Raw genomic sequence first — 57,410 nt, forward strand, 5'->3', positions numbered from 1 at the left:
AGTTGTGTGGTGTGGCTGCCGACGCCTTCCCGGCTAAAGCCGGTCCTACTCGATGCGAGCGGTGCTACTGATCCTGCGACATTTCCCCACCCATCCGCGCGCTGATCGCCTGGGCCTTCTGCAGCAGTTTTTGCGCGGCGAGGGCCTGGCGCTGATCGGTAAACTCCGACGCTGAACCCACCACTGTCACCACGCCCACCAGCTTGTTGCCCATGGCAAACACCGGCGACGACACCGCGTTGACGCCGGCCATCAACAAGCCATGAATCTGATGCACCCCGGTGCTGCGGATCTCTCGCACGTGCCGATCAATCTCCTTCATCTGCGCTGCGTTCAACGTGGCCGATTCCGCCTCTCTCAGCGCCGCGGTTTCGGTCGGCGACAGAAAGGTCTCGAACACCAGCCCGGTGGACGAACTGAGCAGCGGCAACACCGAGCCGATCTGCGTGACCAGGGTGACCGCCCCCAGCGACTGTTCGACATACACGACTGTCGGGCCTTTATTGCCCCACACCGCCAGAAAGCAGGTTTCGTTGAGTTCGTCGCGCAGCGCGATCAATGCCGGCGCGGACGTCTTCAGCACATCCAGCTGGCTCAGCGCCGCCAGGCCGACCTGCAAGGCCGAGCGCCCCAGACGGTAGTGATTGCTGGCCGGGTCCTGCTCGGCAAATCCGCTGTCCACCAGCGCCTGCAGGTAGCGATGCACCTTGCTCGCGGGCATGCCGACGTATTCGGCGAGCTTCGACAACGATGTGGCGGGCGCCAGTTCGGCCAACGCCTTGAGGATGCCGACGCCGACTTCAGCCGACTGGACTTTCTGCTGGCGCGGCGCAGTGGCGGGGGTGGAATCGTCGGTCATGGAAGGGAGGCCCCCGGTCTGGAAAGGCTGCTTTATAGCTTGACCCTTCCTCAAACTCAAATTACGTTATGCGTAACACGCTTACGATAAAAACAATAAGAGGTCGTCATGTCGACAACACCCCGGTCCGAGCCCTTGCGCTACCAGCGCGGCTTCGGCAATCAATTCAGCAGCGAGGCGATGCCGGGCGGTTTGCCCCACGGGCAGAACTCGCCGCAACGTCACCCGCTGGGCCTGTACGCCGAGCAATTTTCCGGGACCGCGTTCACCGTCCCCCGCGCTGAAGCCCGACGAACCTGGCTCTACCGCATTCAACCGTCCGCCGCGCACCCCCGCTTTCAGCGCCTTGAGCGCCAGATCACGGGTCAACAGCAAGGCCCCGTGACACCCAATCGCCTGCGCTGGAATGCCTTCGACATTCCCGCCGAGCCGACCGACTTCATCGATGGCCTGCACGCGCTGGCCAGCACCTCGTCTGCCGAACAGGCCGAGGGCGTGAGCATTTACGTCTACACCGCCAACCGCTCCATGCGGCGCGCGTTCTTCAACGCCGACGGCGAGTGGCTGATCGTCCCCCAGCAGGGCCGGCTGCGCATCACCACCGAACTGGGCCTGCTCGACCTTGAGCCGCAGGAAATCGCCGTGCTCCCCCGTGGTTTGAAATTCAGCGTCGAGCTGCTCGACGGCACAGCGCGGGGCTACATCTGCGAGAACCACGGCTGCGCCTTGCGCCTGCCTGACCTCGGGCCCATTGGCAGCAACGGCCTGGCCAATCCGCGGGATTTTCAGGTGCCCCACGCACACTTTGAAGACAGCGCGCAGCCCACTGTGCTGGTGCAGAAATTCCTCGGTGAACTGTGGGCGACCACGCTCGGTCATTCCCCCTTCGACGTCGTTGCGTGGCACGGCAACAACGTCCCATATAAATACGACCTGCGCCTGTTCAACACCATGGGCACGGTGAGTTACGACCACCCCGATCCGTCGATCTTCACCGTGCTGACGTCTCCGAGTGCTGTCGACGGTCAGGCGAACGTCGATTTTGTGATCTTCCCGCCGCGCTGGATGGTGGCGGAAAACACCTTCCGGCCGCCGTGGTTCCACCGCAACCTGATGAACGAATTCATGGGCCTGATCGACGGCGCCTACGACGCCAAGGCCGCAGGTTTCATGCCCGGCGGCGCGTCGCTGCACAATTGCATGAGCGCCCATGGCCCGGACAACGCCAGCGCCGAGAAAGCCATCTCCGCTGAACTCACGCCGCACAAGATCGAGCAGACCATGGCCTTCATGTTCGAGACCGGCAAAGTCCTGCGCCCCAGCTACCACGCGCTGGAATGCCCACAGTTGCAAAGCGACTACGATGCCTGCTGGGATGGCATCGCCAGAACGTTCAAGCCTTTCGACACGGACAGCCAACGATGAGCACTTCACACCACCCGCGCAGTTGGGTTGCCAGCGCCAACGACCATCCCGATTTCCCCCTGCAAAACCTGCCCCTGGGCGTGTTCAGCCGCCCCGGTTTCGGCAAGCGCGGCGGCGTTGCCATCGGCGATTTCATTCTCGACCTGCAAACGGCCCTTGAGGCCAGCCTGTTCAACGGCGCTGCGCGGGTGGCCGTGGAGGCCGCCAGCCGCGGGCAACTGAACGACTTTTTCGCCCTGGGCGGTTCGTCGCGGCAGGCGCTGCGCCATGAATTGCTGCACCTGCTCGACGAAAGAACCCTGCAGCGTGAACGCTTGCAGGCCATGGGCGACCGTCTGCTGGTGCCAATGGCTGACTGCCGGATGCACATGCCGGCACAGGTCGGCGACTACACCGATTTCTACGTCGGCATTCATCACGCGATGAACGTCGGCAAGCTGTTCCGCCCGGACAACCCGCTGCTGCCGAACTACAAATACGTGCCCATCGCTTATCACGGGCGCGCGTCGACCCTGGGTGTGTCCGGGATGCCGGTCAGGCGCCCCAGCGGGCAGACCTTGAAACCGGGTGCCGAGACGCCGGATTTCGGGCCGAGCAAGCGCCTGGATTACGAACTGGAAGTGGGCGTATGGATCGGGCAGGGCAACGAGGCGGGCGAGCCTGTCGCCATCAGCAAGGCGGGCGAGCACATCGCCGGTTTCTGTCTGCTCAACGACTGGTCGGCTCGCGACCTGCAAGCCTGGGAGTACCAGCCGCTGGGGCCGTTTCTGTCGAAGAGTTTTGCCACGAGCATTTCGCCGTGGGTGGTCACGGCCGAAGCCCTTGCGCCGTTTCGCGCGGCTCAACCGGCGCGCCCCGAGGGTGACCCGCAGCCGATGCCTTATCTGTTCGACCAGCAGGATCAGGCCGGCGGCGCGCTGGACATCGAGCTGGAAGTGCTGCTGCTCACCGCGCAGATGAGAGAGCAGGGCGTCGCGCCCCAGCGTCTGTCCCTCAGCAACACGCTAAATATGTACTGGACCGTCGCGCAGATGGTGGCCCACCACAGCGTCAACGGCTGCAAGCTGCAGGCGGGGGATCTCTTCGGCACCGGCACCTTGTCAGGCCCGCAGCCCGGCCAACTCGGCAGCCTGCTGGAAATCACCGAAGGCGGTAAGCGCGCCGTAGAATTGCTTAACGGCGAGACGCGAACCTTTCTGGAGGCCGGCGATGAGGTGATCCTCAAAGCGCGCTGCCGCAAGGAGGGCGAAGTGAGTATCGGCTTTGGCGAGTGCCGTGGGGTGGTGGTTGGCTGAACCCAGTCCTACAGACCGCATGTTTTTAGTGGGACCGGCTTCAGCCGGGAATAGGCCAGTGTGTGCGCCATCAATTTTGAGCTATGGCCGCTTACGTCTTCCCGTTTAAAGCCAGTCCTACAGAAATTAACCAAACCCACCCACCAGAGATCCACTGCGCGGCAAGAACCTCCCTTGCCGCTCCCCCTGCGGTTTGCCTTCCGCGTAACTCAAATGCCCGTTCACCCAGACCGCATCGATCCCCTCGGCCGCGCGCTTTGGCTCTTTGAAATCCGCGACATCGCGCACGGTGTCGGCGTTGAACAGCACCAGGTCCGCGCAATACCCTTCGCGCACGAAGCCACGATCATGCAGCCCGAAGCGTGTGGCGGTCAGGCCGGTCATCTTGTGCACGGCGGTGTGCAGCGGAAACAGCCCCAGATCCCGACTGAAATGCCCGAGCACCCGGGGAAATGCACCCCACAGGCGCGGGTGCGGGAACGGATCTTCCGGCAGCCCGTCAGAACCGATCATCGACAGCGGGTGCTTCATGATCCGCTGCACGTCATTCTCATCCATCCCGTAATACACGGCGCCGGCCGGCTGCAGTTTTCGGGCGGCGTCCCCCAGTGAAAGCTCCCAGTCGGCGGCAATGTCTTTCAACTCGCGGCCGCCCTGTTCCGGGTGCGGCGTCGACCAAGTGATGGTAATCGGAAACGCATCGGTGACCTGTTTCAAATCCAGCGTCGAAGAACTGGCCGCATAGGGGTAGCAATCGCAGCCCACCGGGTGGGTCAGCGCGGCGTTCTCCAGGGAAGCCAGCAACTGCGGGCTGCGGCCCCAATTGCCCGCGCCCGCGCATTTCATGTGGGAAATCACCACCGGCGATTTGGCGTGACGGCCGATCTCGAACGCCTCGCCCATGGCCTCCAGCACCGGCTCGAACTCGCTGCGCAGGTGCGTCGTGTACACCGCGCCGAACGCCGTGAGCTCCTCGGCCAGTTGTTTGACTTCGTCGGTTTCGGCGGCGAAAGCCGAGGCATAGGCCAGACCGGTGGACAAGCCCAGCGCGCCGTCCGCCAGGCTGTCGCGCAATTGCCCGCGCATGGCGCTGATTTCCTCAGCCCGCGCCGTTCGAAAAAGATCGTCCATGTGATTGCTGCGCAACGCGGTGTGGCCGATCAGCGCCGCCACATTGACCGCCGGACGCGCCGCGTCCACCGCGTTGCGGTAATCGACAAAGCGCGGATAAACGAATGCAGCGGCGGGGCCCAGCAGGTTCATCGGATCCGGCGGGTCGCCTGCCAGGGAAACGGGTGACGCGCTGATGCCGCAGTTGCCGACAATCACGGTGGTCACGCCCTGGGTAATCTTCGGCAGCATCGCCGGCTGACGAATCACCACGGTGTCGTCGTGGGTGTGCACGTCGATGAAACCCGGGGCCAGCACGCGGCCGGCGGCGTTGATCTCCTCGCGGGCGGAGACGTCGTGGAGGTCGCCGATGCGCTGGATGCGGCCGTCCCGGAGGGCCACGTCGGCGCGGTAGCCGGGCGTATCGCTACCGTCGATCACCAGCGCGTCGCGAATGATCAGGTCGTAAAGCATGGGGTCAGTCTCCAAGGGGCAGGCCGTCGTCGCCGCCGCGGTAGTCATCCAGCGCGAGCTTGATCCGTCGCAGCCTTTCGCGGTTGGCGTCGGGCGCGGTCAGCGCCAGTTCGGTGGCCAGCACGTCGATGGTCAGCAGCATGCCGTAGCGCGCGGCCGTGGGTTTGTAGATGAAATTGGTTTCGGCGATCTGCAGCGGCAGCAGGACATCCGCCCGCTCCGCCAGCGGGGAGTCGGGCAGGGTAATGGCGAGAATTTTCGCGCCATAGCTGCGAGCGAGATCCACTGCGTCGAGCAGTTCAGGGGTGCGCCCGCTCAGCGAGCAGACGATCACGCTGTGCTCGGGACCCAGGGTCGCGGCGATCAGGCGCATCATCACCGGGTCGCGGCTGGCGGCAATCGGGTAGCCGAGGCGCACCAGCCGGGTCTGCAGTTCTTCGCTGCACAGGCTGGACGCGCCGCCCATGCCGAAGCTGTGAATCATCCGGGCCGGCGCGAGCAGGGCCACCGCCGCCTGGAAGCGTGATTCATCGAAACCGGCCAGGTGCTGACGCAGGGTGGACTCGATGTCGCCGACGATCTGGGTGAAAAACGCCGACTGCTCCGGCGCCTGCTCCGGGGTGAGGAAGCGGTTGCCCACGGCGCTGGCCTGGGCCAGTTGCAGGCGCAGGTCGCGCAGGTCCTTGCAGCCCACCGTGCGGGCGAAACGCGACAGCGTGGCGCTGCTGACTTCGGCGCGGGCGGCGAGGTCGTCGAGGCTGGCGCTGGCGGCAAACGCCACGTCGCTGAGCACCAGTCTGGCGATGCGGCCTTCGCCGGCGCTGAACGACTCCTGACGGGCGCGGATCTGGTAAAGAATGTCCACTCAGATCACCTGCGCCAGCCCGAGGGTCAGGACGAAAGCGATCATCGAAATCAGCGTCTCCAGCACCGTCCAGGTTTTGAAGGTCTGTGTCACGGTCATGTTGAAGTACTCCTTGATCAGCCAGAACCCACCGTCGTTGACGTGGGAAAAAATCACCGAGCCGGCGCCGGTCGCCAGCACCAGCAGCTCTGGATGGGGATAACCCAGGCCCAGCGCTACGGGTGCCACGATGCCGGACGCCGTGGTCATTGCCACGGTGGCCGACCCGGTGGCGACGCGCATCAATGCGGCGAACAGCCAGCCCATCAGCAGCGGCGACAGATGCCAGTCCTGCGCCAGGCCGACGATCTCGTTGGTCACGCCGCTGTCGACCAAAATCCGGTTCAGACCACCACCCGCGCCCACTAGCAGCGTAATACTGGCCGTTGGCGCCAGGCATTCCTGGGTGAATTTCAGGATCGAATCGCGGGAGAACCCTTGGGCAATGCCCAACGTCCAGAAGCTTAGCAACGTGGCCAGCAGCAGCGCGATCACCGAGTTGCCGATGAACAGCAGAAAGCTGTTGAAGCCGCTGCCCGGCGTGGAAATCAGGTTGGCCCAGCCACCCAGCAGCATGAGCACCACCGGCAACAGAATGGTCGCCATGGTGATGCCGAAGCTCGGCAGCTGGGCGCGGGGTTCACGGTCGAGAAATTGTTTGGCGAGCGGGTTTTCATCGGGCAAACGAATGTGCGGCACGATGAAGCGCGCGTAGATCGGGCCGGCAATGATCGCGGTGGGGATGCCGATGAGGATGGCGTAAAACAGGGTCTGGCCCACCGACGCCTGATAGGCCTGCACCGCCAGCATTGCGGCGGGGTGCGGCGGCACCAGGGCGTGGACCACTGACAGGCCGGCGACCATCGGCAGGCCGACCATCAGAATCGACACGCCGACCCGACGCGCAACGGTGAACGCGATCGGCACCAGCAGCACGAAACCCACTTCGAAGAACAGCGGCAGCCCCACCAGAAACGCGATGCAGACCATCGCCCAGTGCGCGTTGCGTTCGCCGAAGCGGTCGATCAAGGTGCGCGCCACCTGCTCGGCACCGCCGGACTCGGCCATCATTTTGCCGAGCATGGTGCCCAGCGCCACGACCAGTGCGATGTGCCCCAGCGTCTTGCCGACGCCGCCCTCATAGGACGCGACGACGGCATTGGCCGGCATGCCGGCGACCAGCGCGAGGCCGACGGACACCAGGGTGATGACGATGAACGGATTGAGACGAAAGCGCGCGATGAGCACGATCAGGGCGATGATCGCGACGGCGGCATAGACCAACAGAGACAGGCCGGTTGACGGAGGCATGCAACGGATTCCTTGCTGAGAATGAGGGGGTCAGGGCTTGGGCGGCGGCGGGGCTGAGCCTGTCGAGCTACAACAGAGCAGGACTCACCCGCGCAATGGCGTTAACCGGTGCGCAGCCAGGCGGTGAAAACGATCTCGGCAGTGGGTGTTGCAAGCGCCATGAACGGCGAAAGAAGAGCAGGGGCGGGACGATCACAGGCAGTCATTATTGTTATCTCTGATTTCGTGATGGAAAGTAAATTACACGAAGCAGGATAAAAAGATCAATTCATGAAAATTAATTTCGCTCCGATGTTTTGCTTTGCGACCCATCCATTTGTGGGAGCGGGGGTTGGCTCAGGATTTCGGCCGGTTGGTTGGACTTGTGGGAGTGACCGGGGTGGCGTTCCACCTTGCTGGCGAATGCGGTTTATCCAGCGAAGAAAATTCATTGGCTGAACGGCCCTCTTCGCGAGCAAGCTCACTCCTACAGGTCTCTGTGCGCGACCTTGATTGCCCGGTCGATGCAGTCAAATTTGTAGGAGTGAGCTTGCTCGCGAAGGGGCCAGGACAGCCAGCCACTTTCTCTGGGGAAGGACAGTCAGCATTCGCGAGCAAGCTCGCTCCCACAGGATCGTGGGTGACTTGAGATTTCGAACCATGCCGAGACTCGTGGGAGTGAGCTTGCTCGCGAAGGGGCCAGGACAGCCAGCCATTTTCTCTGGGGAAGGACAGTCAGCCTTCGCGAGCAAGCTCACTCCTACAGGTCTCTGTGCGCGACCTCGATTGCCCGGTCGATGCAGTGAATTCGTAGGAGTGAGCTTGCTCGCGAAGGGGCCAGGACAGCCAGCCCCTTTCTCTGGGGAAGGACAGTCAGCCTTCGCGGCCGCTTCATGCCGCAGTGAACCGCTCACGATACGCCTGGGGCGTCACTGATACCGCACGCATGAAGCTGCGCCGCAACGTTTCTTCCGTACCAAAACCGCAGCGGTCGGCGATGCGCTTGATTGGCAGCGCGCTGTCCCCCAGCAGGCGCCGCGCCGCTTCCACGCGCAATTGCTCGATGGCCCGCGCCGGTGTATTCCCGGTGTGGGCGCGGTAGTGGCGGACGAAACTGCGCTCGCTCATGCCCACCTGCGCCGCCAGTGTGGCAACCGACAGGTCACTGGCCAGATTGTCGAGAATCCAGGCGTGCAGGTCGCCAAACCGGCTGCCTTGATCACGGGTCTGGTGCTGCATCGACAGCGCCGTGCTGAACTGCGACTGCCCACCCGGGCGCTTGAGAAACACCACCAGATCCCGCGCCACGGCCAGGGCGATGTCCCGGCCCAGATCCGCCTCGACCATCGCCAGGGCCAGATCAATACCCGCGGTCACCCCGGCGGACGTCCACAGTGTGTTCTCGTTGATGAAGATCGGGTCCGGGTCGACGCGCAGTTGCGGAAAACGCCGCGCCAGTTCGTCGCAACTGTCCCAGTGGGTGACCACCCGATGGCCGTCCAGCACGCCCGCCGCCGCCAGTAAAAATGCGCCGGTACACACCGACGCCACTCGCCGGGCACTGGCGGATTGCGTTCGCACCCAGTCCACCAGAACCGGATCCAGCAGCGCCGTATGCACGCCGCCGCCCCCGGCGATGATCAGGGTATCCGAAGCCGTGGACGGCAGCGGGTGGGTAAGCAGCCCGAGCCCGGCGGAGGAGACCACGCTGCCGGGTTCGCGAGCGATGACCTCCGGCCGGTATGGGATTTTGTTCAGCTCGGCTTCCTGGGCCATGACGTTGGCCGAGGCAAACACCTGCAGCGGTCCGGTGACGTCGAGTAACTGAACGTTGGGAAAGGCCAGAACGTGAACCGGCCTGGGCTGATGGGGCATGGCGCTCTCACTGTGAAGATTGGCGTGAATTGTCGGCTTTATGGCGTATCCGCCAGAGGCTAGCTCGCTACAGTGGTTTCGTCCAGTCGCTGGCCGAGCCCCATCGGCCGCGTCACTTCATACCGTCAGATGAATCACTTTCAGTACAAGGAAACACACCATGACCCTGCATATCGGCCTGCTGGTATTCCCCAAAGTCCAGCAACTGGACCTCACCGGTCCCTACGATGTTTTCGCCACCATGCCCGGCGTGGTCGTGCATCTGGTCTGGAAAAACCTTGAGCCGCTGCAGTCCAGCACCGGCCTGACCCTGGTGCCGACCGCGACCTTCGCCGACTGCATAGACCTGGACGTGATCTGCGTGCCGGGCGGGGTAGGGGTTGATGCATTGATGGAAGACCCCGAAACCCTGGCCTTCATCCAGCATCAGGCGGCCACGGCGCAGTACGTGACTTCCGTCTGCACCGGCGCGCTGGTGCTCGGCGCGGCAGGGCTGTTGAAAGGCCGCCGCGCCACCACCCACTGGGCGTCCCATTCATTGCTGGAGCAGTTCGGTGCGATTCCGGTGCACGAGCGCGTGGTGCGCGACGGCAACCTGATGACCGGCGGCGGCGTGACGGCGGGTATCGATTTTGCGCTGACGCTGATCAGTGAAGTGTTCGATGCCGATACCGCCCGGACCATTCAGCTGCAATTGGAGTACGCGCCGGCACCGCCCTACGATTCCGGCCGACCGGACACCGCACCGGCGAACATCCTCGCCGTCGCCACCGATCGCGCCATGCAGGGTTTGCTGGCGCGTCGGCAGATTGTCGAACGCGTCACGGCGGCCATGGATTAACGGGCGGGATTAGAGCGGAGATTTATTGAGCGGGATTTCATACCAGCAGAGGAACAGGTCCAGCGCCGACTCGACCACTTCGCGCTGCTTGTCCGGCGCGAGCAGGGGCTCGTTGAGGGTGACTTGCGGCCAGAAGGCGAAGGCCTTGAGCAATGCATGGATCTGCGACGCGGCGAACACCGGCTCGACGGCCTTGAGGCGGCCGTCCTGCTGGGCGCCGCGCACCCAGACGGTGAAGGTTTCTTCCCGCTGATTGAGTCGGCTGACCCAGATCTGCGCACGATCGGGAGAGTGAATGGTCGCGCCGATGGCCACACGGGCCAGGTCGATGAAGTTGCTGTCACCGAGGGTTTTCATCTTCGCGTCGAGTAATTCGCGCAGTTGATCGCGCAGGGGCACGCCGGGTTTGTACACTGCATCGGTCTGCGTCGCGGCGGAGGACCACAGGCGATGGAGCATTTCGGAGAACAGTTCTTCCTTGCTGGGGAAGTGGTTGTAGACCGTCCGCTTGGAGACCTCGGCCCGGGCGGCAATCCGGTCCATGCTCGTGACCTCGAAACCGTTATCGCGGAACTCGGCTATCGCCGCCTGAACAATGGCTTCGCGTTTACGGTCGGTCAGTCGCAGTGGGGCAGTCATGGATTCGCTTCTGTGAGGTGGCGCGGACGACTCAACCGCCCGACAAGAAAATTACACCGGGCAGTTTACTTCTCTTTGCCCATCGTGCAAGCTTGAAACTACACTGTGTAGTGTAGAAGCAGCCGAGAGCATCAAGCTGTAAGCTTCAAGTCGCAAGCTTACGGCGTACGGCATGCTCTTGCAGCTTGCAGCTCCCGTAACGCCACCTTCACCCGTTTCATGGAGTCAGCACCCTCATGGCCTCGATCGAAAAAAACCTTGATTCAAATCCTGCGCTGCCCGTCCTGACTCGGCGTGAAGGTCGCTATTTCAATCACAAGCCGATGGCGCGCTCGAGCGTGGGCAAAACCCTGCGCATCTTCTGGAATGCGCTGTTCAATAAACCCCACCACACCCGCCCGGCCGGGGAGATCCCGGTTCAGCCGCTGTCGCGCCAGCAACTGTTCGCGGCGCCCGATAACACGGTCTACCGGCTGGGCCACTCCACGGTGCTGCTGAAACTGCGCGGTGAATACTTCCTGACCGACCCCGTATTCGCCGAGCGTGCTTCGCCGGTGCAATGGGCCGGTCCGCAGCGCTTCCATCAGCCGCCGATCCGCCTGGAAGACCTGCCGCCGCTCAAGGCCGTGATCCTCTCCCACAACCACTACGACCACCTCGATCACATGACCATTCAGGTGCTCAAGGACAAGTCAGAGCATTTCATTACGCCACTGGGGGTAGGGGACACGCTGATCGAGTGGGGCGTGCCCGCCGCCAAGGTCCAACAGTTGAACTGGTGGGAGTCGACGGAGATTCATGGCATTCGCTTTGTGGCGACCCCGGCGCAGCACTTTTCAGGCCGGACGTTGGGCGACGGCAACCAGACCCTGTGGGCATCGTGGGTGATGCTTGATGGCGAGCAGCGCATCTTTTTCAGCGGTGACACCGGCTATCACGCCGGTTTCAAGCTGATCGGCGAGCAGTACGGCCCGTTCGACCTGACCCTGATGGAGACCGGCGCATACAACGAAGACTGGCCGGACGTGCACATGCAGCCCGAAGAGACGCTGCAGGCGCACATCGACCTGCGCGGCAAGTGGCTGCTGCCGATCCACAACGGCACCTTTGACCTGGCGATGCACGCCTGGCACGAGCCGTTCGACCGGATTCTCGCGCTGGCGTGGGACCGCAGCATTTCCATCACCACGCCGGAAATGGGCCAGCCGTTTTACGTTCAGTACCCCAGCCGAGGCGAGGCGTGGTGGCTGAAAGTGGACAAGGCTGCCGAGCCTGCGACCGACCGCTGCTCGAAACAGCAGGACGATCGCCAGCAGGTCACCAGTCGCGGCTAAGCCGGCTGTTTCAGGGTTTGGCGTCAGTGGAATCTGCCGGATGCTCCGTTTCTGGCGGTCGCTGTTGTTCACCGCTCTGATTGGCTTGTTTGTGTTCCTCACCGACCTTGCCTGCGTTTTCAGGCTTGTGGTCGAGGTCTTCGCGATTGGACTCTTTATCAGGCATGGCGCCCTCCGGTGTACGAGGTTGATGGTTGATTTGAAGCACGTGCTCAATGGTCGATCTGGTCGATCTGGTTGATCAGCATCAGCGCTTCGTCTTTGAACAGCGGTCGTTTCATGCGTTCGGCGAGCATCGCCATGGGCCGTTCCCGCTCACAGCTGACCACCGCCGCGACAACGCCCTGTTTGCAGATGAGCGCCAGGAAATCGAAGCGTTCCGGCTCGCCCATGTAGACGATGTCGTCCCAGTCTTCGGCGTGGCCGAGGTAATCCAGACGCTTCTCAAAATGGTAGGTCCAGAAGTACGGCACATCGGTGTATCGCAGGTCCTCACCGAGCATGTTGCCCGCCGCAATGCGGGCCTGTTGTTGGGCCAGGCGCCAGTGCTCGATGCGCCGGGGCTGATGGTTGAGCGGAAAGGTGGCAATGTCGCCGGCCGCCCACAGATCCTTGCCCGCGCGCATGCCGTCGTCGACCGCCAGTGAACCGTCGTCCTCCAGTTGAACGCCGTCGATGAAATGCGTCACCGGGCTCACGCCGACGCCGACCAACGCCAGATCCACCTGCAGTCGTTCGCCATTGCTGAGCACCGCCGTCTGCAGCAGCTGCTGCCCATCCCGTTCAACACCCTCGAAACGGCTGACGTCCACATGGGTGCGGAACAGCACGCCGTTCTGCTCATGCAGCGCCCGCAGGGCTTTGCCGATGCGCTCACCCAACTGACCGGCAAACGGCACTTCATGACGGGCCAGAACCGTCACGCTCACACCTTGTGTGCGCAACGCCGACGCCGCTTCCAGCCCGATAAAACTGTCGCCAACGATCAATGCGTGGCTGCCGGGGTGGACCGACGCAAGAATTCGGCTGGCGTCATCGCGGCTGCGCAGGGTCAGGACTTGCGGCAGATCAGCGCCCACCAGGGACAGCGCGCGCGGCTCGCCACCGGTGGTGACCAGCGCCGCGTCGTAGTCAAAGCGGCGCCCGTCCGCCAGGGTGACCCGCTGGTTGACGACGTCCAGTTTCATCACTTCGCCGTGCACCCGTTCGATGCGGTTGCTCAGGTAGAACCCGTCGTCGCGCAGAGCCGGGATCTCATCGGTATCCATTTCGGCGGACAAGACAAATTTGCTCAGCGCCGTGCGGTCGTACCCGGCCGCGGCGTCTCTGTCGATGAGCCGTAATTGACCGTTGAAGCCTTTTTCCCTCAGCGCGCAGGCAGCCGCTGTACCCGCCGCGCCGGCGCCAATGATGACGAAGCAGCGGCTGTCCTCGGCCAGCGTCGGCGTGTCGGCGGTGATGGGCTGGTCATCGACATGCACATGGCCATCGATGACGTGGACAGGGTATTGGGTCAGGGCATCCAGCGCAGGCGGTTCGCAGAGATGGCCGTCGTCGATGGAAAATTCGGCCTTGTGCCAGGGGCATACCAAGTGGCCGTTGCAGATCGCGCCGTCGGCCAGTGGCGCGCCGGCATGGGGGCAGAAGGCTTGAAACGCGCGGACTTCGTCGCCGTGCAGAACCAGCAGCGCCTTGGTTTCGCCAAACTCGACCTGGAGACCGCGGTCTTGCTGAATATCGGTCAGAGGGGCGACTCGATGCAGAGGCATGTGCGCTTCCTTGTGGGCTTTTATTGGACTTGGGGGCTTTTAGTTGGGAGTCGGCCGTCGGGGGAGAGGTTCAGGGAATTATCGGGTAGTCGGTTGGGCGGGCGCTCCGTTCGCTTCAACTGCCGGAGGAACGCCCAAAATCCGAGGTCATTTCACTGCGTCTGGCTATTGCGTCAACTTGAGCCGCTCATGCCAGTCGGCAATCGACTCGTCAGGAAACTCCTCGAACTGCTGGTCATTCGGTCCTGCGGTCACTTCCACCCAGGGCGCCTTGGAGTTCAGCAACAAGTGCGTGTGCTCCGGCGGGGTCGGCAATGGCGTGTCGATGGCTGACGCAAACGGGTGGATCAGCTCCGGCCACTCGGGGCTGAACAGCCACAGCCCGCTGCCGCACCGTTTGCAGAAATGCCGTTCGGCACTGCTGATGCGGGTTTGGTGACCCTCATCGTCGCGCATCTTCGCGTGGTAGATGGCGATGTTGTCCTTGCCTTTGACGTCGAGACTTTTCGCATCGCCGCCCAGGTTGATCGCGTAGCCGCCACCGCCCTGGGTCTTGCGGCAGATCGAGCAGTAGCAGCGTTGATAAGGGTAGGGCTGGGCGCTTGTCAGGCTGAATTCGACGGCGCCGCAATGGCAGGAGCCTTCCAGATGCATATTCACCTCCGCTTGAATGTGATGTCGGGCCTAAGGGTCTAGACCGCTCAAGCGGGCGGGGTTCGATGTTTTCTCGAACGGGCGTTCGGATTATTCACGGACCGTTGGCTAAAGAAGCCTGCGGCAACGTCGATAAGCCGTAGTCATATGACCACTTTGCGTCCCGCCCCTCCAAGAATGAGCCACCCTTTATGAGCCTACGCAACCTGACCATCGCCCGCCGCGCCGGCCTTGGGTTTACCCTGATTTCCCTGTTGGTCGCGCTGCTCGGCTGGTTCGCCCTGAGCCAGATGTCGACGATCCGACAGAGCGAGGTGGCGGTTGAAAGCAACTGGATGCCGAGCATGCGTCTGGTCAACGACATCCGCGAAGCCATGCTGCGCATTCGCACGATCTCGCTGCGGGTTGCCCTTGACACCGATCCGAAAAATCTCAGCGTCTACAAAGGTCAGATGGACGCGCGCGCGAAGATCCTCGACGAGAAACTCGCCAGCCTCGACACCTTCATCGACACCCCGGAAGAGAAGGCGTTGTACGGCAAATTCCGCGCGACCCTGGTCGATTATCAGCGCGGTTTGACCCAGTCTTTTGTGCTCGCCGAGAGCGGTGACTTCAAGGCGCTGAACAAACTGCTGCTGGTGGACATGAAAACCGCCGTCGACAACTCCGGCGCGCAATTGGGCGATCTGGGTGATTTCTACTCCCATCAGGTCGAGCTCGAAGGCGCTGCCGCCGAAGCGCAATACGGCAACTCCCGAAACGTGGTGCTGGTGTTCGTGCTGATCGCAGCACTGGCCACCGTGGTGCTCGCGGTGTGGCTGACCCGCAGCATCGTTCGCCCGCTGCAGGAAGCGGTTGATGCCGCCGAATACGTGGCCAAGGGCGATTTGACCCATGACATTCGCGTCGAGGGCAATGACGAAGTCACGCGCTTGCAGAGCGCGTTGCAGCAGATGCAAACCAACCTGCGCTCGACCCTGAGCCTGATCGGCAATTCGGCGAGCCAGCTGGCGTCGGCCGCCACCGAGCTGAACTCGGTGACCGAAGACAGCCATCGCGGCCTGCACCAGCAGAACGCCGAAATCGAACAGGCCGCCACGGCGGTGAACGAGATGACCTCGGCGGTCGAGGAAGTCGCGCGCAACGCGGTGTCGACGTCCCAGGCGTCGAGCGAATCGAACACGGCGGCCCGCGACGGCCAGAGCCGGGTCATCGACACGGTCAATTCGATCCAGACCCTGTCCGGCAACGTGCAGCACACCTCTGATCTGGTGCAGAACCTGGCTGATCAGTCCAAGGACATCGGCAAGGTGCTGGACGTGATTCGCTCCATCGCCGAGCAGACCAACCTGCTGGCGCTGAACGCCGCCATTGAAGCCGCACGGGCCGGTGAGTCCGGACGCGGGTTCGCCGTGGTCGCCGATGAGGTTCGCGCACTGGCCCACCGTACCCAGCAGTCGACCCTGGAAATCGACAAGATGGTCACGACCATGCGCAGCGGTTCCACCGAGGCAGTGGAGTCGATGTCGATCAGCCGCTCACGGGCGACCGAAACACTGGGGTTGGCCCAGGGGGCCGGCGAGTCGCTGAGCCGGATCACTACGTCGATCAACGAGATTTCCGAACGCAATCTGGTCATCGCCAGCGCCGCCGAAGAGCAGGCGCAAGTCGCGCGGGAAGTGGACCGCAACATCGTCAATATCCGCGACCTGTCGATGCAGTCGTCGTCCGGCGCCAACCAGATCAGCGCGTCGAGCAACGAACTGTCCCGGCTCGCGGCGGAGTTGAACCAGGTGGTCACGCGCTTTCGGGTTTGATGGTTCTTCTCAACGTCTCAAAGGCTTCCCGGCTAAAGCCGGTCCCACAGGGTAATGCGGTATGAGTGGGACCGGCTTTAGCCGGGAAGAGGCCGGTTTGAGCACCCTCGGTTTTGCGGTGTGACAAATGACGCCTTCCTGGTAGGGCCGGCTTTAGCCGGGAACAGGCCAAGAACGGCACGCTTTCACCTCATTCACTTGCCTGTCGCTGCCCTCGGCTTGCATGATTCGCCCCGACTAATAATTCCTGGCGGGCCGAACCTGCCGACGAGATAGGTGAAGGGCAATGGATGACGTGAATCGCGATTTCAGCAGTTGGCTGCGCTCCCCGGGCCACGCGGCCTGGCTGATGCAGGAGGGCAATCGGCTGCTGGCGTTTGCCAAGGCCTCGAAGCTGTCCCAGGGCTTCGGCAATCTGGATGACCTCGGCCGGCTCCCCGCCGATGCCGTGGCCGAAACCATGAACACCGCACGCATGACCCACAGTTTCGCCATGGCCCACATCAACGGCATTCCCGGTTGCGCCGCGCTGGTCGATCACGGCATTGCGGCGCTGGCCGGGCCGTTGCGTGACGCCGAACACGGCGGCTGGTTCGCCAAACCCCTGGAACACAGCACTGACACCGGCAAGAACGCTTACCTGCACGCGTTCGTCGCCCTCGCCGCCAGCTCGGCAGTCGTCGCCCGTCGCCCCGGCGCCCAGGCGTTGCTGGAACAGGCGATTCAGGTGATCACCGGGCATTTCTGGAGCGAGGAGGAAGGCGCCATGCGTGAATCCTTCGACCGCGACTGGAGCAACGAGGAAAGCTATCGCGGCGCCAACAGCAACATGCACAGCACCGAGGCGTTTCTCGCCCTGGCCGACGTCACCGGCGATGCGCGCTGGCTGGATCGGGCGTTGAGCATCGTCGAGCGGGTCATTCATCAGCACGCCGCTGGCAACAACCATCAAGTGATCGAGCATTTCACCCTGCAGTGGCAGCCGATTCTCGACTACAACGTCGACAAGCCCGACGACGGTTTCCGCCCCTACGGCACGACGCCCGGCCACGCCTTCGAGTGGGCGCGGCTGGTGCTGCACCTGGAAGCGGCGCGGCGCAAGGCCGGGCTGGAAACGCCGGCCTGGTTGCTGGAAGACGCTCGCGGTTTATTCGAAAACGCCTGCCGCTATGGCTGGGACGTCGATGGCGCGCCCGGGATCGTCTACACCCTCGACTGGGAAAACCGCCCGGTGGTCCGCCATCGCCTGCACTGGACCCACGCCGAAGCGGCTGCTGCCTCTGCCGCACTGCTGCAGCGCACCCACGAGCAGCAATACGAAGACTGGTACCGGACGTTCTGGGAATTCAGCGAGACGCTGTTCATCGACTACGAAAACGGCAGCTGGCGCCACGAGCTCAACCCTGAAAACAAACCCAGCGCCGATATCTGGGCCGGCAAGCCGGACCTGTACCACGCCTATCAGGCGACGCTGCTGCCGGTGTTGCCGCTGGAACAAAGTCTGGCAACGGCGTTGGCGAGCCGGGCCTAGTCCGCGGGATCCTGCGCGGGCTCGAGGCCAACGCGATCTGTGTAGGAGCGACCGGGGTGGCGCTCCACCTTGCTCGCGAAGAGGCCAGTACATCCGCTATATCTTTAGCGCCTGAACTGCCGCCTTCGTGAGCAAGCTCACTCCCACAGTCCCGTTTTCAGCAGGTACATCGGCAGTGTGGTCATGTTGATTAAGGGCAATGGGTTGGCGAGCCGCGCATCAACCTCACACCTTCAACTCAATCCACGTCGGTGCATGGTCACTGGCGTGGGGCAGGTCCCTCACCCAGCGGTCCACCCCCGCGTTTTTCAGCTTGGGCTTCAGATCCTTGCTCAACAGCAGGTGGTCAATGCGCAGGCCGGAGTTGGTTTTCCAGTGGTTGCGGAAATAATCCCAGAACGTGTAAATCCGCTCGTCCGGGAATTTCGCGCGCAGGGCGTCGGTCCAGCCCTGGTCCAGCAACCGCTCAAAGCACGCGCGGCTTTCCGGTTGCAGCAAGGCATCCTTCAGCCATGAACGCGTGTTGTAGATGTCATTGTCGGTAGGGATGACGTTGTAGTCCCCGGCCAGCACCACCGGATGCTCGCTCTTGAACAGCGAGTCGGCGTGCGTGATGAAGTGCTCGAACCAGTCCAGCTTGTAGTCGAACTTCGGCCCCGGCTGCGGGTTGCCGTTGGGCAGGTACAGGCAGCCGACGATCACGCCCTGAACGGCCGCCTCCAGATAGCGGCTGTGCTTGTCCTTTTCATTGCCCGGCAAACCCCGACGAATTTCCAGCGGCTCACTGTCCCGGGACAGGATCGCCACGCCGTTCCACGACGGCTCGCCCTGCCAGATCACACCGTAGCCGGCATTGCGGATATCGTCGGCGGGGAAGGCCGTGTCGGCCGCTTTCAGTTCCTGCAGGCAGACGATGTCGGGCGCTTCCTTTTCCAGCCACTGCAACAGAATGGGCAAACGCGCGCGGATGCCGTTGATGTTGAACGTGGCGATTTTCAGCGTGGCCATGGCGTTCGCCTCCAATGAGTGTGCAGCGTTGGAGGTCGCCGGATCGGTGAAGATTCCATCGGCGTGCGCGCCGTTTGCTCTGTGTTCGCTCAGTCGGGCTTCTCACACTCAGGCAAAGCGTTGCGACACACGAATCACCTGCCGGGCGATATAGGTCCCCGTCACGATCACCGCAAAGAGTCGCAGGGTCTGCATCGCCAGCACGAAGCCGACGTCGGAATGGGTGTCGATGGCAATGATCGCCATGGCATCAAGACCGCCCGGGCTGGTGGCCAGGTACACCGAGAGGAAGTCCTTGCCCATGATTTCCGCGATGCCCCAGGCCGACAGGGCGCAGAGCAGGATCAGCACCAGCGCCCCGGCGATCATCGCGGGCAGCCGCCGCCAGACGTAGCTGATGGTCACGCGATCAAAGCGCAGGCCGATGTAACTGCCGATCGCGCCATAGGCAATCGCCAGCACCCAGGCAGGCAGGGTGATCTGCAGCAGGCCGCTCAACTGCAGCGCGCCGCCGAGCAGCAAGGGCACCAGCAAGGCACCGGCCGGCAAGCGACTGCCGAGCAGCACGCCGACCCCGATCACCAGCAGGCTCAGGCCCAGATTGAGCAGGTTCATCCCGTGCAACAGCGCGTCAGTGCTGTGGACGTCCGACCCACCGGCATCGGCACCAATCAGCCGACTGACCAGCGCGCCGACCATCACCACGCAGACCACTCGCACGTATTGCATGGTGGCGACCACTCGAGAGTCGGCGCCGTCATCCTCGGCCATCGCGACCATCGCCGACGCCGCGCCCGGCGAAGTGCCCCACGCTGCGGTACTGCTCTGAATGCCGCCCCAGCGCGCCATGGCGATGCCGACCACGGCACTCAACGCGACGGTGAGCAAGGTGGCGAACACCATGACATGCCAGGACTGCATCGCCGCGAGCAGCACGCCGACGGTCATGGAGTGGGCGACCAGCACGCCAACCGTGCCCTGGCCGAGGCGGAACACCTGCTTGTTCAGACGAACGCTGGCCCCGGCGACGCCGAAGCCGATCGCCACCAGCATGGGCCCGAGAAACAGTGCCGCGGGGACGTGGAAGTATTTGAACAGCTGGCCGGCGCTACCGGCCATGAGGATGAGCAGCAGCCATTGGGTCAGCGGGTGCTGGTGGGCGAGGGCAAACGAGGCGGGGCGTGGCAACGCGGATCTCCAGAGCATTGGCATTTCCTGATAAGGAGTGACCTGAGTGCTTCCCTGCCGAGTGCATTTCCAATGACGCCCAGTATCGACAGCGCAATCGATCAAGTCTATTTTCTAATAATCATGAATCGATAACTTTGGTTGATATATGGACCTGCGTGACCTGACCTATTTCGAAACCATCGCCGAACTCGGTCACCTCGGGCGCGCGGCTGAAAAGCTCAACCGCAGCCAGCCCGCGTTGACCAAAAGCATTCAGCGGCTGGAGGAATCCTTCGGCACCAAGCTGTTCCAGCGCGACGGCCGCCGAATCAAGCTCACGCCGGTCGGCGAACTGCTCCAGGCGCGGGGCAAGGTGCTGCAGCAAAGCATTGCCCAGACCCAGCGCGAGGTGCGGGATTTCGCCAGTGGCGCGGTAGGGGATATCCGGCTGGGCTGTGCGGCGACTATGGCCGAGTACCTGCTGCCGGAACTGACCAGCGCGCTGCTCAAACGCTCGCCGCAGGTCACGCTCAAGCTGGTGATCGGTCAGGACGACATGCTGCGCGAGCAACTGCGCTCCGGGCACCTGGACATGATCATCTGCGCCCAGCGCAGTGCCGAGGAGGAATTCTCGTTCTACCCGATCCTGACCGACGAAGCCGTGGTGATCGCCAGCCGCAACCATCCGATCTTCCAGGCGCCGTTCGAGATGCGCGACCTGTGCCGTTACCGCTGGGTGCTGCCGCCTTCCGGCGTGTCGTCGCGCATCTGGGTCGACGACGCCTTCGCCCGCCACGACCTGCCGCTGCCGGAAGTGCAGATCGAGTCCAATTCGATTTCCCTGCTGCCCCGGTTGATTGCCCAGACCAGCCTGCTGAGCTTCATCGCCCGGGAGACCCTGGAGTTCGGCAAGAACATGCAGGACCTGCGCGAGGTGCCGCTGGAGCAGACCACCATGACGCGCACCATTTGCGTCATGCTGCGCCGCGAAGGCTATCTGTCGCCTGCCGCCCACGCCATGGTGCAGATGCTGCGCGATGACGGCGGATCCTTCCTCAATTGGTCGTGACCTGTGCTTTTACCCCGCCGGGTGGGTTAGCCTGCTTAACGACATTCACCTACGGAGCGTCAACGATGCAGCTACAGACAAACCAGCCGGACATCCACGCAATTGCTTATTGGGCACACGACGGCGAGCATTTCGGCGGCGACCAGTCGCCCCTCAACGACGCCGATTCCGACGAAGACCGCGATCCGGAGGGCGAGCTGGATTTGAGCGAACTGGATCTGGACGAGTTTGCCGACGCTGACAAGCTGGACATCAGTTCGTCGAGTCTGGAATAGGCGGGGCGCTGGCGCTCGATTGTCGGATATCTCCAGTCGTGAACCGCTCCGCGGTCTAGCAGCAGATGCAAACCTTGTGGGAGCGAGCTTGCTCGCGAAGAGGCCAGTACATCCGCTGGATATTCAGTGGTAAATACGACGCCATCGCGAGCAAGCTCACTCCTACAGGGTTTGGGTTCAGCCAGCCAGATGCGCAGCCAATGCCTCAATCGCTTCTTCGGCCGTTTCGCTACTGCCGGCCCAGGTACACGCCAGCATCAAATTGCGCGGCAGCCCAAAATCCTCCACCTGAAACCCTTGCCCATCAAAGCCTGCCGCATCATGGGCGATCTGCTCGCGCAACGCGCCATTCGCTGCGAAATACGCCCACACCGGTTTGCCCAGGGCAACCGCCATGCCCACTTCGAAGGCCGTGCCTGAATCCGGTTCGGCGCCGCGAAAGGGGTTCAGGTTGGCCAGCACCGCGTCGCAGCGTTTGATCATCGCAATGTTGGCGTTGCAAATGACGGCGGCGGCTTCTTCAGGCGTCATCCCCTGCGGCACTTCGTTGTCAAAAGGGTACAAACCCTCAAGACCGTGCTGGTCGCACAGGGCTTTCAGATAGCGGCCGTGCTCGATGGCGTCGGCGCGAAATACGTCGAAGCCCGCGAGATAGACAAGGGGTTGGCTGGTGGAAGGCATGGCGATCTCCTGGAAAATGCGTGGAGCGAGTCTAACGGGTGAGCAGTGCTCTTTGGTCCGCGCCGTTGATCGGGCCGGCGCCATCCTACAGCAGGCAGGGCTGGAATCTGTACGGATAACCAGTATCCTGACGCTCTCCCGTCATCCTTTACGTGACCTCGCCGTGAGCCTTTCCCCCCTCGACAATCCGTTTTACTACCTGGAAAACTTCCGCCAGGTGCTGAACTGGATCGCCCAGCGCTACGACGACCTGCTCGATGAAGACGAGCGGCGTTTCATCGACGATTTTGCCCAGCTGCCGCAACCTGCGCAGGCCTTGCTGGTGCGCATGGTCATGCGCAAAGGCACGCTGTTCCGCGCCAGCAAGCTGGATTACGCCGAGATCGGCGACGTCCGACTGGCCGCCGCGCCCTTGCTGGAGTCCGGTTGGGTGGACGGCCAACCCCATCTCGATCTCCACGCCCTGTTTGCTTTGCTGCGCAAAGACGAACTGGGCCAGTGCTTCAAGGCCCACGGCGTCAAAAGCGCCGAGAAAAAATCCGACCTCCTGCAGCGCCTGTTGCCGATCTACGAATCGCCCCAGCGCCTGGAGCACTGGTTTGCCGGGTTCGAAGAAGTGATCTTCGCGCTGCAGGTCATGCCACTGTGCGACCGGCTTCGCTTGCTGTACTTCGGCAATCTCTACCAGGAGTGGTCGGAGTTCGTGCTGGCGGACCTGGGCATCTATCGCTACGAAAAAGTCGAATTTTCCGTCGAGTCCCGTGGCATCAACCAACGCGCCGACATCGACATCTGCCTGCACCTGCACACCTGCCGGCAGGCGCTGGACGACGGCATGGCACTGGCCGACCTGGCGCCTCAAGCGCTGGCCGTCGAGACCGACAATCACTGGCTGGCCATGCGTCGCGCCAAGCTCTTGTTCAAGATCGGTCAGCAGGCCGAGCGTGAACAGGACTGGCCGCTGGCATTGAGCGTTTACGCGCAGTCCAGCTACCCCGGCGCCCGTGTGCGGAGGATCCGCGTGCTTGAGCGCAGCGAGCAATTCCTCGACGCGATGACGCTGCTGCTGGAAGCGCAATCGGCGCCGGAAAACGACGAAGAAACCCAACACCTGCTGCGCATACAGCCGCGTCTGAAGCGCAAGTTGGGCGAGGGCAGCGTGCAAAAGAGGATGAAACGCACCGTCACTCGGCTTGATTTGAGCGTGCTGCCGCTTCCCGATCACAGCGTCGAACGGCTGATCCAGCAGCACCTGGCGGAAGAGGGCAGCGAGGTGCACTACGTGGAGAACGCGCTGGTCAATTCGCTGTTCGGTCTGCTCTGTTGGCGGGCGATCTTTGCGCCGCTGCCCGGCGCGTTTTTCCACCCGTTCCACAGCGCACCGAGTGACCTCTACAGCCCGGACTTCTACCAGCGCCGCGCGGCCCTGTTCGACGAATGCCTGGCGCAGCTCGACGACCAGCGCTACGAAGCAGTGATCCGCGACACCTACGCCAGCAAGTTCGGGCTGCAATCGCCCTTCGTGTTCTGGGGCACCCTGACCCCGGAGCTGCTGAATCAAGCGCTGCACTGCCTGCCCGCGCAACACCTCAAACGCTGGTTCCGACGCCTGCTGCAAGACATCAAAGCCAACCGCACCGGCATGCCCGACCTCATCCAGTTCTACCCCGCGCAACGCCGCTACCGAATGATCGAAGTCAAAGGCCCCGGCGACCGCCTGCAAGACAACCAACTGCGCTGGATCGACTTCTGCGCCGAACATGAAATGCCGGTTGTGGTGTGCTACGTGAAATGGGCGGAAGAAGACCTGATGGCAACTGGGTGACACCGGTTTCCCCGACCCCGTACATCCGCAACATTTTTAGCGCCCCAACTGGCCTCTTCCCGGCTAAAGCCGGTCCCACTAAAAGCTCCGCGTATACCCCGGGGGGCAGGCGTCAGCCGGAATGGACGCGGAGCGTCCCGGGATGCATACCCACGCGGAGCGTGGGCACGATCAGAACAGCGCGCGTTGCATCGGTGAGACCGGTGACGCGGAGCGTCAGGGGATGCATTCCCACGCAGAGCGTGGGAACGATCAAGATCAAAGGCTTCCCGGCTAAAGCCGGTCCTACTAAGCGTAAGCGCGCTTTTGATCTTCATACGCAAAAAGCCCAGACGCCGCCAATCGCGACTTTGGTGCAGGCCGAACGCAGACGACGCGCAGTGGGCCGAGCCGCATGGATGCGGCGAGAGCGCCGTCAGGACATGGATGTCCGTTCGGCGCGGGCCCACGGAGCGAGACCGGAGTGAAGGAACCCCGAGGAACGAGGGGCCAAACCGAGAGCAAGCACCTTTGGTTACTTGGGGTGCTTTTCCAAGTAACTCGCCGAAGGCGAAACAGTCTGCCCCCAGGCAGACGCTTGTGATCTTAAGGGTCTTGATCTTGATCTTGATCCTAAAAACACCCCGCCTTAGCGCTTGATCTTCTTGGCCACCACCGGCAACGGCGCAAACAACGCCGCAATATCCTCATCCTGCAACTTCCAGTCCCCGGCCTTGCGCCCATCCAGCACACCGGCTGCCAGCGCCGCCTTCTCCTGCTGCAAATGCTGAATCTTCTCCTCCACCGTCCCCCGCGCAATCATCTTGTACACGAACACCGGCTTATCCTGACCAATCCGATACGCCCGATCCGTCGCCTGATTCTCCGCCGCAGGGTTCCACCACGGATCGTAGTGAATCACCGTATCGGCCGCCGTCAGGTTCAACCCCGTGCCACCCGCCTTCAGACTGATCAAGAAGATCGGATGCTTGCCGCTCTGGAAATCCTGTACCGGCACCCGCCGATCCCTGGTCTTCCCGGTCAGCAGCGAATACGCGATCCCGCGCTGCTTCAACTCCGCCTCGATCAACTCCAGCATCGACGTAAACTGCGAAAACAACAGAATCTTGCGATTCTCCGCAAACAACTCCTCCAGCATCTCCATCAGACTGTCCAGCTTGCCGGAACTCGACTGCCGCGGATTGACCGGCGCACTGTTGACCAGCCGCAGGTCGCAGCAGACCTGACGCAGCTTGAGCAGCGCTTCAAGAATGATGATCTGACTGCGCCCCACGCCCTTACGGGTGATCTCGTCGCGGACCTTCTTGTCCATCGCCAGGCGCATGGTTTCGTATACATCGCGTTGGGTGTCGTTGAGCTCGACCCAATGCACGATCTCGGTTTTCGGCGGCAGCTCGGTCGCCACCTGCTCCTTGGTCCGGCGCAGCAGGAACGGCTTGATCCGTGCGTTGAGGTGCTCCAGACGCTGCTCGTTGCCCAACTTCTCGATCGGCGTGCGGTAATTGCTGTTGAACTGCTTGGCATCCCCCAGCCAGCCGGGCATCAGGAAATGGAACAGCGACCACAGCTCGCCCAGGTGGTTTTCCAGCGGCGTACCGCTCAGACACAGACGCTGCCGAGCATTCAACTGACGCGCCGCCTGGGCCGCTTTGCTGGTGGGGTTCTTGATGTATTGCGCTTCATCGAGCACCAGCACATGCAGCAGTTGCTGGCTGAGCACTTCGACGTCACGGGGCAGCAGCGCGTAAGTGGTCAGGATCAGGTCGTAATCCTGCAGCCGCTTGAAATCCTGATGCCGCTGGGTGCCGAACAGCGCCAGCACCTTGAGTTGCGGCGTGAAGTGCCTCGCCTCGTCCATCCAGTTGGGGATCAGGCTGGTGGGCATCACCACCAGCGCCGGCCGGTCGAGACGTCCGGCCTGTTTTTCCAGCAGCAGGTGCGCCAGGGTTTGCAGGGTCTTGCCCAGGCCCATGTCATCAGCGAGCACGCCGCCGACTTCCAGCTCGCGCAGCGCCTGCATCCAGCTGAGGCCCTCCAGCTGATAAGGCCGCAACGTCGCATTCAGGCCCTCCGGCACCTCACCGCGCACGTCCTTGATGTTCACCAGTCGCTCGGAAAACTGCCGCAGCCGGTCGCCGCCCTGCCACACCAGCGGCAGGTCATCGAGCTGCCGCAGCCGCGCGGCGTCGGCGGTGTTCAGGCGAATGGCGTTGTTGCCATCCTCGCGCCAATAGAAATCGCCCAGGGTCGCCAGCACCGGTTTCAGCCGACCATAAGGCAGCGCCACCTGAATCGGTACGCCGCCGCGCTGGGTGAAATGGTTGAGCTGAACCAGCAGCTGCTCGTCGTCGCGGCGCTTGGCGATGCCGCTGGCGGTCATCAATTCCGGGTGCGTGCGCAGCAGATTGATCAGAATCGGCAGCAGGCTCAGCCGCTCGCCATTGACGATGATCCCCAGCTCCAGATCGAACCAGTCGCGCTCCGGCTCGTCGTCGACCACTGCGTACCAATCGTCCACCGGCGTGACGTCAAAGCCGAAGTCTTCGCTCATCTCGATCTGCCAACCTTCGACGCGCAGCCGGGGCAGGTCATCGAGAATGAAGCTCAGCCAGGCCTTGTCGGTGGGCAGTTCGAACATCTCGCCGGCGCTGTCCGGCAGCGCCTTGCTCTGCCGGGTAGCGATGCGAAAGCCCAGTTCCTGAAGCTGCTTGCGGTACTCGCCTTCACGCTCAGGATGGCGGCGCGTGCGCAGAATTTCGTCCGGCAGATGCCAGAGGATGTCGCCGCCACGGCCGGGGGCGGGCACGCCAGACACATAGGATTCGCGGTAGCGAAACGCCAGGGCCGCGCGGTGCTGGATGTGCCGCTGCATCTTGCCGTTGCGCGGTTCGTAGGCGCTGTACTCGAAGCTGGCGAGAATCAGCCGAGGCTCGGGCTCGATGTTCTTTTCCAGGCGCTCGGGCAACTTGGGTTTTTGCTCGACGACTTTCGGTCTGCGCGCAGCTGGCTCGCCGTCCACCGCTGCAAGAATGCCGGGGCTGTTTGCCGGGTCCTGCAAGAAGAACAGCGCCGCCGCACAGTGCTTGCAGTTGTTTCTGACCGGGCAGGTGCATTTGCCGACAATGAAATTGCGCGTGCGCTCGGGGTCCTTGAACAACAGCGTCTGGGTGTAGTTCTCCAGGCTTGAACCCCGGCACACCGTGCGCACCACATCGCCGCTCAAGTGTTCGAGCATCACGCGCTGCTGCCGCGCGTACTCCAGACCCCGCTCGACCGCCTGGGTTTTGAACAGCGGTTCCCACGGCAGGGCGAGGGCTTTTTCCAGTAGGGACGCCACGTCTAGGCCTGCGTCAACGCGGTGGCTGGACGGGGGAAACCTTGATCAGCATGGCGAGGCTTCCGTTGTCCATATAAGTAAGTTCTCCGTTTCTGACGCGAGTGGCCTGACGCATGCGCTCGCTGGTCACCAGCACGCCGTGGCTGTCCAGCTGGTTGACCCAGAAGTTCGCGTCGATGTCGGTAAAGCGTGCCAGACCCAGGCTCACCGTGCCCTCGATGGGGAAATGGCCGAACTGCTCCTGGCCGTCACTGATCGCCACCTTGCTCGGCGTGGCACTGAGGTCCTGTTGCCAGGCTGTGTGCAGCAGCACTTTATAGCCGTCGCTCGATTCGAGCTTGTTCACCAGACCGTCCAGCGCCGTGGGCGTCTGGCTGTCCGCGCCCGGCCGTTGCGCCCCGGCGGCCCAGTCTTCCGGCGCGGGTTGATTGGTCGCCGCCGGCTCGCCGTTCTGACGGAACAGGATCAGTTCCACCTGATAGGTGCCATCGGCGAAGGCCGCCGGGGCAAACAGCACCAGCAGCAGGGTGAAGGAGCGGATCAAACCCATGGTGAATCCTTAAGCCGATTTTTTGGAAGGCGGTGGGGTCAAGCGTTCGAACAGCGCCTCCAGTGTGGCGAAGCGTTCCTCGGGACGCTCCATCGGCACCATGAATTTGAACAGCGTGGCGCCTTCGAACTTGTAGCGTTTGGGCTGGCTCTGGATCAGCTTGATCAGCGTCAGCGGGTCGACCGGGGTCTCCGCCGCGAATTCGATGCGTCCGCCCTGGGGACCGGCGTCGACTTTCTTGATGCCCAGTTGCTCGGCCTTCAGCTTGAGCGAGGTCAGGCGCACCAGATTCTTGGTCGGTTCCGGCAGCAGCCCGAAGCGGTCGATCATCTCGACCTGCAGGTCCTTGAGGCCCTCTTCGTCGGCGGCGTTGGCGATTCGCTTGTACAGAATCAGGCGCGTGTGCACGTCTGGCAGATAGGCTTCCGGAATCAGCCCCGGCACCCGCAGATTGACCTCGGGACCGCCACCCAGCGGCTGGTCGAGATTGGGCTGCTCGCCCTTGCGGATCGATTTGACCGCACGTTCGAGCATTTCCATGTACAGGGTGAAGCCCACTGCCTGGATCTGCCCGCTCTGGCCATCGCCCAGCAGTTCGCCGGCGCCACGGATTTCCAGGTCGTTGGTGGCGAGCACGAAGCCCGCGCCGAGGTCCTGGGTGTTGGCGATCGCTTCCAGACGCTTCTCCGCATCCGGGGTGATCTGCTTGCGTGGCGGCGTCAGCAGGTAGGCGTAGGCCTGGTGGTGACTGCGCCCGACCCGGCCGCGCAACTGGTGCAGCTGGGCCAGACCGAATTTGTCGGCGCGCTCGATGATGATGGTGTTGGCGCTCGGCACGTCGATGCCGGTCTCGATGATGGTCGAGGCGATCAGCACGTTGAAGCGCTTGTGGTAGAAGTCGCTCATCACCTGTTCGAGATCGCGTTCGTGCATCTGCCCGTGGCCGATGCCGATGCGTGCTTCCGGCACCAGTTCGGCCAGGTCCGCGGCGCATTTTTCGATGGTCTTCACATCGTTGTGCAGGTAGTACACCTGACCGCCGCGCAGCAACTCACGCAGCAACGCTTCTTTGACCGTCGGCTTGTTCTGCTCCATGACGAAAGTGCGCACCGACAGGCGACGCGCCGGCGGGGTGGCGATGATCGACAGATCGCGCATGCCGGCCACGGCCATGTTCAGGGTGCGCGGGATTGGCGTCGCGGTGAGGGTCAGGATGTCGACCTCGCTGCGCAGGGCCTTGAGCTGTTCCTTCTGACGCACACCGAAGCGGTGCTCTTCGTCGATGATCACCAGCCCCAGGTTTTTGATCTTGACGTCGTCCTGCAGCAACTTGTGCGTGCCGATGACGATGTCGATCTTGCCCTCGGCCAGGTCGGCCACGGCGGCGTTGATCTCTTTCGCCGATTTGAAGCGACTCATCACTTCAACCGTCACCGGCCAGTCAGCGAAACGGTCGCGGAAACTGTTGTAGTGCTGCTGGGCGAGGAGGGTGGTCGGCACCAGAATCGCCACTTGCCGGCCGCCATGCACGGCGATGAACGCTGCACGCATGGCCACTTCGGTCTTGCCGAAACCGACGTCGCCGCAGACCAGACGGTCCATGGGCTTGGGCGCGAGCATGTCGGCGCGCACGGCTTCGATGGTGGTCTGCTGGTCCGGGGTTTCTTCGAACGGGAAGCCGGCGCTGAAGGTGTCGTAGTCCAGCTTCGGATCGGCGAAGGCATACCCCTCGCGAGCCGCGCGGCGGGCATAGATGTCGAGCAGCTCGGCGGCCACGTCGCGGACCTGTTCGGCGGCCTTGCGCTTGGCTTTCTGCCAGGTCTCGGAGCCCAGGCGGTGCAAGGGTGCGAGCTCGTCATCGCTGCCGGTGTAACGGGCGATCAGGTGCAGGTTGGTCACCGGCACATACAGTTTGGCTTCCTCGGCGTAGGCCAGCATGAGGAACTCGGCGACCTGATTTTCGACTTCCAGCGTTGCCAGCCCCAGATAACGGCCGACCCCGTGATCGATGTGCACCACCGGGGCGCCTTCGCGCAGCTCGGCCAGGTTCTTGATCACGGCATCGCTGGCGTGGCTGTCGGCGCGCTTGTCGCGGCGACGACGCTGCATGACCCGCTGACCGAATAGCGGGCTTTCCGCCACCAGCGCCAACGCCGGCTCCTCCAGCACCAGGCCTTCGTCCAGCGGCGCGATGGTGATTGCCAGACGCTCCTTGCTGTCGACGAACTCCTGCCAGCTGTCCAGGGTTTTCGGGCGCAGCTTCAGGCGTTCGAGCAGTTCCAGTAGCACTTCGCGGCGACCGGCGGATTCGGCGGTAAACAGCACGCGGCCGGGAAATTCGCCGAGGAATTTCGACAGCGCTGCCAGCGGTTGGCTGGCCTTGGCTTCGATGGCCAGATCAGGCAGCACCTGTGCCGGAAAACGCTCGCGGCCAACGCCGCTTTCGACGTCGTCCTGGCTGGCAACCACCCGCGGCCAGTTCTTCAGGCGCGCGAAGCAGTCGTCCACTGGCAGGAACAGCTCGGCCGGCGGCAGCAACGGGCGTTCAGGATCGACACGACGTTCTTCGTAACGGTTGCGCACGTCCTTCCAGAACGTCTCGGCCGCCGCTTCGATGCCCGGCATGGAAAACACCTGGGTGTCCTGGGGCAGGTAGTCGAACAGCGTGGAGGTTTCTTCGAAGAACAATGGGATGTAGTACTCGATACCGGCCGGCGTGATGCCGCTGTTCAAGTCCTGAAAGATCGGGCTGCGCCGGAAATCGACGTCGAAGCGCTCGCGGAAGCGGGCCTTGAAGCGCGTCACGGCTTCCTTCTGCAGCGGGAATTCTTTCGCGGGCAACAGACGCACCGAATCGACCTTGTCGATGGAGCGCTGGGTTTCCGGTTCGAAGGTGCGCAGGGTTTCGATTTCGTCATCGAACAGGTCGATGCGGTAAGGCAGTTTGCTGCCCATCGGAAACAGGTCGATCAGCGCGCCACGCACGGTGAATTCGCCGTGCTCGTACACCGTGTCGACATAGCGATAGCCGCTGGCTTCAAGGCGGGTGCGCATGGCGTCGACGTCGAGCTTCTGGCCGACGTCGAGGACCAGGCTGCTGCCCAGCAGAAAACTGGTCGGCGCCAGACGGTGCAAGGCGGTGGTGATCGGCACCACCAGTACGCCGTGCACCAGCTCCGGCAGCCGGTACAGGCTGGCGATGCGCTGGGAGATGATGTCCTGATGGGGCGAGAACAGATCGTAGGGCAGGGTTTCCCAGTCGGGGAAATGCAGGACCGGCAGATCAGGGGCAAAAAACTTCAGTTCCTGCTCCAGTCGCTCGGCGCTCTGGCTGTCTGCGGTAAGCAGCAGGGTGAAGCGTTTCGCGGCGCTGGCAGCCTCGGCGATGGCGAGACTCAGGGCGGCACCGGGGAGGTTACCCCAATGTTGTTTGCCTGCTGCAGCAGGCAGAATCGGAAGGCGCAGAACGGGCACGGAAGTTAAAGCTCCAGGCGTTGCGGCAAAGCCGGGGAGTGTAACTAATCCGCAGAGACGCTGTCAGTTTTGTGCGCCGGGAATTATGTAGTGCTCCAGCTCGTGAAAAGTCTGGATTGCTCATAAATAAAGGCCTGTGCATAATGTAGTCCCTTTTTTCAGCCCCTACATGTGGAAGGTTCCCGTGACTCAGAAGCCCGACCAGTGTCTTGGTGAATGGATCGATCGTGAAGCCCTCGCCGAGGCGATGATCCCGCTTATCGGTCAGCTCTACCGCAATAATAATGTGGTGAGTTCGATCTATGGCCGCAGCCTGATCAACCGTTCAGTCATCGCGATTCTCAAAGCACACCGCTTTGCGCGTCACCGCCAGGCCGACGCCAGCGAGTTGTCCGTACACGAGACGTTCCCCCTCGTCAAAGCCATGAGCGAGCTCAAACTGGGCGCCGCCTCGGTGGACCTGGGCAAGCTGGCGGTGAAGTACAAGGCCGAAGCCAATGGCCGCACTCCTGAAGAATTCATCCGCGAAGAAATGGCCGAAGTCATTGGCCAGCAGAACTCCGGCGAGCGCAAGGGCACTGACGTCGTCCTGTACGGCTTCGGTCGCATCGGTCGTCTGCTGGCACGCATCCTGATCGAAAAAACCGGTGGCGGCGACGGCCTGCGTCTGCGCGCCATCGTGGTCCGCAAGGGTGCTGAAAACGATCTGGTCAAGCGCGCTAGCCTGCTGCGCCGTGATTCGGTCCACGGGCCTTTCGACGGCACCATCACCATCGATGAAGCCAACAACACCATCTGCGCCAACGGCAACCTGATTCAGGTGATCTACGCCAAGAACCCGGCCGAGGTGGACTACACCCAGTACGGTATCAAGGACGCATTGCTGGTCGACAACACCGGTGTATGGCGTGATGCCGACGGTCTGGGCCAGCACCTGCAGTGCCCGGGCATCGACCGTGTGGTCCTGACCGCGCCGGGCAAGGGCAAGCTGAAGAACATCGTGCACGGCATCAACCACCAGCAGATTACCGCCGATGACAAGATCATCTCCGCGGCATCCTGCACCACCAACGCCATCGTGCCGGTGCTCAAGGCAGTCAACGACAAGTTCGGCATCGTCAACGGTCACGTTGAAACCGTTCACTCGTACACCAACGACCAGAACCTGATCGACAACTTCCACAAGGGCGATCGCCGTGGCCGCAGCGCCGCGCTGAACATGGTCATCACCGAAACCGGCGCGGCCACCGCTGCGGCCAAGGCACTGCCCGAGCTGGCCGGCAAGCTGACCGGTAACGCGATCCGCGTTCCAACGCCAAACGTCTCGATGGCCATCCTCAACCTGAACCTGGGGACGGCGACCACTCGCGAAGAGATGAACGAATACCTGCGCCACACCGCGCTGTATTCCGATCTGCATAAACAGATCGACTTCGTGAACTCCCTGGAAGTGGTGTCCACCGACTTCGTCGGCTCGCGTTACGCCGGTGTGGTGGATGCCGAAGCGACCATCGCCATGGATAACCGCGTTGTGCTGTACGTCTGGTACGACAACGAATTCGGCTACAGCTGCCAAGTGGTCCGCGTCATGGAAGAAATGACCGGGGTCAACCCGCCAGCTTTCCCGAAGTAGGTTGAAAGCAACGGTAAGCGGTGAGCTTAAACGCTAAGCACAAAAAAAACGCCCCGACTGGTTCGGGGCGTTTTTGTTTTTACTTGCTGCTTGAAGCTTGCCGCTTATAGCTCTCAGCGATCAGCTCACCGCCGTCACACCCTGAATCCGCGTCTGACCCTTGCGGAACAGCACCAGCGTGGCGATCAGGCCCAGCACCGCAGCGCCGCTCAGCCAGATGCCCGGAGCCGCTTTGTTATCCAGCACGTGAATCAGGTAAGTACAGGCCGCCGGCGTGAAGCCGCCGAACGTTGCGGTCGCCAGGCTGTAGGCCAGGGAGAAGCCGGTGGTGCGCACTTCGACCGGCATGATCTCGGTCAGGGAAACCACCATCGCGCCGTTGTACGAGCCGTACAGGAAGGACAGCCACAGCTCGACCATCAGCAGGTTGCCGAAGCTCGGGTTGGCGGTCAGCCAGGACAGGGCAGGGTAAGCCGTGATGATCGCCAGAATGGTCGCCGCCAGCAGCAGGGGCTTGCGGCCGATCCGGTCCGACAGCGCGCCCATCACCGGCAGCCAGATGAAGTTCGAAATCCCGACGCAGACGGTCACCAGCAAGCTGTCCAGATCAGACAGGTGCAGCTCGTTTTTGCCGAACGTCGGGGTGTAGGCGGTTATCAGGTAGAACGACACCGTGGTCATGACCACCAGCGCCATGCCGGCGATGACCAGTCCGAAGTTCTGGCCGATCGACTTGACCACTTCGCCCAGGCTTGGGCGGTGGTGTTGCGCGCGGGCTTCGAACTCAGGGGTTTCTTCCAGCGAGCGACGGATCACGAAGATCGCCGGAACGATCAGGCAGCCGATCAGGAACGGCACGCGCCAGCCCCATTGGCCCATGTCTTCCGGGCTCAGCCAGTGGTTGAGGCCAACACCCAGCAGACCGGCAAAAACCACCGCCGCCTGTTGGCTTGCCGATTGCCAGCTGACGAAAAAGCCCTTGCGGCCCGGCGTGGAAATTTCCGCCAGATAAACCGAGACACCGCCCAGTTCAACGCCTGCGGAGAAGCCTTGCAGCAGACGCCCGATCAGCACCAGCAGCGGCGCGGCGACGCCCAGGGTCGCGTAGCCCGGCACGCAGGCAATCAGCACCGTGCCCATGGCCATCATCGCCAGCGTAATGACCAGGCCTTTTTTCCGGCCGTGGTGGTCGATGTAGGCGCCGAGGAAAATCGCACCCAGCGGGCGCATGAGGAAACCGGCGCCGAAGGTCGCCAGCGACAGCATCAGGGATGCGAATTCACTGTCGGCGGGGAAGAAGGTTTTGGCGATGGCTGTGGCGTAGAAGCCATAGACCATGAAGTCAAACATTTCAAGGAAGTTGCCGCTCACAACGCGAAATATCGCCTTGCCTTTGCCCGTGTTCGAGGCCATCTGGAATTACTCACTTAAGCTGTCTAGCTGGGGGGATCCGTTATATTTATGCGTCCTCTGCTGCGGCGCCCGCGCTTGGCCTCGAGCACCCCAGATTTGTAACGATATGTGTAAAGCTGGCGGTTGGCAATCAGAACGCCCCGGCCGTCGACCACGGACCTCCCGCTGCGCCCGCGTGAAAACAATATTTATGTATCCCATCGATGGACTCGTTCCCGGTTTAACTCCCCGCACATTCTCTCAGTGCCTCACGGGGCCCTGAGCGATCCTCAATCCATTGCACGAGTTAACTGGCCAATGAGCTCAACCCTTCATCTGATCGCTGAGGTTTCCCGGCGACCGACCTTGCATAACGTCGCGATCAAACAGCTGCAATCCGCACTGCAACAACAATTCCCGGACCTCGAAATCGATCCCGAGATTTGCGTCATCACCCGAACCGCCTCCGACGGCACCCAGCGTGCGGAAACACTGTTGAGAAATCTGCAGCAGGCATTCCTGACGGGCAAGACTCCCCTCTGGCGCTCCGAAGCCAACACACTTGTCATCGATCCCGCCGTACAGGACGCGACCCCGACGCCCATCGATTTCGATCAGCTGAATATTCTGGTCGATACGGTTGCTCTGGCGCTGAACGAACAGTTCCAGCAGGCGCTGATGGATTTCTGGGAAGCGCCGACTGCCGATGGGCAGAGCCCTTGGGCGCGGCTGTCCGATGCGCTGAAGAAGGGCTATCTGCGAGCGTTGAACGACACCCCGGCGCTGCACAAAAACGAGGGCGATTTCCTTCGTCCCATCGCTTATTTTCCCGACCAGACCCAACGCACTTTCATGCTGAGTATCGACAAGGTCCATGCGGACGATGTCGTTCGTGCCTGCATCCCCCAGCCAGTGGCCGCTTCCTCACCGGCGTCAGTCCTGCCCGTGCTGGCAGCGACCGGCGCGTGGGGCGGCACGGAGATGTTTTTCACATGGCAGTCGCCGGGTCTGATCGTTAGGCATGGCTCGCTGGCTGATCTGCTGGCCAGCCTCGATACTTCGCCGGCAGCCACCCACCCCGAAACCTGGGCACTGCGCGAGGTTGAGGGAGACCTGTTCAACGCATTGGCCCAGTCAATCCTTGCTTGCCAATTGCAGCAGATCACCCGGCTCGATCACGCCGACGCAGAAGATTTTGCCGATCTTGATCGCCGGATGGCCATCGCCACAGACATCACGCCTTTTCTGATCCCCGCCATCCCCGGGATGGAAACCCCCGAAACCCTTCCTGACTGGTTGCGCAACGCCAGCGTTGCCGACCGCATGGATTTCAGCCGTCGAATGATTGCGTTGGCGAGCGCTCCAGCGGGCGCAGGGAGCAGGTTCAACGAAGACATTCCGCTGTTGCTCGATTACGCCAGTCAGCAACTGCAGCGCGAAATGCTCGCCGATCACCCGGAGGCCGCAGATCTGCTGATAGCCGACCTGGACGTCGTTATCCGCAAAGTGGTCGCTGCCGCGATTCCCGGCGGTGGTCAGGTGGTCACCTCGGGCGTGGTCGAGCCGGTGCGCATGAGCCTCGCCGAGTTTGCTCTGGAGAACCTTTCCGGCGAGCCGGCCGGTGCGCTGCACGTCGTGCACAGGGACGGCACCCCGGCGCCGGACTGGTTCAGCGCCGATTACCTGCGGCTGCTGGTGTGTCAGGTGGACATCGGACGCCATTATCCTGCGCTGCTGAAACGGCTGCTGGTGACTGACCCCGGTGAATCCGCCAAGCGTCAGGCGGCGTACATCGATCAGCTTCGGGCGCAGCTGCCACTGCGGGCGCTGGAGCTGAAAATGCGGAGCGAGGGGCACTTTTGTGACAGCGCCTGTCAGCGTGTTGCCGCCCTCGTGCAGCCGCCGGAACAGCGCCCTTCAGCGCTGCGCAACACGACGTTGCGTCCACTGGCCTTCCGCGCCATGGTTGGCAGGAAGGCTGATGCGGTCGCCAACATGTTCGTGATCAGTGACCGCGATACGTCCAGGGATCCGGTGGTGCTGTATCGGCCGTTTTCCCGACAGTCGCTGATCGAATTCGAGTCTTGGGCAACCCTGCGCGCCGCCATCGTCGAACCCGGTGAGCTTCAGGATGACGTGCTGACGTGGATGGACGATCACGCGCGGCAGATGTACGGCAATGGCGGCTTCGATCAGCCGCACATCGTGCGCTTCGGTCAGGGTTCGGAGTTCGCACCCCTGGAAATCCCGGCACCTGCACAGTTGGCTGTCGACGAGGTCGTCGGCGACCCGCTGGTTGCGCTGTTCAAGGCCAATGCAGCCGCGCTGGTCGAGCTGGCGGACAGGCAGTCCACGTCCAACGCCGAAAGTCGCTGGGCCTTGCTCAAGCGCGGTGGCTGGTTGGCGCTGGAAACCCTCATGCCGTTTGTCTCCGGCCCCGTCGGCAATGCGCTGTGGCTGGTGCAGATGATGAACGAGGCGCAAGGGGCCCTGGCGTCTGAGCGCAATGCCACTGACCGTGATCGTGAAGAATCCATGGGCAATTTGCTGCTCACCGTGGCGATGTTGCTGCTGCATAGCACCCAGGCTAATCGTGTCCTCCCGGCGCGCGGGCGAGCAGCAGGGGTAACTCGGCCGAATCTGGCAGATCTGCTGGCTGCACCCAGTCCGACCCTTGCCCCGGAGCCAACGCCTGTAGTGGAGACCAACCCGCTGCCCGGCACAGTGAGAACCCAACTGGATTTTTCCTGGTCGCGCGCCGATCTGAGCCTGACGGCTGCCCAGCAGGTTGCGCTGCAGGCGTTTGAAGTCCGGCCAGCGCCTTTGCTGACGGAGCCGTCAGCCGCCGCTGGCACCCAAGGGCTGTATGAGCTGAATGGCGCGTGGTACGCGCGCATCGATGGCGCGGTGTACAGGGTTCAGGTGGGCGACGACGTGCAGATTGTCGACCCGCGAAACGATGAACTCACCGGGCCCTGGCTTGCGCGTGAGGGTGAGGGCTGGCGTCTCGACCTGGGTCTGCGCCTTCGCGGCGGCGGCCCCAAGCGCAGCGCACGGCAACTCGCGCTGGAAAACGCCGCCCGACTCAAGCTGGCCATCGCGGAAAAGTCCGAGCTGCTCAAGCGCCAGAACGAGCTGTACATCAGGATTGTGGAGAACGACAACCGTATCGATGCCCAGCCGCTCGAAAGGCACCATGAGATCACTTCGTTGCTGGAAACAGACATCCGCGCCGTGATGGAGATCATCGACCGCAAAAATGCTATCGACCAGTCATTGCGTCCTGCCGATCGCACCCCTGACAAAACCTATGCCAAGGATCTGCAAGGCATCGCCCGGCGGATCTGTCTGCTCGAAGGCGTGCTGCTGAGCGACATGCTTATCGTGGCCAAGGAAGAGCTGGCGCGGATGCGCGCGGTGGCGCCAGCGGTTTCCTCCGAGAATGTCGCCATCTATCTTGGGCTGTTCCAGAGATCCCTGGTGCTGCAAGAGAGCGGAGTGCACTGGGCGCTGGTCAGGGAAGGGCTGTGGCAGCGGTTGCGCGAGGTGCCGAAAGTCGGCGAGGCATACTGGCGCACGGAAGCGCTGGAGTTTTACAACAACCGGATGTTCTCCCTCGTCGATTGGCGCGCCAGTCGTATGTGGTCGTCCCTCGAACTGTGTTTCAGCGCCGAGACCATCCTGGACACCCACAGGGCGGTGACGCTCAAGCGCATGCTCAACGACGACTCGCTGCACTCGGCGCTGAGCTCTCAGGCCGAGCTGGAAAGGCCACACGATTACACGATCGCCGAACAGATCGCTGTGCTGGAAAGCTCCCTCAGGGAATATGACCGGGCCTCGATAGTCGCGCTCGCCGCCTTTGAAAGTGAGCCCGAAGCGGTCAATACCGGGCATTTCAATCGTTTCCTCGAGGATCTTTCGTTGATCTCCGACCGCGCCGAGCACCGGCTTTCGGACCTCATTCGCGAGAGCGAGGAGCCCGCCGAGACCCTTGCCGAATATGTTCCGCGCGCGGCCCAGACGCGCAAGCGGGTGATCAAGACCCGAGGCCAACGCACGTTGATTGGCCGTCTGCGCGAAGGTGAAGAGCCTTCACTGGGTGAAGTCGTGGAGGTCAAGGACGCCACCGGTGATCGCGTCGTCGGCACATACCACCAGCATGCGGAAGGGGAGTGGGTTGAACTCGAGGACCAGCGCCGCCATCCGGTCAATCGTGACAGTATCGTCCCGCTGGCAGAGCTTATGCGTCGCGGCCGCGCCTTGCTGCAGCGGATAGAAACTGACATCGCCATTGCGGTGCGCCAATCCCTTCGCGCCAATGAGCCAGAGGACATGGAAGACATCCTGGTGCAAAAGGCCGACAAGCTCGGTGAGCTGGCGGAGAAGCTGCAGATTCATCTGGACGATTCCGACGCGGGGGAAAGCAGGGCCCAGGCCGTGCAGACGCTGCTGGACGAGTTGCGTGAGGCCGGGCAGCGACTTCGCGAGCAGGGCCGGCAATTGCGCATCGACATGATCAAGCGACAGCCGCCGACAGCCAGCCGGATCAGTTATCTGGATCGCCAGCAGGAGGTGCACATAGCCCGGGTTGACGGCCGAAAAAATATGTCGGGCGCCCGCCGCAACGACTTCGTGCAGGAATACGCCATTCGCGACAAGGAAAACCATCAGCTGTGGTGGGCGCATTTTCATTACGCCAGTGAAGATGCCGCAGCCGACGCCTTCACCGCCGCGCACCTGAAACTGCCTGAACAGCGACTGATGGGTTACAGGGCGATGCTCAAGGCGGCCAAGGACAATAAGGAAGTCGTGAGCATTTATCGCAGTGCCATCGGCAAGGAACTCGCGCAGCGGTTGTTTCTGCATCTGGCCGAGTAAATTCCAGGGCCGCTGCAGAGGCAGTTGCCTGGACGTGCGATTTTTTTAGGATTCGTCACGCAAGGGATTTATCATCCGCAGCAATTCTGCAGTCGAGTAAGGCTTCCGCCCCTCGACCTGCAACAGTGCAGTGAAGTCTGCCGAGGGACGCGACCAAGGGTTAATGGTCGTTTGCCCTCGGTGCGACTAGACTGCGCCGCGAGTTTCGATCCTTCATGCCGCCCGGAGCGGCATGATTCAGCCAGAGGCACCAGAGTGGTGGCTCGGCCAGTTCTGAGGAGTACGCATGGCTGTCTACAACTACGACGTGGTAGTGCTGGGTTCGGGCCCGGCGGGTGAAGGCGCGGCAATGAACGCTGCCAAGGCCGGGCGTAAGGTGGCAATGGTCGACAGCCGTCGGCAGGTCGGCGGCAACTGCACGCACCTGGGCACGATCCCGTCGAAGGCCCTGCGTCACTCGGTCAAACAGATCATCCAGTTCAACACCAACCCGATGTTCCGCGCCATCGGCGAGCCACGCTGGTTCTCGTTCCCGGACGTTCTGAAGAACGCCGAGAAGGTCATCAACAAGCAAGTGGCGTCGCGCACCGGTTACTACGCGCGCAACCGTGTCGACGTGTTTTTCGGCACCGGCAGCTTCGCCGACGAGCGCAGCATTGATGTCGTGTGCAACACCGGCGTCGTGGAAAAACTGGTTGCCAACCAGATCATCATCGCCACCGGCTCGCGGCCTTATCGGCCCGCCGATATCGACTTTTCCCATAAGCGTATCTACGACAGCGACACCATCCTCAGCCTGGGTCACACCCCGCGCAAACTGATCATCTACGGTGCAGGTGTCATCGGCTGCGAATACGCGTCCATCTTCAGTGGCCTCGGCGTCGAGATCGAACTGATCGACAACCGTGACCAACTGCTGAGCTTCCTCGACTCGGAAATCTCCCAGGGCCTGAGCTATCACTTCAGCAACAACAACGTGATGGTTCGCCACAACGAGGAATACGAGCGCGTTGAAGGGCTGGACAACGGTGTGATCCTGCACCTCAAGTCCGGCAAGAAGGTCAAGGCCGACGCCTTGCTGTGGTGTAACGGCCGTACCGGCAACACCGACAAGCTGGGTCTGGAAAACGTCGGCATCAAAGCCAACGGTCGCGGGCAGATCGATGTCGACGAAGCCTACCGCACCAGCCAGCCGAACATTTATGGCGCAGGCGACGTGATCGGCTGGCCGAGTCTGGCCAGTGCGGCCTATGACCAGGGTCGGTCGGCCTCGGGCAGCGCGGTGGACAACGGCGCGTGGCGCTTCGTCAACGACGTGCCGACCGGGATCTACACCATCCCCGAGATCAGCTCGATCGGTCAGAACGAGCATGACCTGACCGTGGCCAAAGTGCCGTACGAAGTGGGCAAGGCGTTTTTCAAGAGCATGGCCCGCGCGCAGATCTCCAACGAGCCGGTCGGCATGCTGAAGATCCTGTTTCACCGGGAAACCCTGCAGATCCTCGGCGTGCACTGCTTCGGCGACCAGGCATCGGAGATCGTGCACATCGGTCAGGCGATCATGAATCAGCCGGGCGAGGCGAACACCATCAAGTATTTCGTCAACACCACGTTCAACTACCCGACCATGGCCGAGGCCTATCGGGTAGCGGCGTACGACGGCCTCAACCGGCTTTTTTGAGCGGCTCCGGCCGGTGGCCTGAGCCGGCCGGGGAGACCGATTTCAGTACTTCCCAAGGGTGGCGCTGGCCAAACCGGGAAAGTCTGTAATCAGGCTGTCAACGCCGAAGTCGGCGAGTCTGCGCATAAGCGCGGGCTCGTTGACTGTCCACACCGACACATGCAGGCCCTGGTTCTGGGCTTTCTTCAAGCGCTCGGGCGTGCACAGCGTCCAGTTCAGCGCGAGTATCTCGCAGCCGTAACCCTGAGCCACTTTCAGCGGGTCGAGCCAGGCGTATTCCGCCACCAGCCCGCGCGAAATGTCTGGCGTCAGTTCCAAAGCCGCGCGCAGCACTTCCCGGGAACTCGACGTGATCGTTACTTTCTCCAGCAGTCCGTGGCGCTGAGCCATTTCGCGGATGGCCAGCACGGTTGTTGCGGCACGGGTGCGTGACGCGCTTTTGACTTCCAGCTGCCAGTGATCGAAGGGGCATTTCTCGAACAGTTCTTCCAGGCGCGGAATGGGGCAGGGCTGCACCCAGCCCGGGCCGCCCTTGCGCGCGTCGTAGGTCACCAGATCGGCGGCATCGTGTTCGACGACTTTGCCGCGCAGGTCGGTGGTGCGCTTGAGGGTCGGGTCATGGATCACCATCAGCTCGCCATCGCGGGACAGATGCAGATCCAGTTCGCAGCGTGTGACGCCGTGTTTGAGGCATTCCTGAAAGCTGCTCAGGGTGTTTTCTGGTGCTTCGCCCTTGGCGCCGCGGTGGCCGTAAATAAGGGTCACAATCACTCCTTGGTACGCATGGCGCGGGAATAAATCGCTCTGAAATAAAGTCGAGCTGGAAAGTGGCGCTGGAATCAGTTTGGCTTTACGTCGGGGTCACTTTGCTCACGGGCCAGTCGCCTCTGAGCGGCTTGTCGTTGCAGGATGTGTCGGGCGAGCAATTGGCGCTGGGCATCGGTGAGGTCGATCCACTCCGTGCCGACGTCAAAGTCGCCGATGGTCAAGGCATGGCACTGCGTCACCCGTGCGCGCAGCATCATCCCGGAAGCCTGGGGCATCAGCACCATTTTCACCGACAGCAGGGTGCCGGGCTGGAAGGGTTGAGGGGTTTCGAATTGCAGACCGCCCTCGGACATGATCACGCGCTGCGGGGCGCCGAGCTTGCCCAGTGCGGTGTGCGCAACCACTTGGCCGAGCAGGTCGATGCGTTTGCTCATGGCCCGAAGGAAGCTGTTGGTGGTGCGGTCGCGATCATCCAGCTGACGCAGCAGATGCTGGGATTCGAACTCGGCGACGTGCAATTCGCTCAGCAAATCGAAGAGCGTCGAAGTGTCGTGATGGCCAGGTTCGTCTCCCGTGCCGGGGCCGGCAATCCGGTTAATTTCCAGTGCGACGCTGTCCTCGATACGGTAGTATTCGCGGCGTTCTTCTTCATCTAGTGTCGGCATGGCGAACCCATGGTAGCGGCGGTTGTCAGAGTGATTGCTCAAGATCATAGCTCAGCTTTCCGAGCATGATTCAGCGGTGATTCGAGTGTAAAGCCGCTTGCCCCAGGCCCGCCACAAGCACGTTCCCATTCCTCCGAACAAGCGCCTAAATGTTCAGACCTCTTTTTGTATTCATCGGCACGCGCTACACCCGTGCAAAACGCCGTAATCACTTTGTCTCCTTCATTTCCCTGACGTCGATGATAGGCCTCGCCCTGGGCGTGGTCGTGATGATCGTCGTGCTGTCGGTCATGAACGGCTTCGACCATGAGATGCGCACCCGCGTGCTGGGCATGGTGCCCCATGCCACCATCGAGTCCGGCGAACCGATCAATGACTGGCAGGCCCTGGCCGCTCGGGTCAAACAGAACAAACAGGTCGAAGCCGTTGCGCCGTTCACCCAGATGCAAGGCCTGCTGACCAACAACGGCAACGTGCAGAAGATCCTGCTCAACGCCATCGACCCGGCGCAGGAGCGCAAGGTGTCGATCATCGACGGATTCATGAAGCAGGGCAGCCTCGATGATCTGGTCGCGGGCGGCTTCGGCGTGGTGATCGGCGACAAGGCCGCGACCAAGCTCGGTGTCGGCATGGGCGACAAAGTCACTTTCGTGTCCCCGGAAGTCACCGTGACGCCGGCCGGCATGTTCCCGCGTATGAAGCGCTTCACCGTAGTCGGCATCTTTCACGTCGGCGCCGGCGAGCTGGACGGCTACCTGGGCGTCACCAATCTGCAGGACCTGGCGCGGCTGCACCGCTGGAAGCCGGACCAGGTGCAGGGCTTGCGCCTGAAATTCACCGATCTGTTCAAGGCGCCGCGCACCGCGTACGAAATCGCCCAGAATCTCGGCCAGCATCAGTATTACTCCCGCGACTGGACGCGCACCCACGGCAACCTCTATCAGGCGATAGGCATGGAGAAATCCATCATCGGCCTGCTGCTGTTGCTGATCGTGGCGGTCGCGGCGTTCAACATCATTTCCACGCTAGTGATGGTGGTCAACGACAAGCGCGGTGACATCGCCATCCTTCGCACGCTGGGCGCGACCCCGGGCCAGATCATGGCGATCTTCATGGTTCAGGGCACGGTCATCGGTGTGGTCGGCACGCTGATCGGCGCAGTTGTCGGCATTCTCGCGGCGCTCAACGTCAGTTCGGCGATTTCCGCGCTGGAAGGTTTGATCGGTCACAAGTTCCTCAATGCGGATGTCTACTTCATCGACTATCTGCCTTCGCAATTGATGGCCCAGGACGTGCTGCTGGTATGCGGCGCGGCGCTGGTCCTGAGTTTCCTCGCCACCCTGTATCCAGCCTGGCGTGCTGCGCGCACCCAGCCGGCGGAGGCGCTACGTTATGAGTGAGTCGGGCATGAGTGATAAAGCTGTACTGAGCTGCCGCAACCTGGGCAAATCCTACGAGGAAGGTCCGGAATCCGTGGTCGTGCTGTCCGGGCTGCAACTGGAATTGCACCCGGGCGAACGCGTGGCGATCGTCGGCAGTTCGGGGTCGGGCAAAAGTACCTTGCTCAACCTGCTCGGCGGCCTCGACACGCCCACCGAAGGCAGCGTCTGGCTGGCCGGTGAAGAGCTCTCGGCGCTGAACGAAAAGGCTCGCGGCCTGCTGCGCAATCGCGCCCTTGGCTTCGTCTATCAGTTCCACCACTTGCTGGCCGAGTTCACGGCGCTGGAAAACGTCTGCATGCCATTGTTGATTGGCAAGACGCCGATTCCGGAAGCCCGTCAGCGTGCAACCGCGCTGCTGGAGCGGGTAGGGCTCAAGCATCGCCTGGCGCACAAGCCGTCGGAGTTGTCCGGCGGCGAACGTCAACGGGTGGCGATTGCCCGCGCGCTGGTCAACCAGCCGGGTCTGGTGATGCTCGACGAGCCTACCGGCAACCTCGATTCGCACACGGCCCAGGGGATTCAAGACCTCATGCTGGAACTCAGCACGTCGTCGCGCACCGCGTTTCTGGTGGTGACCCACGACATGACGCTGGCCCGGCAGATGGACCGCGTGTGGCGTCTTGAAGAAGGCCGTCTGGTCGAAGCCTGACCCGTGCAACCGGTGTCTATCGGGCATCGGCTTTTACTTTTAGCTGCTTAGTTACGGTGCTCCACGAATGTTCAGACCGTTATCCATCTTTATCGGTACGCGCTACACGCGGGCCAAGCGTCGCAACCACTTCATCTCGTTCATTTCCATGACCTCGATGATCGGCCTGGCGCTGGGCGTGCTGGCGATGATCGTGGTGCTGTCCGTGATGAACGGTTTCCAGCAGGAAATGAGTTCGCGGATCCTCGGCATGGTCCCCCATGCAGTCATCTCCGGGGTGAAGCCCCTGGACGACTGGCAGCCGGCCGCGAAGGCGTCGCTCAAGGACCCGCAAGTCACTGCCGCCGTGCCGTTCACTGAAATGGACGGCATGCTGTCGTACAAGGGCTCGATGCAGCCGATCCAGATCAACGGCGTCGACCCGGCCCTGGAATCCAAAGTCTCTATCGTGACCCAGCACATCGTGCAGGGCCGGCTGCAGGACTTGAAGGCCGGTGAGTTTGGGGTGGTGATCGGCGAAATCACCGCCCGGCGCTTTCGTCTGAACGTTGGCGACAAACTGACCCTGATCGTGCCGGAAATCAGCAATGCCCCGGGTGGCATCACTCCGCGGCTGCAGCGTTTAACGGTGGTCGGCGTATTCAAGGTCGGCGCTGAGCTGGACGGTTCCATGGCGCTGGTCAACGTGGCTGATGCCGCCGTGATCCAGCGCTGGCAGCCCAATCAGGTGCAGGGTGTGCGCCTGGCGCTGACCGATCTGTACGCCGCGCCGCAGGTGTCGACGGCCATCGCCGGCGGACTCGGTGCGGACTACAAGGCGGATGACTGGACCCACAGCCAGGGCAGCCTGTTCAGCGCAATGAAGATGGAAAAGACCATGATCGGTCTGCTGTTGCTGATGATCGTTGCCGTGGCGGCGTTCAACATCATCGCCACGCTGATCATGGTGGTAAACGACAAGGGCGCTGACATCGCGATCCTGCGCACCATCGGCGCGACACCCGGCCAGATTATGAGCATTTTCATGGTTCAGGGCACCGTCATCGGCATCGTCGGCACCGTGATCGGCGGCGTGCTGGGCGTGATTGCGGCGATCAACGTCAGCCAGATCGTCGGCTGGGTCGAGCGCGTGACGGGCCAGCACATCTTCACCTCGGACGTTTACTTCATCAGCAATCTGCCGTCGAAGCTCGAAGGCAGTGACGTGGCGCTGATCTGCAGTGCCGGGTTTATCCTCAGCTTCCTGGCAACGATCTACCCGGCCTACCGCGCCGCTCAGATCCAGCCGGCCCACGCCTTGCGCTACGAATAGGAAATGAGGATGCCCCGTCTTTTCGCCATTGCCCTGGTGCTGGGAGCAAGCCTCTCGGCGCAGGCGTCACCCGGCGAGCATTTCGCCTTCGGTCATCCCGCCGATGCGGCTCAGGCAACGCGTACGGTTGAAGTGACCCTGGGCGATATCTACTTTGAGCCTAAGTCGCTGGACGTAAAAAAGGGCGAGACCGTGCGCTTCGTGCTGGTCAACAAGGGCCGCCTGTTGCACGAGTTCAACCTCGGTGATGCAGCCATGCATGCGGCGCATCAGCAGGAAATGCTGAAAATGACGGCCAGCGGCATGCTGACCCCGACCGGCATGAAGCACGACATGGCCGGCATGGATCACGGCTCGGAGCAGGGCGCCGGGAGCATGAAACATGACGATCCCAACAGCGTGCTGGTCGAACCAGGCAAAACCGCCGAGCTGACCTGGACGTTCACCGACGCCACTGGCCTGGAGTTCGCCTGCAATATTCCCGGGCATTACCAGGCGGGCATGGTCGGCAAGGTGGCGATCAGTCAGTAAACGCTGAAAACCCGGTCCGAACCCGATAAACTTCGCGGCCTTGGTTTTTAACAGCCGCTTTTTAAGGTTCAGGTCCCGCCATGCATCCCGCAGCCGAACACTCGCCGCTGGGCAAGTCCAGCGAGTACATCGCCACCTACACGCCGTCTCTACTGTTCCCGATACCGCGCGCTGCCAAATGGGCAGAGCTGGGGCTGACCGCCGAGACGCTGCCTTATAAGGGTGTCGATTTCTGGAATTGCTACGAGCTGTCCTGGCTGCTGCCGTCGGGCAAGCCGGTGGTGGCTATCGGTGAGTTCAGCATTCCGGCGGACTCGGCCAATATCATCGAATCCAAGTCGTTCAAGCTCTACCTCAATTCGCTCAATCAGACCGCGTTTGCGTCTGAAGCCGAGCTGATCGCCACGCTGGAGAAGGATCTGTCGGCTGCCGCTGGCAAGCCGGTGGGGGTGCGCATTCGGGGCCTGAAGGACATCGAGGCCGAGGGGATTGTCGCGGTGCCGGGCGTGTGCGTCGATGACCTGGACGTGAGCATTTCAAGCTACGACCGCCCTCAACCCGAGCTGCTGCGCTGCGATGAATCGCGTGTGGTGGACGATGCGCTGCACAGCCATCTGCTCAAATCCAACTGCCCGGTGACGAGTCAGCCGGACTGGGGCAGCGTTGCGGTCGAATACCGTGGCGCCGCGCTTGATCACGCAAGTTTCCTGGCCTACATCGTCAGCTTCCGCCAGCATTCGGATTTCCACGAGCAGTGCGTGGAGCGCATCTTCATGGACCTGCAGCGCTTGCTGAAGCCGGAGAAACTGACCGTGTACGCGCGTTACGTGCGCCGCGGCGGGCTGGACATCAACCCCTACCGCAGCACTGAAACGCTGACGCTGGAGAACGGACGTCTCGCGCGGCAGTAATATCTCACTCACGTTCTGCAAGTGAACGCACTGTGGGAGCGACCGGCGTGGCGCTCTCACATGAATGGGAAGGAATGATTCAGATCCCCATGCTGCCCAGGGTGACCAATACATTGCGCAGGGTGCCGGCAATGGTGGGGTGATCGACTTCAAACCGCTCGACCGCCAGGTTGACGCCATCGGAGATACTTGGGTCCTGAGAGACTGTCTCCAGTTCGATCTGCGCCTGGATCTGCTCCATGACCTCGGTCAGATTCCCGCGCTCCTCCAAGGTCAGCTGCGGATTCTGCTCAAGTTGCTCGCGCAAGGTGTTGAGTTGTAGTTGCAAGTCACTGACGGACATGGGGTCTTCCTTAATCTGATTAGTCTCACGATGGACCGCAATGCGCAGGCAAAGGTCCTTTACGGTCATAGACTAATCCACTCCCGGCCGCTGTGCATGACCTCAGTCAGCTCAAGGCTTTTCCGACTTCTGTCGGCGCAGCGTGATATCCGCCAGACACGACTCCAGTTCGCCCAAGTGATCGATGACCGAATGCGCGCCGGCGGCATACAGCTCAAGGGTGGCGCGGCCGCGACGGCGCTCGCGATCCAGATCACTCAACGCCTCCCATTGCTCGGGTGACAAACCGCACAGCGGCCCGCAGGACGCCAGCCCGACCGTCCACAGTCCTGCGTTGATCCCGGCCATGAGCAGACGCGGATCGCCGCTGACCAGCACGCAACCGTCCAGTTGCCTGACGCCGAGGGTCATCAGCGCCTGCCAGCACGTATCAGGCGCGGGCCAGCGGTTGGTCGGCGTGGGGGTGGGCAGAACCAGAGTGCCGAGTGGCGCAGCCAGTTGGTCGGTGATAGAGGAGGGGTATTCATCGATCCAGGCGCAGGGAATGCCGAGCTGCTTCAGATGCTTCAACGCGTTGATCGCACCGGGCGCGAGCGTTGCGAATGGCTGGGCGTCCTGCGAGACAAGAGACTTGCCATCACTGCCGAGCAGCGTGCGCGCCTGTGCGCCGAAGTCGACGAGGCAACCGCTCAATCCGAACAATACAGCGGTGAACGACGGAGCAGCGATGGCGACCGGGGCGAGCATGGCATTCCCTCTCAAAGCCGATGACGCTAAGGGATTGCCATGACAAACCGATGACCGAACGATGACAGTGGCGGCAGATGTTTATTGCCCTACAAAACCGCGACCATTTCAGCGACGTAAATAGTCACAGAACGCTTTATACTCTCGCCTTTGGTTTGGGGCGTAGCGCCCGCTTGATTACTTTGACTGGGAGTCTCAGCTATGCCCGAGAACGGTGCTGGCTTTATCAATCGTCTGATTCGAACGTGCGTGTGGGCCAGCCTGGCCGTGGCGCCGATGGCTGCAAACGCGGCAGACGAAGATCCGTGGGAAGGCGTCAACCGCGCGATTTTCCGTTTCAACGACACCGTCGACACCTACGCGCTGAAACCCATTGCCCAAGGCTATGAGTTCATCACGCCGCAGTTCCTCGAAGACGGCATCCACAACATGTTCAAAAACGTCGGCGAAGTGACCAACTTTGCCAACGATGTGCTCCAGGCCAAACCTGAAGCCGCCGGCGTCGACACCGCCCGCCTGATCTTCAACACCACCTTTGGTCTGCTCGGCTTCTTCGACGTGGGCACCAAGATGGGCCTGCAGCGCAACGACGAAGACTTCGGCCAGACCCTCGGTCATTGGGGCGTTGCCAGCGGCCCGTTCGTGATGCTGCCGCTGTTCGGTCCAAGTACCGTGCGTGACGCGTTCGCCAAATACCCGGATACCTACACCCAGCCATGGCGCTACATCGATCACGTGCCGACGCGCAACACCGCGCTGGGCGTAAGCTTGGTCGATACCCGCGCCAGCCTGCTGTCGGCTGAAAAGCTGATCAATGGCGACAAGTACATCTTCATCCGCAACGCTTACCTGCAGAACCGCGAGTTCAAGGTCAAAGACGGCAAGGTCGTCGACGACTTCTGATCCAGCGGTCTGCAAAACGATGCTAAAAAGGCGACCCGAGGGTCGCCTTTTTATTTTCGCTATTTTTCGGAAATGTGACGGAGTTCCGGGCTGCCGTCACTTCATCGCCAGAATCGTCAGCCCCAGTTTCTGCTCGCCGCCGTCGATGTCGGCGATCCACACCACCTCGGTATCGGCCTCCAGGCCCTTGAGCGCAGCGTGCTCGGAATCGATGCTCACGCTGATCTTGTCGCCCACCTGGAATGAGCGGGGCGCCTGTATTTGCATGCCGGAGCTGGAGAGATCCACGCAAACCGCCGGGATAATCTGGCCGGCGTAGATCAGGTTGATGTCCGCATCGACCCGCATGCGAATGTAATCCCGTTTTTCTTCGTAATCGCGATCGAGCTGGCCCATGGCACATCCTTTGTTTTGATTGCTGATTTAAGGGTTCTTATAACTCCGGGCGATTTGCGATGTAAAGACACCGCTCGGCAGCGGGGCCCGCTTGAAACGCCAGGCGGATGGGAGTACCGTCTGCGCCTTGAAGGGCAGCTCTGTCATGTGAAGCGTTTGACCAAAAGTCCGCTACCTGAGCCAGAGAGGCTAGAAGCGAATCCAGTACGCGGGCTGACTGCAACCAGCCGCCTACGCCAACCTAATCTGGCGCCGTTTGCCCACATGCAAAAAACCAGTGCCACGCTGCTGATCATCGATGACGACGAAGTAGTGCGCGCGAGTCTCGCAGCCTATTTGGAAGACAGCGGGTTCAGCGTTCTGCAAGCCGGTAATGGCCTGCAGGGTCTACAGACTTTCGAGCAGGAAAAGCCCGATCTGCTGATCTGCGATCTGCGCATGCCGCAGGTGGGCGGTCTCGAACTGATTCGTCAGGTCACCAGCCTCGCGCCGGAAACGCCGGTCATCGTGGTGTCGGGCGCGGGCGTCATGAGCGATGCCGTCGAAGCACTGCGCCTTGGCGCTGCCGATTACCTGATCAAACCCCTCGAAGACCTCGCTGTGCTGGAGCACTCTGTCCGACGCGCGCTGGATCGGGCGCGCCTGCTTCACGAAAACCAGGAATACCGACAGAAGCTGGAGACTGCCAACCGCGAGCTCGAGGCCAGTCTGCATTTGCTGCAGGAAGACCAGGACGCAGGCCGTCAGGTGCAGATGAACATGCTGCCGACCAGCCCCTGGGCCATCGACGCGTTCGAATTCGAACATGAGATCATTCCGTCGCTGTACCTGTCGGGCGATTTCGTGGATTATTTTCGGGTCGATGAGCGACGTGTTGCGTTCTATCTGGCGGACGTGTCCGGCCATGGCGCATCGTCAGCGTTCATCACCGTGCTGTTGAAGTTCATGACCACGCGTCTGCTGTTCGAGTCCAAGCGCGGCGGCAGTCTGCCGGAGTTCAAGCCGTCCGACGTGCTGGGCCATATCAATCGCGGGCTGATCAGCTGCAAGCTGGGCAAGCACGTGACGATGGTGGGCGGCGTGATCGACGAGGAAACCGGGCAATTGACCTACAGCGTCGGCGGTCATCTGCCGCTGCCGGTGTTCTACACCCCGGGCGACACGCATTACCTTGAGGGCCGCGGTCTGCCCGTCGGGCTGTTCAACGAAGCGACTTACACGGATCACGTCATCGATCTGCCGGAGTCCTTTAGTCTGACGCTACTGTCCGATGGCATTCTGGACCTTCTGCCAGGTGATACACTCAAAGAGAAAGAAGCCAACTTGCCCGAACTGGTCAAGGCGGCGGGGGGCAGCCTGGATGGTCTGCGCCAGACGTTTGGATTGGCCACGCTAGGGGAGATGCCGGATGATATCGCCTTGTTAGTGTTGAGCAGGAACCTTTAATGAGTACCGGTAGAATCCAGTTCGCCGAGCAAGATGGCACATTCGTCCTCAAGTTTGTGGGTGAAGTGCGTCTGACACTGTGCTCGGCGTTGGATGCGACAATTGAGCGGATCTTCACCTCGATGAACTTTTCGACGGTGGTCATCGATCTGACCGAAACCCGCAGCATCGACAGCACGACCCTCGGTCTGCTGGCCAAGCTGTCGATCCTCTCGCGGCAGAAGGCCGGGTTGTTGCCGACAGTCGTGACCACCCACGAAGACATCACGCGCCTGTTGCAGTCCATGGGCTTCGATCAGGTGTTCAACATCGTCGGTCGGCCGATTCCGCGTCCTGAGGCACTGAGCGACCTGCCGAGCCAGGATCAGTGCGAAGACGTGGTCAAGGCCAAAGTGCTGGAGGCCCACAAGATCCTCATGGGCCTGAACGATTCGAACCGCGAAGCCTTCCGTGATCTGGTCAACGCCCTCGAACACCAGTAGCAACGCCATCAGGAAGATCAGTCACACGCCCCGGTCCTGAACCGAGGCAATAAAAAAGGGCGGCACCCTCACAGGTGCCGCCCTTTTTACATGCCTGACGCGTTAGGCTTTGGCCGACAGCATCTTTTCCAGTGCCACTTGGTCACGGGCGAACTGACGAATGCCTTCGGCCAGTTTCTCGGTGGCCATGGCGTCTTCGTTGGAAGCCCAGCGGAACTGGCTTTCGTTGAGGGTCACGCGTGGCTCGCCGCCATTGCCTGGCTTGAGTTTCTGCACCAGCGTGCCGTTGTCTTCTGCCAGCTTCTGCAGCAGGTCAGGGCTGATGGTCAGACGGTCGCAGCCGGCCAGTTCTTCGATCTGGCTGAGGTTACGGAAGCTGGCGCCCATGACCACGGTCTTGTAGTCGTTGGCCTTGTAGTAGTTGTAGATGCGGGTCACCGACTGCACGCCCGGATCTTCTGCACCGACGTAGTCTTTGCCTTCGGCTTTCTTGTACCAGTCGTAGATGCGACCCACGAATGGCGAGATCAGGAACACGCCGGCGTCGGCACAGGCCTGGGCCTGAGCGAAAGAAAACAGCAGGGTCAGGTTGCACTGGATGCCTTTCTTTTCCAGCACCTCAGCGGCCTTGATGCCTTCCCAGGTCGACGCCAGCTTGATCAGGATGCGGTCGCGACCGATACCGAAATCTTCGTACAAACCGACGATGCGGTCGGCGCGTTCGATGCAGGCCTGGGTGTCGAATGACAGGCGTGCGTCCACTTCGGTGGAGACGCGGCCCGGGACCACTTTCAGAATCTCGCGGCCAATGGCGACGGCGAAACGGTCGCTGGCGACGTTGATGTCGTTGTTGCTGCCGGTGAACGCTTCTTTCAACCGTTCGCTGTTGCTGTCGCTGGAAGCGGCCTTGAGCAAGAGGGAAGGGTTGGTGGTGGCATCGACGGGCTTGAGTTTTTCGATGGCAGCGAAATCGCCGGTGTCGGCCACGACGGTGGTGAATTGCTTGAGTTGTTCCAGCTTGGAAGTCATGAGCGTGCTCTGTCCTGTGGTTGTGCTGACATTACCCGAGCGCCGCCGGTCACTCAAGGGCGTAAACCGCGACAGACACGCCGGTTTAGACGCCTGCGTTTGCGCAAACGGCCTGCCTGCGCGTCAGCCATGATCCGGGCGATCCGAGCTTTTTACAAAGGGCGGCGCGGGGTCATGGCCTGTCGGTTCCCGAGGAGGGCGGATACTCGATCCAGACTGGTTGGAGCCCGGACCGCCCGGGATGTTCCCGGCGCCTGGCATCTAATCCGCCGATGGTCAGGGACTGGCACGGGCAGGGGGCTCTGAGCGGCTGATCCTCGCAAACCTGCCGCGGTCTTAATCAGCGAGCGGGTGTCTCGCCGCAATCGCTGTCCACCGCTTTGATCAGCGTGGTCCGGTCGAAGACTTCCAGATGAACCTGACACGTCGCCTCGGCCAGCAGGGTGAGGCTCACGCTGTTCGTCGCGACGCCGTTCTGCAGATCTCCCTGCTGGTTGATGGCCGACGTGCCTTGCGCGCTGGTCTGCCTGACGGTCATTCGGTATTGCAGCGTCAGCGGCGCAGGATTTTCCAGGTGCGGGCGGATCACCACCGTCGAACCGCTGCGCTGGGCGTCAACCGTCACCACCAACTGCGTGAAGTCCATCATCGAGGTCACCGTTGGGTCGCGCTGGCGTTCATGTTGTCGCCGAACTGCTTGATGGAGACGGCGCCGCCGAATCCGGCCTGGGTGATGCTGGCTTGGTTGGCCTGACCATACTGCCCGACGAAGGCCTGATTGTAGGCGCCGGTCTGCACCACGCTCGCGGCGTTGTCGGTGCCGTGCTGGGTCACGCCGGTCTGGTTGTTGTTGCCCGACTGACTGACCTGCGCGGTGTTCGCCGTGCCGTTCTGCTGTGCAGTGATTGCGTTGTTCACGCCACTCTGGTTGACCACCGCCTGGTTGCGACTGCCGGTCTGACTCACGGCCTGATTCTGTCGGGCCCCGCTTTGGTCGACGCGCGCATTGTTATAAGCGCCGATCTGCAAAATGGTGGCGACGCTGTTGCCGACGGTGATGTCCGCGTAGCGTGCTTCGCGCACCAGATCCTGCGCCTGGGCGAGCGAGCCGGTGAGCAGCAGTGCCGCTGCGAACCGGCCGAATCCTTTAGCGTTGCGTTCCATTCTTATCTCCTGTGGCAACGATGTCCTTGTCCGCATCAGCCAGCGGCAAGGTGGTCATCTGTTCGTCGTAGCTCTGCAGATAGCCCTGCAGCAGCGGCTTGTTCAGGTCAGCGGGGTTTTTCAGGTTCCAGCTGCCGTCACGGGCACCCTGGGCAATCATGTGGATCAGCGCCGTTTCGATGGCTTCGCGCACGCATTGTTGCACCGGCTCGTTGCGAGACACCCCGGTCTCCACCTCCAGCAGGTGCTTGAGGGAGACGAAGCGGAAGATGCCGAAATCGACCTGAATCGAGAAGATGGTCTTGGTGGTGGTGATGCTCTGGATGATGTCGCCGGTGCGGATGTCCACCGCCCTCAGGTTGACGGTCACCTGATCCTGGCGGTAAAGCTCCGACGGCCCGACACCCAGATAGCGAACACCGATGCCGCCGGTGCGCACGTTGCTTTCGTAGGCGACGATGGCGCCTTCGATGATCATGTTCGCCGGTCGCAGGGCAGGCAGTTGCACCTGGGCCTGATCCTGGGGCTGTTCCAGCGCGCGGATGATCTTGCGCTCGGTGAGCAGGTCCTGAAGATTCTCGCGCTCCACCGGCTTGAACCAGCGTGAGTCGCGCAGGGCGCTGATCAGCAACGACGCGGCGCCTTGGGTCACCGAGGTGGAAAACGAGCTGTCGGGGGACGGTTTGTATTGCCCGGTCTGGTCGCGCAGGCCGTAGACCGCGACGCTGATCGGTCCGGCGGGTGCCGGCAGATGGGTCAGGTCACGCAGGCTCTGGGTCGCAGGCGACAGCGTGGCCGGGGAAATGGTCGCAGCAGGCCGGGACGTGGTGCAGCCGGCAAGCAGTATGACGGCAGTGAACATCAACATGAGGGGGCGGACGCGCATTGTTTTTCTTCCCGCAAGAAAACCCCGCCAGACCCTGGCGGGGTACATCATCTTAGTGTTGGTAGATCGTTGCCCTGTTGCCGCTGCCGCCGGTCTGGCTGACGTTGGCGACCATGTTGTTGCCTGTTTGGGTCAGGCCGACGAGGTTGACGGACTGATAAGTGCCCGTGCCGGTCTGGCTCACGACAGCGCGGTTGTTGTTGCCGGTCTGCAGCAGGGCTTCTTCGTTGTTGAGGCCGGTCTGGGTGCTGGACGCGTAGTTGTTGTTGCCGTTCTGCTGGACGTCGGCTTTCAGCAAAGCGCCGTTCTGCGAAACGGAAAGCGTGTTGAAGTCGCCGCGCTGTTGAGCATTGGCGGTGGTGACGAGGGTGTCGTTCTGCTGGATCGAGCCGAGGTTGTTGTTGCCGTTCTGTTGCAGGGTGGCGGACACCTGCTGGGAGTTATGCCGTTGCGAAACAATTCCGGTATTGCCGTTGCCCGCCTGGGTGAGACTGCTGGTGACGGTGTTGTTGTTGCTCTGCTGCGAGACGCTCGCCAGGTTGTAGCTGCCGGCTTGGGAGACAGTCGTGCCGACGCGAGTGCTGTTGCCGATTTGCGAAGTGCTGGCGGTGTTGTTGTTGCCGCCGCCTTGGGCGATGGAGGCGCTGGTGCTGTAGTTGGACTGTTGATCGATGGTCGCTTTGCTGTAACCGCCGGACTGATCCAGGCTGGCGATCTGCGGTTGAGGGCCACCACCGTTCTGGGTGATCGAGCCCGTATTGTTGTTCCCGGCCTGTTTGGCGCTGGTGAGGTTGTAGTAGCCGGTCTGATTGATCGTCAGGTTGCTGTAAGTGGCCGTCTGGTTGATAGCGCCTGCGGTGTTACGGCCGCCGTTCTGATTAACGGTGACAGTGGACTGGGTGGCGCCGCGCTGCTCGACGTTCAGTCCATTGTCAGAACCTGCCTGGGTGGTGTTGACGGTGCTTGAGTCGGCCATGGCCGGACCGGAGACAGCAAACAGGATGGCCAGAGACAGTAAAGACTTGCGTGCTTGCATGATGATCTTCCTTATTCAATGTTGTAGTGGGTTGTTGCGGGATAGCGGATGCGACGGTGTTACGGTTGATTCACTTGAAACTGGGTGGTCTGGCCGGTGTTCTTGTCGGTCGTGACGATTTGCAACAGGCCGCCTTGCAGATTGGTAATTGCGATGCGGAAATCGGTGGTTTCGACGGTGCCCGGTACCAGCTGGCCGTTGGTACCGACGATGCTCGACGTCACTGCCGACGACACCCGGCTGAGAATGGCGCTCTGCAACATGCTGTTGAACTGAGTCAGCGCGGTCTGCCCGGAAGCGCCCGACGATGAAGATTTCTCGACGTAATGGTTTTGCGCCTGGGCTTGGTTGAGCAGCACCGGGCCGTTCAGCGGATTGCCGCCAAATGATGGGTTGTTCGGCACATACGCCAACTCGCTGGCCTTAACGCCTGAACAGATGCCGGCCATCAAGGCGAGGCTGGCGACAACCATCAAACTGCGATTAATAGTGAGTGCTTTCATAGCTCGTCTCGTCCCATGTCCGGGTCGCCAAAGAATTGTGCCAATTGATAATCCAGAATGGCTTGATACACCTGGCCGGCCGCGTCGGCTGCAATGGCCGGAATAAGCGTGCGGTTGGGCGGCAGGAACATTTGAAACAAGCGGCGATTGCCATAATCCACGAATACCTGACTGCCTAAACGCGCAGTAGGGCGTTCGGTGATGGTCACAGTGAATGTTTCCGCTTCATCTTTTTCCCGCCAGGTGTTTGCAAAACTGTCATAAAACGTCCGGCCTGCCAGGGTCATGGTCTGCCCGATCACAATGCCGCCGACATCACGGTGGTTAAGAGTCCGGTGCTGTTCAACCGTCGTGGAAGTGTTCACGCTGGGCTGGGCAAACACCGTGGTGGCGGCGCACAGGGGCAGCAGCCATAAGCCGATGACTTTACGGGTTGTCATGTTTGTACGTTCGTGTGTGCAGGTTGTTACTTGTTATATCTCAACAAAAATACTTTGCCAGTGGTTAATTAAAATAAAGTTCATTTATTTTGTTGGCGTCAACTTACGTACTTATTTAAATAGGTTTGTTTAAAAGGCGGTGGCGCAAGAGGGGTGCGAATCAATGGCGTCAAATTATCTGCCAGGAAGCGGACTTATTAAAATAGCGTCTATTGAGAATTAATGGGGGGGTGCTTAAACGGGAGGTTGTTAGCTTGCTAATGTTTGGAAAGTGAGTTCAGGTTATGACTGCGTGTTGTCGAGTTAGTTGTTAAACGTTTTTTTCACCACCGGCTTATGCAAGTCCCGGGTGAGGCCGGTCCTGCAAGGGGCGTGTTTTCGGCAGGATCAGCTTCAGCCGGGCGTGCGAGCTGTTAGAATGCGCGTCCTCTTCGACCGACCTGCTTATTGCTCCCATGCTGCCTATCACAGACCCCCGCACCGACCGCCTGCCGTCCGAGCCTTCACGGCGTTTTTCCGTGGCCCCGATGATGGACTGGACGGATCGTCACTGCCGTTTCTTCCTGCGTCTGCTGTCGAAGCATGCGCTGCTCTACACCGAGATGGTCACCACCGGCGCATTGCTGCACGGCGACACCGAGCGCTTCTTGCGCCACGACGAGGCGGAGCATCCGCTGGCCCTGCAGCTGGGCGGCAGCAACCCGGCCGACCTCGCCGCCAGTGCGCGGCTGGCACAGGCGGCGGGCTACGACGAAGTCAATCTCAACGTCGGCTGCCCGAGCGATCGCGTGCAGAACAACATGATCGGCGCAGTGTTGATGGGGCATCCGCAGTTGGTCGCCGATTGCGTCAAAGCCATGCGCGACGCGGTGACGATTCCGGTGACGGTCAAGCACCGCATCGGCATCAACGGACGCGACAGCTACGAGCAGCTGTGTGAGTTCGTCGGCACCGTGCGCGATGC

At 61.9% G+C, this 57,410-nt stretch carries 49 protein-coding genes (1 of these 49 cut by a window edge); 21 read left to right on the forward strand and 28 right to left on the reverse strand.

Annotated elements, in window-relative coordinates; genetic code table 11:
• Positions 1-64 precede the first annotated feature (64 nt).
• Positions 65-859 carry an IclR family transcriptional regulator gene (locus ABEH28_RS08430; RefSeq protein ID WP_346629645.1) on the reverse strand — a complete coding sequence of 265 codons (795 nt, stop codon included), beginning with the start codon at positions 857-859 and terminating at the stop codon, positions 65-67.
• Between the two features lie 108 nt (positions 860-967).
• Here ABEH28_RS08430 and hmgA point away from each other — a divergent pair, with 108 nt between their 5' ends.
• A complete protein-coding gene (hmgA, locus tag ABEH28_RS08435) occupies positions 968-2,284 on the forward strand; it encodes a homogentisate 1,2-dioxygenase (RefSeq protein WP_346629646.1) in 1,317 nt (438 codons plus the stop codon).
• Positions 2,281-3,579 carry a fumarylacetoacetase gene (gene fahA, locus ABEH28_RS08440; RefSeq protein WP_346629647.1) on the forward strand — a complete coding sequence of 433 codons (1,299 nt, stop codon included), beginning with the start codon at positions 2,281-2,283 and terminating at the stop codon, positions 3,577-3,579. Before hmgA ends, fahA begins: the two co-directional genes overlap by 4 nt.
• Positions 3,580-3,705: 126 nt before the next feature.
• On the opposite strand, the gene ABEH28_RS08445 is transcribed toward fahA, so the two are convergent.
• From ABEH28_RS08445 to ABEH28_RS08460, 4 genes are all read right to left on the reverse strand, one after another.
• A complete protein-coding gene (locus ABEH28_RS08445; protein ID WP_346629648.1) occupies positions 3,706-5,163 on the reverse strand; it encodes a D-aminoacylase in 1,458 nt (485 codons plus the stop codon).
• Between the two features lie 4 nt (positions 5,164-5,167).
• Positions 5,168-6,028: an SIS domain-containing protein gene (locus tag ABEH28_RS08450; protein ID WP_192174320.1), complete on the reverse strand. Its 861-nt coding sequence runs from the start codon at positions 6,026-6,028 to the stop codon at positions 5,168-5,170.
• Positions 6,029-7,378 carry a gluconate:H+ symporter gene (locus ABEH28_RS08455; RefSeq protein ID WP_192174319.1) on the reverse strand — a complete coding sequence of 450 codons (1,350 nt, stop codon included), beginning with the start codon at positions 7,376-7,378 and terminating at the stop codon, positions 6,029-6,031.
• 870 nt (positions 7,379-8,248) lie between these two features.
• Complete coding sequence (locus tag ABEH28_RS08460) at positions 8,249-9,232, reverse strand: GlxA family transcriptional regulator (protein ID WP_192174318.1); 984 nt, start codon at positions 9,230-9,232, stop codon at positions 8,249-8,251.
• A 160-nt stretch (positions 9,233-9,392) separates the two neighbouring features.
• Here ABEH28_RS08460 and ABEH28_RS08465 point away from each other — a divergent pair, with 160 nt between their 5' ends.
• Positions 9,393-10,073 (forward strand): DJ-1/PfpI family protein, encoded by a 681-nt coding sequence (locus ABEH28_RS08465; protein ID WP_192174317.1) that lies wholly within the window; start codon positions 9,393-9,395, stop codon positions 10,071-10,073.
• A gap of 9 nt (positions 10,074-10,082) precedes the next feature.
• On the opposite strand, the gene ABEH28_RS08470 is transcribed toward ABEH28_RS08465, so the two are convergent.
• Positions 10,083-10,712, reverse strand: coding sequence for a TetR/AcrR family transcriptional regulator (locus ABEH28_RS08470; protein WP_346629649.1), 630 nt, complete (start codon positions 10,710-10,712; stop codon positions 10,083-10,085).
• A 236-nt stretch (positions 10,713-10,948) separates the two neighbouring features.
• On the opposite strand from ABEH28_RS08470, the gene ABEH28_RS08475 reads away from it, so the two are divergent.
• Positions 10,949-12,046 carry an MBL fold metallo-hydrolase gene (locus ABEH28_RS08475; RefSeq protein ID WP_346629650.1) on the forward strand — a complete coding sequence of 366 codons (1,098 nt, stop codon included), beginning with the start codon at positions 10,949-10,951 and terminating at the stop codon, positions 12,044-12,046.
• 10 nt (positions 12,047-12,056) lie between these two features.
• Here ABEH28_RS08475 and ABEH28_RS08480 read toward each other — a convergent pair whose 3' ends face one another.
• From ABEH28_RS08480 to ABEH28_RS08490, 3 genes are all read right to left on the reverse strand, one after another.
• A complete protein-coding gene (locus tag ABEH28_RS08480; RefSeq protein WP_192174314.1) occupies positions 12,057-12,212 on the reverse strand; it encodes a hypothetical protein in 156 nt (51 codons plus the stop codon).
• A 46-nt stretch (positions 12,213-12,258) separates the two neighbouring features.
• Positions 12,259-13,815: an FAD-dependent oxidoreductase gene (locus tag ABEH28_RS08485; protein WP_346629651.1), complete on the reverse strand. Its 1,557-nt coding sequence runs from the start codon at positions 13,813-13,815 to the stop codon at positions 12,259-12,261.
• 165 nt (positions 13,816-13,980) lie between these two features.
• The gene (locus ABEH28_RS08490; protein ID WP_346629652.1) at positions 13,981-14,469 is read right to left on the reverse strand and encodes a GFA family protein; all 489 of its coding nucleotides are present in this window, start codon (positions 14,467-14,469) and stop codon (positions 13,981-13,983) included.
• Between the two features lie 191 nt (positions 14,470-14,660).
• On the opposite strand from ABEH28_RS08490, the gene ABEH28_RS08495 reads away from it, so the two are divergent.
• The gene (locus ABEH28_RS08495) at positions 14,661-16,286 is read left to right on the forward strand and encodes a methyl-accepting chemotaxis protein (RefSeq protein ID WP_282373497.1); all 1,626 of its coding nucleotides are present in this window, start codon (positions 14,661-14,663) and stop codon (positions 16,284-16,286) included.
• A 286-nt stretch (positions 16,287-16,572) separates the two neighbouring features.
• A complete protein-coding gene (locus ABEH28_RS08500; RefSeq protein ID WP_346629653.1) occupies positions 16,573-17,817 on the forward strand; it encodes an AGE family epimerase/isomerase in 1,245 nt (414 codons plus the stop codon).
• Positions 17,818-18,042: 225 nt separating this feature from the next.
• On the opposite strand, the gene ABEH28_RS08505 is transcribed toward ABEH28_RS08500, so the two are convergent.
• Together ABEH28_RS08505 and ABEH28_RS08510 are read right to left on the reverse strand one after the other, a co-directional pair.
• On the reverse strand, positions 18,043-18,825 hold the full coding sequence (locus ABEH28_RS08505; RefSeq protein ID WP_346626454.1) for an exodeoxyribonuclease III: 783 nt from the start codon (positions 18,823-18,825) through the stop codon (positions 18,043-18,045).
• A gap of 108 nt (positions 18,826-18,933) precedes the next feature.
• The gene (locus tag ABEH28_RS08510; RefSeq protein WP_346629654.1) at positions 18,934-20,031 is read right to left on the reverse strand and encodes an AbrB family transcriptional regulator; all 1,098 of its coding nucleotides are present in this window, start codon (positions 20,029-20,031) and stop codon (positions 18,934-18,936) included.
• Between the two features lie 130 nt (positions 20,032-20,161).
• Between ABEH28_RS08510 and ABEH28_RS08515 the strand changes: the two genes are divergently transcribed.
• Positions 20,162-21,064 carry a LysR family transcriptional regulator gene (locus ABEH28_RS08515; protein WP_282373606.1) on the forward strand — a complete coding sequence of 301 codons (903 nt, stop codon included), beginning with the start codon at positions 20,162-20,164 and terminating at the stop codon, positions 21,062-21,064.
• Between the two features lie 65 nt (positions 21,065-21,129).
• Positions 21,130-21,339, forward strand: coding sequence for a hypothetical protein (locus ABEH28_RS08520; RefSeq protein WP_346629655.1), 210 nt, complete (start codon positions 21,130-21,132; stop codon positions 21,337-21,339).
• Positions 21,340-21,516: 177 nt separating this feature from the next.
• Here ABEH28_RS08520 and ABEH28_RS08525 read toward each other — a convergent pair whose 3' ends face one another.
• Positions 21,517-22,020, reverse strand: coding sequence for a nucleoside 2-deoxyribosyltransferase (locus tag ABEH28_RS08525; protein ID WP_346629656.1), 504 nt, complete (start codon positions 22,018-22,020; stop codon positions 21,517-21,519).
• A gap of 163 nt (positions 22,021-22,183) precedes the next feature.
• Here ABEH28_RS08525 and ABEH28_RS08530 point away from each other — a divergent pair, with 163 nt between their 5' ends.
• On the forward strand, positions 22,184-23,845 hold the full coding sequence (locus ABEH28_RS08530) for a VRR-NUC domain-containing protein (RefSeq protein WP_346629657.1): 1,662 nt from the start codon (positions 22,184-22,186) through the stop codon (positions 23,843-23,845).
• A gap of 628 nt (positions 23,846-24,473) precedes the next feature.
• Here ABEH28_RS08530 and ABEH28_RS08535 read toward each other — a convergent pair.
• Genes ABEH28_RS08535 through mfd form a run of 3 tightly spaced genes read right to left on the reverse strand, consistent with a single transcriptional unit; the run spans position 24,474 to position 31,206 of the window.
• Positions 24,474-27,182 carry a DEAD/DEAH box helicase gene (locus ABEH28_RS08535; RefSeq protein WP_346629658.1) on the reverse strand — a complete coding sequence of 903 codons (2,709 nt, stop codon included), beginning with the start codon at positions 27,180-27,182 and terminating at the stop codon, positions 24,474-24,476.
• Between the two features lie 13 nt (positions 27,183-27,195).
• Positions 27,196-27,732, reverse strand: a complete 537-nt coding sequence (locus ABEH28_RS08540) for a peptidoglycan binding protein CsiV (RefSeq protein WP_346629659.1) — start codon at positions 27,730-27,732, stop codon at positions 27,196-27,198.
• A 9-nt stretch (positions 27,733-27,741) separates the two neighbouring features.
• Positions 27,742-31,206, reverse strand: a complete 3,465-nt coding sequence (mfd, locus tag ABEH28_RS08545) for a transcription-repair coupling factor (protein WP_346626447.1) — start codon at positions 31,204-31,206, stop codon at positions 27,742-27,744.
• 169 nt (positions 31,207-31,375) lie between these two features.
• On the opposite strand from mfd, the gene ABEH28_RS08550 reads away from it, so the two are divergent.
• Positions 31,376-32,839: a glyceraldehyde-3-phosphate dehydrogenase gene (locus tag ABEH28_RS08550; protein WP_122538023.1), complete on the forward strand. Its 1,464-nt coding sequence runs from the start codon at positions 31,376-31,378 to the stop codon at positions 32,837-32,839.
• 120 nt (positions 32,840-32,959) lie between these two features.
• Here ABEH28_RS08550 and ABEH28_RS08555 read toward each other — a convergent pair whose 3' ends face one another.
• On the reverse strand, positions 32,960-34,252 hold the full coding sequence (locus tag ABEH28_RS08555) for an MFS transporter (RefSeq protein WP_192174302.1): 1,293 nt from the start codon (positions 34,250-34,252) through the stop codon (positions 32,960-32,962).
• Positions 34,253-34,549: 297 nt separating this feature from the next.
• On the opposite strand from ABEH28_RS08555, the gene ABEH28_RS08560 reads away from it, so the two are divergent.
• Positions 34,550-39,112, forward strand: coding sequence for a DUF6543 domain-containing protein (locus tag ABEH28_RS08560; protein ID WP_346629660.1), 4,563 nt, complete (start codon positions 34,550-34,552; stop codon positions 39,110-39,112).
• Between the two features lie 286 nt (positions 39,113-39,398).
• On the forward strand, positions 39,399-40,793 hold the full coding sequence (gene sthA, locus ABEH28_RS08565) for a Si-specific NAD(P)(+) transhydrogenase (RefSeq protein ID WP_122538030.1): 1,395 nt from the start codon (positions 39,399-39,401) through the stop codon (positions 40,791-40,793).
• 42 nt (positions 40,794-40,835) lie between these two features.
• Here sthA and ABEH28_RS08570 read toward each other — a convergent pair whose 3' ends face one another.
• Together ABEH28_RS08570 and ABEH28_RS08575 are read right to left on the reverse strand one after the other, a co-directional pair.
• Positions 40,836-41,558 (reverse strand): glycerophosphodiester phosphodiesterase, encoded by a 723-nt coding sequence (locus ABEH28_RS08570; RefSeq protein ID WP_346629661.1) that lies wholly within the window; start codon positions 41,556-41,558, stop codon positions 40,836-40,838.
• Positions 41,559-41,632: 74 nt separating this feature from the next.
• On the reverse strand, positions 41,633-42,226 hold the full coding sequence (locus ABEH28_RS08575; protein WP_282372715.1) for a PilZ domain-containing protein: 594 nt from the start codon (positions 42,224-42,226) through the stop codon (positions 41,633-41,635).
• Between the two features lie 149 nt (positions 42,227-42,375).
• On the opposite strand from ABEH28_RS08575, the gene ABEH28_RS08580 reads away from it, so the two are divergent.
• The 5 genes from ABEH28_RS08580 (at position 42,376) to queF (ending at position 47,071) form a co-directional block, all read left to right on the forward strand.
• On the forward strand, positions 42,376-43,626 hold the full coding sequence (locus ABEH28_RS08580) for a lipoprotein-releasing ABC transporter permease subunit (RefSeq protein WP_346629662.1): 1,251 nt from the start codon (positions 42,376-42,378) through the stop codon (positions 43,624-43,626).
• A 7-nt stretch (positions 43,627-43,633) separates the two neighbouring features.
• Positions 43,634-44,317 (forward strand): lipoprotein-releasing ABC transporter ATP-binding protein LolD, encoded by a 684-nt coding sequence (gene lolD / locus ABEH28_RS08585; RefSeq protein WP_167355799.1) that lies wholly within the window; start codon positions 43,634-43,636, stop codon positions 44,315-44,317.
• Between the two features lie 67 nt (positions 44,318-44,384).
• On the forward strand, positions 44,385-45,629 hold the full coding sequence (locus tag ABEH28_RS08590) for a lipoprotein-releasing ABC transporter permease subunit (protein ID WP_346629663.1): 1,245 nt from the start codon (positions 44,385-44,387) through the stop codon (positions 45,627-45,629).
• Positions 45,630-45,632: 3 nt separating this feature from the next.
• Positions 45,633-46,160, forward strand: a complete 528-nt coding sequence (locus ABEH28_RS08595) for a cupredoxin family protein (RefSeq protein WP_282372710.1) — start codon at positions 45,633-45,635, stop codon at positions 46,158-46,160.
• 80 nt (positions 46,161-46,240) lie between these two features.
• Positions 46,241-47,071, forward strand: coding sequence for an NADPH-dependent 7-cyano-7-deazaguanine reductase QueF (queF, locus tag ABEH28_RS08600; RefSeq protein WP_282372708.1), 831 nt, complete (start codon positions 46,241-46,243; stop codon positions 47,069-47,071).
• 79 nt (positions 47,072-47,150) lie between these two features.
• Here the strand turns inward: queF and ABEH28_RS08605 are convergent, their stop codons facing one another.
• Together ABEH28_RS08605 and ABEH28_RS08610 are read right to left on the reverse strand one after the other, a co-directional pair.
• Positions 47,151-47,414, reverse strand: a complete 264-nt coding sequence (locus ABEH28_RS08605; RefSeq protein ID WP_074885178.1) for a DUF4404 family protein — start codon at positions 47,412-47,414, stop codon at positions 47,151-47,153.
• A 111-nt stretch (positions 47,415-47,525) separates the two neighbouring features.
• Positions 47,526-48,161 carry an HAD family phosphatase gene (locus tag ABEH28_RS08610; protein ID WP_346629664.1) on the reverse strand — a complete coding sequence of 212 codons (636 nt, stop codon included), beginning with the start codon at positions 48,159-48,161 and terminating at the stop codon, positions 47,526-47,528.
• 201 nt (positions 48,162-48,362) lie between these two features.
• On the opposite strand from ABEH28_RS08610, the gene ABEH28_RS08615 reads away from it, so the two are divergent.
• Positions 48,363-49,064 carry a VacJ family lipoprotein gene (locus ABEH28_RS08615; RefSeq protein ID WP_346629665.1) on the forward strand — a complete coding sequence of 234 codons (702 nt, stop codon included), beginning with the start codon at positions 48,363-48,365 and terminating at the stop codon, positions 49,062-49,064.
• A 96-nt stretch (positions 49,065-49,160) separates the two neighbouring features.
• Here ABEH28_RS08615 and ABEH28_RS08620 read toward each other — a convergent pair whose 3' ends face one another.
• On the reverse strand, positions 49,161-49,460 hold the full coding sequence (locus ABEH28_RS08620) for a PilZ domain-containing protein (protein WP_192174294.1): 300 nt from the start codon (positions 49,458-49,460) through the stop codon (positions 49,161-49,163).
• 264 nt (positions 49,461-49,724) lie between these two features.
• Between ABEH28_RS08620 and rssB the strand changes: the two genes are divergently transcribed.
• Positions 49,725-50,906, forward strand: a complete 1,182-nt coding sequence (gene rssB / locus ABEH28_RS08625; protein WP_282372705.1) for a two-component system response regulator RssB — start codon at positions 49,725-49,727, stop codon at positions 50,904-50,906.
• Entirely contained in the window at positions 50,906-51,388 is a 483-nt protein-coding gene (gene rssC / locus ABEH28_RS08630) for an anti-sigma factor antagonist RssC (protein ID WP_037009276.1), read from the forward strand. Before rssB ends, rssC begins: the two co-directional genes overlap by 1 nt.
• 102 nt (positions 51,389-51,490) lie before the next feature.
• Here the strand turns inward: rssC and tal are convergent, their stop codons facing one another.
• The 7 genes from tal to ABEH28_RS08665 all read right to left on the reverse strand — a co-directional run bounded on the left by tal (position 51,491) and on the right by ABEH28_RS08665 (position 56,446).
• A complete protein-coding gene (gene tal / locus ABEH28_RS08635) occupies positions 51,491-52,417 on the reverse strand; it encodes a transaldolase (RefSeq protein WP_346629666.1) in 927 nt (308 codons plus the stop codon).
• Positions 52,418-52,757: 340 nt separating this feature from the next.
• Complete coding sequence (gene csgH, locus ABEH28_RS08640) at positions 52,758-53,066, reverse strand: curli-like amyloid fiber formation chaperone CsgH (protein ID WP_346629667.1); 309 nt, start codon at positions 53,064-53,066, stop codon at positions 52,758-52,760.
• A gap of 5 nt (positions 53,067-53,071) precedes the next feature.
• A complete protein-coding gene (locus tag ABEH28_RS08645; RefSeq protein WP_346629668.1) occupies positions 53,072-53,581 on the reverse strand; it encodes a curlin-associated protein in 510 nt (169 codons plus the stop codon).
• Positions 53,565-54,467: a CsgG/HfaB family protein gene (locus ABEH28_RS08650; RefSeq protein ID WP_192174289.1), complete on the reverse strand. Its 903-nt coding sequence runs from the start codon at positions 54,465-54,467 to the stop codon at positions 53,565-53,567. Before ABEH28_RS08650 ends, ABEH28_RS08645 begins: the two co-directional genes overlap by 17 nt.
• Before the next feature lie 52 nt (positions 54,468-54,519).
• On the reverse strand, positions 54,520-55,503 hold the full coding sequence (locus ABEH28_RS08655) for a hypothetical protein (RefSeq protein ID WP_346629669.1): 984 nt from the start codon (positions 55,501-55,503) through the stop codon (positions 54,520-54,522).
• 59 nt (positions 55,504-55,562) lie between these two features.
• Positions 55,563-56,006: a curli assembly protein CsgF gene (locus tag ABEH28_RS08660; protein WP_346629670.1), complete on the reverse strand. Its 444-nt coding sequence runs from the start codon at positions 56,004-56,006 to the stop codon at positions 55,563-55,565.
• On the reverse strand, positions 56,003-56,446 hold the full coding sequence (locus ABEH28_RS08665) for a CsgE family curli-type amyloid fiber assembly protein (protein ID WP_346629671.1): 444 nt from the start codon (positions 56,444-56,446) through the stop codon (positions 56,003-56,005). Before ABEH28_RS08665 ends, ABEH28_RS08660 begins: the two co-directional genes overlap by 4 nt.
• A gap of 455 nt (positions 56,447-56,901) precedes the next feature.
• On the opposite strand from ABEH28_RS08665, the gene dusA reads away from it, so the two are divergent.
• A protein-coding gene (gene dusA, locus ABEH28_RS08670) for a tRNA dihydrouridine(20/20a) synthase DusA (RefSeq protein WP_346629672.1) crosses the window boundary here: on the forward strand, positions 56,902-57,410 show its 5' portion. Its footprint extends 502 nt past the window's final position; the window shows 509 of its 1,011 coding nt (coding positions 1-509); its start codon is at positions 56,902-56,904; its stop codon lies off the right edge, out of view.

The organism is Pseudomonas sp. Ps21-P2 (assembly GCF_039672565.1).
GTDB lineage: Bacteria > Pseudomonadota > Gammaproteobacteria > Pseudomonadales > Pseudomonadaceae > Aquipseudomonas.

Excerpts from the sequence above, each read along its gene's own strand:
- ABEH28_RS08430 (WP_346629645.1), bottom strand. The coding sequence starts at position 859 with ATGACCGACGATTCCACCCCCGCCACTGCGCCGCGCCAGCAGAAAGTC.
- hmgA (WP_346629646.1), top strand. The coding sequence starts at position 968 with ATGTCGACAACACCCCGGTCCGAGCCCTTGCGCTACCAGCGCGGCTTC.
- fahA (WP_346629647.1), top strand. The coding sequence starts at position 2,281 with ATGAGCACTTCACACCACCCGCGCAGTTGGGTTGCCAGCGCCAACGAC.
- ABEH28_RS08445 (WP_346629648.1), bottom strand. The coding sequence starts at position 5,163 with ATGCTTTACGACCTGATCATTCGCGACGCGCTGGTGATCGACGGTAGC.
- ABEH28_RS08455 (WP_192174319.1), bottom strand. The coding sequence starts at position 7,378 with ATGCCTCCGTCAACCGGCCTGTCTCTGTTGGTCTATGCCGCCGTCGCG.
- ABEH28_RS08460 (WP_192174318.1), bottom strand. The coding sequence starts at position 9,232 with ATGCCCCATCAGCCCAGGCCGGTTCACGTTCTGGCCTTTCCCAACGTT.
- ABEH28_RS08465 (WP_192174317.1), top strand. The coding sequence starts at position 9,393 with ATGACCCTGCATATCGGCCTGCTGGTATTCCCCAAAGTCCAGCAACTG.
- ABEH28_RS08470 (WP_346629649.1), bottom strand. The coding sequence starts at position 10,712 with ATGACTGCCCCACTGCGACTGACCGACCGTAAACGCGAAGCCATTGTT.
- ABEH28_RS08475 (WP_346629650.1), top strand. The coding sequence starts at position 10,949 with ATGGCCTCGATCGAAAAAAACCTTGATTCAAATCCTGCGCTGCCCGTC.
- ABEH28_RS08480 (WP_192174314.1), bottom strand. The coding sequence starts at position 12,212 with ATGCCTGATAAAGAGTCCAATCGCGAAGACCTCGACCACAAGCCTGAA.
- ABEH28_RS08485 (WP_346629651.1), bottom strand. The coding sequence starts at position 13,815 with ATGCCTCTGCATCGAGTCGCCCCTCTGACCGATATTCAGCAAGACCGC.
- ABEH28_RS08490 (WP_346629652.1), bottom strand. The coding sequence starts at position 14,469 with ATGCATCTGGAAGGCTCCTGCCATTGCGGCGCCGTCGAATTCAGCCTG.
- ABEH28_RS08495 (WP_282373497.1), top strand. The coding sequence starts at position 14,661 with ATGAGCCTACGCAACCTGACCATCGCCCGCCGCGCCGGCCTTGGGTTT.
- ABEH28_RS08500 (WP_346629653.1), top strand. The coding sequence starts at position 16,573 with ATGGATGACGTGAATCGCGATTTCAGCAGTTGGCTGCGCTCCCCGGGC.
- ABEH28_RS08505 (WP_346626454.1), bottom strand. The coding sequence starts at position 18,825 with ATGGCCACGCTGAAAATCGCCACGTTCAACATCAACGGCATCCGCGCG.
- ABEH28_RS08510 (WP_346629654.1), bottom strand. The coding sequence starts at position 20,031 with ATGCTCTGGAGATCCGCGTTGCCACGCCCCGCCTCGTTTGCCCTCGCC.
- ABEH28_RS08515 (WP_282373606.1), top strand. The coding sequence starts at position 20,162 with ATGGACCTGCGTGACCTGACCTATTTCGAAACCATCGCCGAACTCGGT.
- ABEH28_RS08520 (WP_346629655.1), top strand. The coding sequence starts at position 21,130 with ATGCAGCTACAGACAAACCAGCCGGACATCCACGCAATTGCTTATTGG.
- ABEH28_RS08525 (WP_346629656.1), bottom strand. The coding sequence starts at position 22,020 with ATGCCTTCCACCAGCCAACCCCTTGTCTATCTCGCGGGCTTCGACGTA.
- ABEH28_RS08540 (WP_346629659.1), bottom strand. The coding sequence starts at position 27,732 with ATGGGTTTGATCCGCTCCTTCACCCTGCTGCTGGTGCTGTTTGCCCCG.
- ABEH28_RS08550 (WP_122538023.1), top strand. The coding sequence starts at position 31,376 with ATGTGGAAGGTTCCCGTGACTCAGAAGCCCGACCAGTGTCTTGGTGAA.
- ABEH28_RS08555 (WP_192174302.1), bottom strand. The coding sequence starts at position 34,252 with ATGGCCTCGAACACGGGCAAAGGCAAGGCGATATTTCGCGTTGTGAGC.
- ABEH28_RS08560 (WP_346629660.1), top strand. The coding sequence starts at position 34,550 with ATGAGCTCAACCCTTCATCTGATCGCTGAGGTTTCCCGGCGACCGACC.
- sthA (WP_122538030.1), top strand. The coding sequence starts at position 39,399 with ATGGCTGTCTACAACTACGACGTGGTAGTGCTGGGTTCGGGCCCGGCG.
- ABEH28_RS08575 (WP_282372715.1), bottom strand. The coding sequence starts at position 42,226 with ATGCCGACACTAGATGAAGAAGAACGCCGCGAATACTACCGTATCGAG.
- ABEH28_RS08580 (WP_346629662.1), top strand. The coding sequence starts at position 42,376 with ATGTTCAGACCTCTTTTTGTATTCATCGGCACGCGCTACACCCGTGCA.
- lolD (WP_167355799.1), top strand. The coding sequence starts at position 43,634 with ATGAGTGATAAAGCTGTACTGAGCTGCCGCAACCTGGGCAAATCCTAC.
- ABEH28_RS08590 (WP_346629663.1), top strand. The coding sequence starts at position 44,385 with ATGTTCAGACCGTTATCCATCTTTATCGGTACGCGCTACACGCGGGCC.
- ABEH28_RS08595 (WP_282372710.1), top strand. The coding sequence starts at position 45,633 with ATGAGGATGCCCCGTCTTTTCGCCATTGCCCTGGTGCTGGGAGCAAGC.
- queF (WP_282372708.1), top strand. The coding sequence starts at position 46,241 with ATGCATCCCGCAGCCGAACACTCGCCGCTGGGCAAGTCCAGCGAGTAC.
- ABEH28_RS08605 (WP_074885178.1), bottom strand. The coding sequence starts at position 47,414 with ATGTCCGTCAGTGACTTGCAACTACAACTCAACACCTTGCGCGAGCAA.
- ABEH28_RS08610 (WP_346629664.1), bottom strand. The coding sequence starts at position 48,161 with ATGCTCGCCCCGGTCGCCATCGCTGCTCCGTCGTTCACCGCTGTATTG.
- ABEH28_RS08615 (WP_346629665.1), top strand. The coding sequence starts at position 48,363 with ATGCCCGAGAACGGTGCTGGCTTTATCAATCGTCTGATTCGAACGTGC.
- ABEH28_RS08620 (WP_192174294.1), bottom strand. The coding sequence starts at position 49,460 with ATGGGCCAGCTCGATCGCGATTACGAAGAAAAACGGGATTACATTCGC.
- rssB (WP_282372705.1), top strand. The coding sequence starts at position 49,725 with ATGCAAAAAACCAGTGCCACGCTGCTGATCATCGATGACGACGAAGTA.
- rssC (WP_037009276.1), top strand. The coding sequence starts at position 50,906 with ATGAGTACCGGTAGAATCCAGTTCGCCGAGCAAGATGGCACATTCGTC.
- tal (WP_346629666.1), bottom strand. The coding sequence starts at position 52,417 with ATGACTTCCAAGCTGGAACAACTCAAGCAATTCACCACCGTCGTGGCC.
- csgH (WP_346629667.1), bottom strand. The coding sequence starts at position 53,066 with ATGATGGACTTCACGCAGTTGGTGGTGACGGTTGACGCCCAGCGCAGC.
- ABEH28_RS08645 (WP_346629668.1), bottom strand. The coding sequence starts at position 53,581 with ATGGAACGCAACGCTAAAGGATTCGGCCGGTTCGCAGCGGCACTGCTG.
- ABEH28_RS08650 (WP_192174289.1), bottom strand. The coding sequence starts at position 54,467 with ATGCGCGTCCGCCCCCTCATGTTGATGTTCACTGCCGTCATACTGCTT.
- ABEH28_RS08655 (WP_346629669.1), bottom strand. The coding sequence starts at position 55,503 with ATGCAAGCACGCAAGTCTTTACTGTCTCTGGCCATCCTGTTTGCTGTC.
- ABEH28_RS08660 (WP_346629670.1), bottom strand. The coding sequence starts at position 56,006 with ATGAAAGCACTCACTATTAATCGCAGTTTGATGGTTGTCGCCAGCCTC.
- ABEH28_RS08665 (WP_346629671.1), bottom strand. The coding sequence starts at position 56,446 with ATGACAACCCGTAAAGTCATCGGCTTATGGCTGCTGCCCCTGTGCGCC.